The 57,046-nt window shown below is 67.3% G+C and carries 47 protein-coding genes and 1 tRNA gene (1 of these 48 cut by a window edge); 20 read left to right on the top strand and 28 right to left on the bottom strand.

Going from position 1 to position 57,046, the window contains the following annotated elements:
- Positions 1-548: the 3' portion of a diguanylate cyclase gene (locus OXS31_RS05410; RefSeq protein ID WP_027599840.1), read on the top strand. 481 nt of this gene lie to the left of the window's left edge; the window shows 548 of its 1,029 coding nt (coding positions 482-1,029); its start codon lies off the left edge, out of view; it ends in the stop codon at positions 546-548.
- An 18-nt stretch (positions 549-566) separates the two neighbouring features.
- Here the strand turns inward: OXS31_RS05410 and OXS31_RS05405 are convergent, their stop codons facing one another.
- Positions 567-1,481 (bottom strand): diguanylate cyclase, encoded by a 915-nt coding sequence (locus OXS31_RS05405; protein WP_027599841.1) that lies wholly within the window; start codon positions 1,479-1,481, stop codon positions 567-569.
- A gap of 6 nt (positions 1,482-1,487) precedes the next feature.
- Positions 1,488-8,093, bottom strand: coding sequence for a response regulator (locus OXS31_RS05400; RefSeq protein ID WP_267398255.1), 6,606 nt, complete (start codon positions 8,091-8,093; stop codon positions 1,488-1,490).
- Between the two features lie 170 nt (positions 8,094-8,263).
- On the opposite strand from OXS31_RS05400, the gene OXS31_RS05395 reads away from it, so the two are divergent.
- Positions 8,264-10,369, top strand: coding sequence for an NAD(P)-binding protein (locus OXS31_RS05395; RefSeq protein ID WP_267398254.1), 2,106 nt, complete (start codon positions 8,264-8,266; stop codon positions 10,367-10,369).
- Here OXS31_RS05395 and OXS31_RS05390 read toward each other — a convergent pair.
- Genes OXS31_RS05390 through ccmA form a run of 10 tightly spaced genes read right to left on the bottom strand, consistent with a single transcriptional unit; the run spans position 10,295 to position 18,003 of the window.
- The gene (locus OXS31_RS05390) at positions 10,295-11,191 is read right to left on the bottom strand and encodes a hypothetical protein (protein WP_267398253.1); all 897 of its coding nucleotides are present in this window, start codon (positions 11,189-11,191) and stop codon (positions 10,295-10,297) included. The two genes, OXS31_RS05395 and OXS31_RS05390, sit on opposite strands and share 75 nt — an antisense overlap.
- Before the next feature lie 35 nt (positions 11,192-11,226).
- The gene (gene ccmI / locus OXS31_RS05385; protein WP_267398252.1) at positions 11,227-12,414 is read right to left on the bottom strand and encodes a c-type cytochrome biogenesis protein CcmI; all 1,188 of its coding nucleotides are present in this window, start codon (positions 12,412-12,414) and stop codon (positions 11,227-11,229) included.
- Positions 12,411-12,860, bottom strand: a complete 450-nt coding sequence (locus OXS31_RS05380; RefSeq protein ID WP_027601893.1) for a cytochrome c-type biogenesis protein — start codon at positions 12,858-12,860, stop codon at positions 12,411-12,413. Before OXS31_RS05380 ends, ccmI begins: the two co-directional genes overlap by 4 nt.
- Positions 12,857-13,390 carry a DsbE family thiol:disulfide interchange protein gene (locus tag OXS31_RS05375; protein WP_144953166.1) on the bottom strand — a complete coding sequence of 178 codons (534 nt, stop codon included), beginning with the start codon at positions 13,388-13,390 and terminating at the stop codon, positions 12,857-12,859. Before OXS31_RS05375 ends, OXS31_RS05380 begins: the two co-directional genes overlap by 4 nt.
- The gene (locus OXS31_RS05370) at positions 13,390-15,351 is read right to left on the bottom strand and encodes a heme lyase CcmF/NrfE family subunit (RefSeq protein WP_169853565.1); all 1,962 of its coding nucleotides are present in this window, start codon (positions 15,349-15,351) and stop codon (positions 13,390-13,392) included. Before OXS31_RS05370 ends, OXS31_RS05375 begins: the two co-directional genes overlap by 1 nt.
- Entirely contained in the window at positions 15,348-15,803 is a 456-nt protein-coding gene (gene ccmE, locus OXS31_RS05365) for a cytochrome c maturation protein CcmE (RefSeq protein WP_027599848.1), read from the bottom strand. The genes OXS31_RS05370 and ccmE overlap by 4 nt, the downstream gene beginning before the upstream one ends.
- Positions 15,800-15,976 carry a heme exporter protein CcmD gene (ccmD, locus tag OXS31_RS05360; protein WP_082066211.1) on the bottom strand — a complete coding sequence of 59 codons (177 nt, stop codon included), beginning with the start codon at positions 15,974-15,976 and terminating at the stop codon, positions 15,800-15,802. The genes ccmE and ccmD overlap by 4 nt, the downstream gene beginning before the upstream one ends.
- Positions 15,973-16,719 (bottom strand): heme ABC transporter permease, encoded by a 747-nt coding sequence (locus OXS31_RS05355; protein ID WP_044340745.1) that lies wholly within the window; start codon positions 16,717-16,719, stop codon positions 15,973-15,975. The genes ccmD and OXS31_RS05355 overlap by 4 nt, the downstream gene beginning before the upstream one ends.
- A 10-nt stretch (positions 16,720-16,729) precedes the next feature.
- A complete protein-coding gene (gene ccmB, locus OXS31_RS05350; RefSeq protein WP_027599850.1) occupies positions 16,730-17,401 on the bottom strand; it encodes a heme exporter protein CcmB in 672 nt (223 codons plus the stop codon).
- Complete coding sequence (gene ccmA / locus OXS31_RS05345; RefSeq protein WP_267398247.1) at positions 17,398-18,003, bottom strand: cytochrome c biogenesis heme-transporting ATPase CcmA; 606 nt, start codon at positions 18,001-18,003, stop codon at positions 17,398-17,400. The genes ccmB and ccmA overlap by 4 nt, the downstream gene beginning before the upstream one ends.
- A 107-nt stretch (positions 18,004-18,110) precedes the next feature.
- Here ccmA and OXS31_RS05340 point away from each other — a divergent pair, with 107 nt between their 5' ends.
- Both OXS31_RS05340 and OXS31_RS05335 read left to right on the top strand, forming a co-directional pair.
- Positions 18,111-19,685 (top strand): flagellar hook-length control protein FliK, encoded by a 1,575-nt coding sequence (locus OXS31_RS05340; protein ID WP_267398246.1) that lies wholly within the window; start codon positions 18,111-18,113, stop codon positions 19,683-19,685.
- Positions 19,682-19,996, top strand: coding sequence for an EscU/YscU/HrcU family type III secretion system export apparatus switch protein (locus OXS31_RS05335; RefSeq protein ID WP_007158963.1), 315 nt, complete (start codon positions 19,682-19,684; stop codon positions 19,994-19,996). The genes OXS31_RS05340 and OXS31_RS05335 overlap by 4 nt, the downstream gene beginning before the upstream one ends.
- A 151-nt stretch (positions 19,997-20,147) precedes the next feature.
- Here OXS31_RS05335 and mazG read toward each other — a convergent pair whose 3' ends face one another.
- The 5 genes from mazG to OXS31_RS05310 form a co-directional block, all read right to left on the bottom strand.
- Positions 20,148-20,993 (bottom strand): nucleoside triphosphate pyrophosphohydrolase, encoded by an 846-nt coding sequence (mazG, locus tag OXS31_RS05330; RefSeq protein ID WP_267398245.1) that lies wholly within the window; start codon positions 20,991-20,993, stop codon positions 20,148-20,150.
- Between the two features lie 68 nt (positions 20,994-21,061).
- Complete coding sequence (relA, locus tag OXS31_RS05325) at positions 21,062-23,302, bottom strand: GTP diphosphokinase (RefSeq protein ID WP_007158965.1); 2,241 nt, start codon at positions 23,300-23,302, stop codon at positions 21,062-21,064.
- Between the two features lie 61 nt (positions 23,303-23,363).
- Entirely contained in the window at positions 23,364-24,728 is a 1,365-nt protein-coding gene (rlmD, locus tag OXS31_RS05320; RefSeq protein WP_027599853.1) for a 23S rRNA (uracil(1939)-C(5))-methyltransferase RlmD, read from the bottom strand.
- Complete coding sequence (gene cysM, locus OXS31_RS05315) at positions 24,715-25,614, bottom strand: cysteine synthase CysM (protein WP_007158967.1); 900 nt, start codon at positions 25,612-25,614, stop codon at positions 24,715-24,717. The genes rlmD and cysM overlap by 14 nt, the downstream gene beginning before the upstream one ends.
- A gap of 80 nt (positions 25,615-25,694) precedes the next feature.
- Complete coding sequence (locus OXS31_RS05310) at positions 25,695-26,585, bottom strand: alpha/beta hydrolase-fold protein (protein ID WP_169742403.1); 891 nt, start codon at positions 26,583-26,585, stop codon at positions 25,695-25,697.
- A 213-nt stretch (positions 26,586-26,798) separates the two neighbouring features.
- Between OXS31_RS05310 and OXS31_RS05305 the strand changes: the two genes are divergently transcribed.
- Positions 26,799-29,567 carry a response regulator gene (locus tag OXS31_RS05305; RefSeq protein WP_007158969.1) on the top strand — a complete coding sequence of 923 codons (2,769 nt, stop codon included), beginning with the start codon at positions 26,799-26,801 and terminating at the stop codon, positions 29,565-29,567.
- A 4-nt stretch (positions 29,568-29,571) separates the two neighbouring features.
- Here OXS31_RS05305 and dinB read toward each other — a convergent pair whose 3' ends face one another.
- The 3 genes from dinB to OXS31_RS05290 form a co-directional block, all read right to left on the bottom strand.
- Entirely contained in the window at positions 29,572-30,669 is a 1,098-nt protein-coding gene (gene dinB / locus OXS31_RS05300) for a DNA polymerase IV (protein WP_007158970.1), read from the bottom strand.
- Between the two features lie 93 nt (positions 30,670-30,762).
- Positions 30,763-30,996, bottom strand: a complete 234-nt coding sequence (locus tag OXS31_RS05295; protein WP_007158971.1) for a hypothetical protein — start codon at positions 30,994-30,996, stop codon at positions 30,763-30,765.
- A 23-nt stretch (positions 30,997-31,019) separates the two neighbouring features.
- Positions 31,020-31,346: a hypothetical protein gene (locus OXS31_RS05290; RefSeq protein WP_042133380.1), complete on the bottom strand. Its 327-nt coding sequence runs from the start codon at positions 31,344-31,346 to the stop codon at positions 31,020-31,022.
- Positions 31,347-31,518: 172 nt separating this feature from the next.
- On the opposite strand from OXS31_RS05290, the gene OXS31_RS05285 reads away from it, so the two are divergent.
- From OXS31_RS05285 to OXS31_RS05265, 5 genes are all read left to right on the top strand, one after another.
- Positions 31,519-31,665, top strand: coding sequence for a hypothetical protein (locus tag OXS31_RS05285; protein WP_165904647.1), 147 nt, complete (start codon positions 31,519-31,521; stop codon positions 31,663-31,665).
- Between the two features lie 89 nt (positions 31,666-31,754).
- Positions 31,755-31,831 (top strand) — tRNA-Met (locus OXS31_RS05280).
- A gap of 190 nt (positions 31,832-32,021) precedes the next feature.
- Complete coding sequence (gene mprF / locus OXS31_RS05275; RefSeq protein ID WP_027599857.1) at positions 32,022-34,679, top strand: bifunctional lysylphosphatidylglycerol flippase/synthetase MprF; 2,658 nt, start codon at positions 32,022-32,024, stop codon at positions 34,677-34,679.
- A 7-nt stretch (positions 34,680-34,686) separates the two neighbouring features.
- Positions 34,687-35,961 (top strand): AcvB/VirJ family lysyl-phosphatidylglycerol hydrolase, encoded by a 1,275-nt coding sequence (locus tag OXS31_RS05270; protein WP_007158974.1) that lies wholly within the window; start codon positions 34,687-34,689, stop codon positions 35,959-35,961.
- Between the two features lie 96 nt (positions 35,962-36,057).
- On the top strand, positions 36,058-36,363 hold the full coding sequence (locus tag OXS31_RS05265; RefSeq protein ID WP_027599859.1) for a hypothetical protein: 306 nt from the start codon (positions 36,058-36,060) through the stop codon (positions 36,361-36,363).
- Positions 36,364-36,409: 46 nt separating this feature from the next.
- Here the strand turns inward: OXS31_RS05265 and OXS31_RS05260 are convergent, their stop codons facing one another.
- The gene (locus OXS31_RS05260; protein ID WP_007158976.1) at positions 36,410-38,251 is read right to left on the bottom strand and encodes a potassium transporter Kup; all 1,842 of its coding nucleotides are present in this window, start codon (positions 38,249-38,251) and stop codon (positions 36,410-36,412) included.
- A 307-nt stretch (positions 38,252-38,558) separates the two neighbouring features.
- On the opposite strand from OXS31_RS05260, the gene rimO reads away from it, so the two are divergent.
- Positions 38,559-39,884, top strand: coding sequence for a 30S ribosomal protein S12 methylthiotransferase RimO (gene rimO, locus OXS31_RS05255; protein WP_027599861.1), 1,326 nt, complete (start codon positions 38,559-38,561; stop codon positions 39,882-39,884).
- A gap of 7 nt (positions 39,885-39,891) precedes the next feature.
- Here the strand turns inward: rimO and cadR are convergent, their stop codons facing one another.
- The 3 genes from cadR to OXS31_RS05240 form a co-directional block, all read right to left on the bottom strand.
- A complete protein-coding gene (gene cadR / locus OXS31_RS05250) occupies positions 39,892-40,362 on the bottom strand; it encodes a Cd(II)/Pb(II)-responsive transcriptional regulator (RefSeq protein ID WP_027599862.1) in 471 nt (156 codons plus the stop codon).
- A 194-nt stretch (positions 40,363-40,556) separates the two neighbouring features.
- Positions 40,557-40,736 carry a hypothetical protein gene (locus OXS31_RS05245; protein ID WP_007158979.1) on the bottom strand — a complete coding sequence of 60 codons (180 nt, stop codon included), beginning with the start codon at positions 40,734-40,736 and terminating at the stop codon, positions 40,557-40,559.
- Between the two features lie 169 nt (positions 40,737-40,905).
- The gene (locus OXS31_RS05240) at positions 40,906-42,309 is read right to left on the bottom strand and encodes a hypothetical protein (protein ID WP_267398242.1); all 1,404 of its coding nucleotides are present in this window, start codon (positions 42,307-42,309) and stop codon (positions 40,906-40,908) included.
- Positions 42,310-42,445: 136 nt separating this feature from the next.
- On the opposite strand from OXS31_RS05240, the gene OXS31_RS05235 reads away from it, so the two are divergent.
- Positions 42,446-42,697 carry a CsbD family protein gene (locus OXS31_RS05235; protein WP_007158981.1) on the top strand — a complete coding sequence of 84 codons (252 nt, stop codon included), beginning with the start codon at positions 42,446-42,448 and terminating at the stop codon, positions 42,695-42,697.
- 79 nt (positions 42,698-42,776) lie between these two features.
- Here the strand turns inward: OXS31_RS05235 and OXS31_RS05230 are convergent, their stop codons facing one another.
- The 3 genes from OXS31_RS05230 to tesB all read right to left on the bottom strand — a co-directional run bounded on the left by OXS31_RS05230 (position 42,777) and on the right by tesB (position 45,594).
- A complete protein-coding gene (locus OXS31_RS05230) occupies positions 42,777-43,145 on the bottom strand; it encodes a response regulator (RefSeq protein WP_007158982.1) in 369 nt (122 codons plus the stop codon).
- A gap of 25 nt (positions 43,146-43,170) precedes the next feature.
- Entirely contained in the window at positions 43,171-44,619 is a 1,449-nt protein-coding gene (locus tag OXS31_RS05225) for an ATPase domain-containing protein (RefSeq protein WP_267398241.1), read from the bottom strand.
- A gap of 114 nt (positions 44,620-44,733) precedes the next feature.
- Positions 44,734-45,594 (bottom strand): acyl-CoA thioesterase II, encoded by an 861-nt coding sequence (gene tesB / locus OXS31_RS05220; RefSeq protein WP_027599866.1) that lies wholly within the window; start codon positions 45,592-45,594, stop codon positions 44,734-44,736.
- 171 nt (positions 45,595-45,765) lie between these two features.
- Between tesB and OXS31_RS05215 the strand changes: the two genes are divergently transcribed.
- The 7 genes from OXS31_RS05215 (at position 45,766) to OXS31_RS05185 (ending at position 53,634) form a co-directional block, all read left to right on the top strand.
- Positions 45,766-47,382: a histidine kinase famiy protein gene (locus OXS31_RS05215; protein WP_267398239.1), complete on the top strand. Its 1,617-nt coding sequence runs from the start codon at positions 45,766-45,768 to the stop codon at positions 47,380-47,382.
- Entirely contained in the window at positions 47,379-48,011 is a 633-nt protein-coding gene (locus OXS31_RS05210) for an exopolysaccharide biosynthesis protein (RefSeq protein ID WP_007158986.1), read from the top strand. The genes OXS31_RS05215 and OXS31_RS05210 overlap by 4 nt, the downstream gene beginning before the upstream one ends.
- Positions 48,008-48,934, top strand: coding sequence for a histone deacetylase (locus tag OXS31_RS05205; protein ID WP_042133369.1), 927 nt, complete (start codon positions 48,008-48,010; stop codon positions 48,932-48,934). The genes OXS31_RS05210 and OXS31_RS05205 overlap by 4 nt, the downstream gene beginning before the upstream one ends.
- Positions 48,935-48,946: 12 nt before the next feature.
- Positions 48,947-49,723 (top strand): NYN domain-containing protein, encoded by a 777-nt coding sequence (locus OXS31_RS05200; protein WP_007158988.1) that lies wholly within the window; start codon positions 48,947-48,949, stop codon positions 49,721-49,723.
- A gap of 154 nt (positions 49,724-49,877) precedes the next feature.
- Complete coding sequence (locus OXS31_RS05195) at positions 49,878-51,119, top strand: zinc-dependent alcohol dehydrogenase (RefSeq protein ID WP_267398237.1); 1,242 nt, start codon at positions 49,878-49,880, stop codon at positions 51,117-51,119.
- A 46-nt stretch (positions 51,120-51,165) separates the two neighbouring features.
- Positions 51,166-52,410: a TIGR03862 family flavoprotein gene (locus OXS31_RS05190; RefSeq protein WP_267398236.1), complete on the top strand. Its 1,245-nt coding sequence runs from the start codon at positions 51,166-51,168 to the stop codon at positions 52,408-52,410.
- A 108-nt stretch (positions 52,411-52,518) separates the two neighbouring features.
- Positions 52,519-53,634, top strand: a complete 1,116-nt coding sequence (locus OXS31_RS05185) for an FUSC family protein (RefSeq protein WP_267398235.1) — start codon at positions 52,519-52,521, stop codon at positions 53,632-53,634.
- 18 nt (positions 53,635-53,652) lie between these two features.
- On the opposite strand, the gene OXS31_RS05180 is transcribed toward OXS31_RS05185, so the two are convergent.
- Positions 53,653-55,545, bottom strand: coding sequence for an alkaline phosphatase family protein (locus OXS31_RS05180; RefSeq protein ID WP_144953134.1), 1,893 nt, complete (start codon positions 55,543-55,545; stop codon positions 53,653-53,655).
- A 138-nt stretch (positions 55,546-55,683) separates the two neighbouring features.
- Here OXS31_RS05180 and OXS31_RS05175 point away from each other — a divergent pair, with 138 nt between their 5' ends.
- Positions 55,684-57,000, top strand: coding sequence for a DEAD/DEAH box helicase (locus OXS31_RS05175; RefSeq protein ID WP_145248070.1), 1,317 nt, complete (start codon positions 55,684-55,686; stop codon positions 56,998-57,000).
- Positions 57,001-57,046 lie beyond the last annotated feature (46 nt).

Below are 57,046 nucleotides of genomic sequence, written 5' to 3'. Positions count from 1 at the left end.
CCAATATCCAGCTGCAGAAGCTGGTGGCCATCGACAGCCTCACCGGCATCAACAACCGCCGCCATTTCGACCAGACCTACGAAGGCGAATGGCTGCGAGCCCGGCGCAATCGCCAGCCGCTGGCCCTGCTGCTGTGCGACGTCGACCACTTCAAGCGCTACAACGACACCTATGGCCACCTCAGCGGCGATCTCTGCCTGAAGAAGGTGGCGGCGGTGCTCACCGAGCAACTCAAGCGACCGGCCGACCTGGTGGCGCGCTACGGGGGCGAGGAATTCGCCATGGTGCTGCCGGAGACCGACGCCGAGGGCGCGCTCAAGGTCGCCGAGGCCTGCCGGGCCGGTGTCGAGCGGTTGCAGGTGGCCCACTCCGGCAGCGACCTGGGCTTCGTCACCATCTCCATCGGCGTCGGCAGCATCCAGCCGCAGAGCGGTGACGACCACGAAGCCTTCATCGAGCGCACCGACCAGGCGCTGTACCAGGCCAAGGCCGAAGGCCGCAACCGGGTGCACCTGGTCAAGGGCAGCGGCAAGGACCTCCCGGCCTAGGGACGCGGCGGCTGCAACCTAGAAGCTGCGACTGACCAGGCGATTACGCCCTTCGGCCTTGGCCTGGTAGAGCAGGTTGTCGGCGGCCTTGAGCAGGCCCTCCGGGGTCTGCTCGGGGGTCGGATTACAGCAGGCCAGGCCCATGCTCATGGTCAGCCAGAGCCGGTCCTCGGCCAGCGGATGAGCGATGCGCAATTCGGCGATGCCCTGCCGACAGCGTTCCAGCACCGCCTCGGCGGCCGTGCGCGAAGCGCCCGGTAGCAGCAGCACGAACTCCTCCCCCCCATAACGCGCCAGGCAATCCCGCTCGCGGATGCGCTGTTCCAGCACCTGAGCGACCCGCGCCAGCGCCTGATCCCCGGCGCCATGGCCGTGGGTATCGTTGTACTGCTTGAAGTAGTCGATATCGAGCATGGCGATGGCCAGCGAGCCCCGCCGGCTGACCGCCAGCTGCCACTCGATCGCCAGCTGCTCGTCGAAGCGGCGGCGATTGCCCACTGCGGTCAGCGGATCCATGTGCGCCAGCTCTTCGAGCAGCCGCCGCTGGCGGGCCAGTTGCAGGTGCAGCCGCACCCGCGCCAGCACGGCCAGAGGATTGAAGGGCTTCTGGATGAAGTCGCTGGCGCCCAGTTCGAAACACTCCACCTCGCGGTGCAGGTCATTGGCCGCGGTGATGAAGATCACCGGGATGGCACTGGTCTCGGCGCGGCGCTTGAACAGCTGGATCAGTTGCAGGCCGTCGATGCCGGGCATCACCACGTCCAGCAGGATGAGGTCGGGGTGCTCGCGGGCGGCCTTGGTCAGGGCCTGCACCCCGCTCTTGGCCAGCATGATGCGCGCCTCGTCGCGCAGCAGGTCGCCGAGGACGCGCAGATTGCTCTTCTGATCGTCGACGATGAGGATCAACGGCAGGTCCGGACGGCGCCCCTCCATGGGCAATTATCTCGACCGTGATCCGGCCTGCCGCACCCGTCGCAGCAGATCCGCGGTGGCATCGGCGGCATGCTCGAACTCCACCTCGTTCACCCATTCGCGGATGCGCACCACGTCGGCGCTGTGGGGCGTGCTCACGCAGGCGCGCAACAGGGTGTCGAGGACCTCCTCGGCAGCGAAATCCGACGTTTGCAGGAGCCCGACCAGGCGTTCGAGCAGGGCCTCCAGCTCCTCGACCGTGCCCTCCTCGCCACCGGCCACCTCGACCAGGATCTCGTCGAGAGACGCCAGGCAGCGCTCAGCCTCGGCGTGCAGGCGGCGCACGTCCTCGCCGATGGGCTGGGCCAGGCGGATCCTGTTGGTCAGGCGTTGCGCCGCTTCCTGCAGGTCGATGGCGCCGACATAGGCGGCGGTGGCCTGCAGGCCGTGGGCGCACTCAAACAGCGCGGTGACATCGTCCGCCGCACGCCAGGCGGAGATCCGCCCCGGCAATTCGGCCTGTTGCACGCGGAAATCGCGGATCAGCTGTTCATAGAGTTCGGCGCTGCCGCGCAGCAGGCGCAGCGCCGACTCGGGTTCGAGCACCGCACTGGCACGCGCCCGCGCCAGCACGCCGATCTCCTTGACCTCCACGACCTCTTCCACCGCCTTGCGCTCGGCCCGTTGCAGCTGCTCGAGATTGGCCCAGGCGGCGATGATGCGGAACAGTTCGGCGGGATCGAGCGGCTTGACCAGATGATCGTTCATGCCGGCATCCAGGCAGCGCTCGCGATCGCCCGGCAGGCCGTTGGCGGTCATGGCGATGACCGGCAACCCGGCCAGCGCCGGTCGGGTACGCAATTCGCGGGTGGCCGACAGGCCGTCCAGGCGTGGCATATGGACGTCCATCAGCACCAGGTCGTAGCGCTGCTGTTCCAGCTGGTCCAGCGCGGCCTGGCCGTCTTCGGCCACGTCGATCAGGATGCCGCTGCCCTGCAGGAAGCCGATGACCACCTGGCGGTTGATGGCGTTGTCGTCCACCAGCAGCAGGCGGATGCCCTGCAGATCCACCACACTCTGGCCCACCGTCGGCGCGGCGACCGGCGCCAGGCCCAGTCCGGACAGCAGTCGCTGCACGGCGGGACCGGTAACCGGTTTGTCGAGAAGCTCCAGACCCGGCAGATCCTCGCCCAGGCTGCGCACCTCTTCCGCCTCGTAGGGCGAGGCCAGCAGGGTCACTGCCAACTCCGGCTGCCGGGCGCGCAGCTGGCGCGCCAGGGCCAGGCCGTCTTCGCCGCCCAGGCGCCAGTCGACGATGGCCAGTTCGAAGACCGACGTGGCCATGGCCGACAGGGCCTGCTCGGTGGATTCGGCTTCCACCACCTGCATGCCCAGTTCGCGTAGCCGTTGCCCCAGGGTGCGCCGGGCCAGGCCGTGGTCGTTCACCAGCAGGACCTGGCGCGGGGTCTGGCTGGGCAGCCGCTCGGGCTCGCCCACCACGGGCAGGGTCAGCCGCAGGGTAAAGCAGGAGCCGCGCCCGGCTTCGCTGTGGACGTCGAGGGTGCCGCCCATGAGTTCGGTGAGCTGGCGGGAGATCGCCAGGCCCAGGCCAGTCCCGCCATAGCGGCGGCTGATGGAACCGTCCGCCTGGGTGAAGGGCTGGAAGAGTTGTGCCTGCTGGGCCTCGGTCAGGCCGATGCCGGTGTCTTCCACCGCCAGACTGAAATGGGCACGACCGGCTTCGCAGACCGCGCCGACCCGGATCAGCACATGGCCCCGCTCGGTGAACTTGACCGCATTGCTCAGCAGATTGACCAGCACCTGCTGCAGGCGCAGCGGATCGCCTTCCAGCGCCAGGGGAATGTCCGGACCGCAATCCAGCACCAGTTCGACACCCTTCTCATGGGCCTTGAGGGCGCAGAGATTGAGGGTTCGTTCGAGCACCTTGGCCAGGTTGAAGCCCAGCTGTTCGAGCTGGGTACCGCCGGCTTCGTTGCGCGAATAGTCGAGCACGTCGTTGATCACGCTCAGCAGGGTCTCGCCGGAATCGAGGATCTTGCCGACATGGCCGCGCTGTTCGCCGGACAGCCTGGTACCCAGGGTCAGGCGGCTGAGGCCGATCACCGCATTGAGCGGGGTGCGGATCTCGTGGCTCATGGTCGCCAGGAACAGCGACTTGGCCGCGGCCGCCTCTTCGGCGCGAATGCGCGCCTGGTCCAGTTCGAGGGTGCGCTCGCCGACGCGCTGCTCCAGGGTCTCGTAAATCTGCGCGTGTTCCAGGGAGATCGCCGCCTGGGTGGCCAGGATGCTCAGCACCTGCAACCGCCCCGGGGTGAAGGCCTGGGCCAGCAGGTTGTTTTCCAGATAGAGGATGCCGATCAGGCGATTCTGGCGCAGCACCGGCAGGCAGCAGACCGACCGCGGACGGCGCGCGCGCATGTAGGCGTCGCGGACGAACCGACCGGCACGGGCGGCGTCGTCGAGAATCACCGGCTCGCGATGGCGAATCACATGGGACACCAGGGTCAGGGGCACCAGACCCTCGCCGGCATCCTGCTCGTTCAGCGCCAGCGGCAGTCCCTGCAGCACCTTGGGCTCGGCGGCGCCACTGCAGACCGAGGCCTGCACCAGCCAGCGCCCGCCCTCGGGCAACAGCAGCAAGCCATGCTGAGCGCCGCCCTCCTCCAGGATGATGCGCATCATCCGCGCCAGCAGCTGATCCAGCGCCAGTTCGTTGGAGATGGTCTGCAGCGACTTGAGCACCGACAGCCAGTCCAGGCGCATGATGTCGCTGGTGGACTGGGCCTGGGTGCGCTGCACCGTCAGGGGAGTGGCCTCGGCCACGCGCAACCAGTGGGGAAATTCGTTTTCCAGCGCCTGGGCCTTGGCTGCGGCGCCCCAGTGCAGATAGCTGCGCTGGGCGTCCTGCAGGTAGGACCGGGCGATGCGCGGACGCTGCTGTTCCAGCCAGAAACGCCCATAGAGTTCCTCGGCCAGCGCCGCACCCTGGCGGAAGCCATGCAGCCGCGCGGATTCCAGGGCCTGCTCATAGAGGTCCATGGCGGCGTCGGCGCGGCCCTCGCGGCGCGCCCGTTCAGCGGCCACCAGGTCGCGCTTGTGGGCGAAGTTTTCCGGGCAGTGCGCCGCCCAACCACTCAACCGATCCTGGGCGGTCTCGATCTTGGCCAGGGTCTCGCCCGCCAGCTCGCCCTCGGCGAGCAGGATCAGCGCCTGATAGAAGGCGTGCTCGGCGATGCTGAACCAGCCGAAGCTGGCCGCCAGCGAGGCCTCCATGGCTTCGGCGTGCTGCCGGGCCTGGGGCAGTCGGCGGAACAGCAGCGCCGCCTGCATCTTGTTGAAGTCGTAGTAGTTCAGGCAGAGGACATGGCCGCTGTCCTGCATCTGCCGCACCAGTGCCGCTTCGTCCTGGCCCTCCTCGTCCCAAGTCTCCTGGCTCGGGGTGAGGCCCTGCAGCAGGCGCAGCGACTGGCGCAGGATGGTGAAGATCTCCAGGGTGTTGGGATCGCCGATCCCTAGCAGGATCCGCTCGATCTCCGCGGTTTCGCCGAGGATGTCGTCCAGCGGCGCGCCGGCGTGCTGCAGGTGCTTGAGGATGTGGAAGGCGCTGTAGGCGGTGAAGATGATCTCGCCGGTGCGCTGACCGGCCGCCAGGGCCTCGCGCAGCAGGGCGACGTTGTCCGCTATGGGGCTCGACCAGGGGCTGTTGGTCACCGCGAACATGGTGTAGACCTTGCACTTGAGCGGCAGATTGCCGGTGCGGTCGACCAGGTCGACGGCCAGCCGCCCGACCTGATAACCCAGCTCGTAGCGACCGTGGAAGGCCGACAGCAGCGAGCCGTAGTTGGCATAGCCGAAGGGCGAGAGATCGCCGTTGCCGTACTGGATCGACAGCTTGACGATGCGCATGACCGCCAGCAGGCTCATTGGCAGGTCGACGTTGATCGCCGGCCCCCAGAGCAGGCCCAGCAGGCGGATCAGCAACTGGGCGCGCGGGTCTTCCATGCGCGGCAGGTCGAGCAGCGCCGCCGGGTTGCGCGTGGCCAGCCAGGCCTCGACCTCGGCGCTGTCGGCGCCAATGGCCTGATTGATGGCGTCCGGTGCCTCCGGCCAGGGCTCGTCCAGTGCCTGGATACCGGCCTTGGCCACGGTCAGGGCTTCGGTAAAGCGCCCGAGGCCGCTGTAGAGATCGATCTGCAGGGCCCGCACCCCGGCTTCCTCGAAGGTGCTGCGCGCGCGCGGCAACAGCAGTTCGCAGATGCGCAGGGCTTCGGTGGCATCGCCACAGAGGTGCGCGACCTCGGCCCATTCCCGATGCAGCTGGAACAGCAGCGCGTGGCGGCTCTCCCAGGCGGCGGCGTCGATCAGCGCGACGGCCGTGCGCAGGAAATCCTGGGCGGCCGGATAGGCATTGGCCTGGCGCGCCTTGCGGGCGGCGTCCAGGTTTAGCTCCAGCAGCTGCAGCCGCTCGGCGGGCGTCTCGATCAGGGCGACGGCAAGGTTGAGGTGACTGACCGCGTCCAGTCGCGTGGCGCTGCCTTCGGCCAGATACAGCTGCCCGGCGCGCAGATGGACACGTTCGCGCTCGGCGGGCGCCAGCAGCGAATGGGCGGCATGGCGCACCTGATCGTGCAGGAAGCTGTAGTGGGTGGGCGTCTGCTCACCCGCCTGGCCACCCTCGGGCTCGGTGAGCAGGCCTTCCTGCACCAGCGACTGGCAGCGCCGGCGGATGTCCGCGGGCGATTCCGCCATCAGCGCGGCCAGGCGGTCGCTGGAGAAATGGGTGCCCAGGCAGGCTGCCCATTGCAGCAGCTGCGAGGTGGCGGCCGGCAGGTCCTTGAGCTTGCCCACCATGAAGTCGACGACGTTGTCGTAGACGTCCAGCGCCTGGAGCCGGGCCAGCTCCCAGTGCCACTGGCCGGTCTCGCCGTCGAATTCCAGCAGGCCTTCCTGCTGCAGGCTGCGCAGCAGCTGCTCGATGAAGAAGGGATTGCCAAGGGTCTTGTCCAGGCAGAGGCCGGCCAGGGCCGCCTGGTCTTCCGCCGGTGCCGGCAGCAGCTCGGCGATCAGTCGCTCGATCTCCACCCGCGACAGCGGTCCCAGCGACACATTGCGGATCAGCGCCGCACCCAGCAACCGTTCCAGGGCACTGCCCGCCAGCTGCTCTTCACGATGGGTCGCCACCAGCAGCAGCGGCCCCTGATCACCGCGGGCCAGCAGGCGCTCGATCAGCCGCAGCGACGGGCTGTCGGCCCACTGTAGATCGTCCAGCCACAGCAGCAGCGGCCGGGAGTCCGCGGCAAAGGCCAGCAGCAGCGCGATCACGGCTTCGTCGAAACGTTGCTCGGCCTGCAGCGGCGGCAATTCGGCCACCGGTGCCTGGGGCCCGAGCCAGCTGGCCAGCTCGGGCGAGACCTCGGTCAGCACCCCGGCATTGCCCCCCAGGCCCTCCACCAGGCGGTCGGCAAAGGCCTCGCCCAGGGTCTGGCCGATCTCCACCAGTTCGCGCACGGCCTGGCGCAGGGCGCCATAGGGCACCTCCTTGCCAAGGGTCTCGAACTTGCCGTGGGCGAGCAGCACCCGATCGCCCTGGCGGCGGACGAAGGCCTGCACCAGCGCCGATTTGCCCACCCCGGACTGGCCGCTGACAAAGACGGCTTCGCTCCGACCCAGGGTCGCCCGGGCCAGTGCCTCTTCCAGCAAGCGCAGCGGCGCGCCGCGCCCCTGCAGGGTACGCACCGGCACCAGTCGCGCGGGCGGATCCTGGTCGCCGAGGGCGAAGGACATCCGCTCACCGGCCTGATGGGCCGCCTGGCAGCGCTGCAGGTCCCGCAGGATGCCGAAGCAGCCCTGGTAGCGCTCTTCGGCGGCCTTGGCCATGAGCTTGTCCACCAGCGCCGCCAGCATCGGCGGTACCGTCGGCACCCGCTCGACCAGCGAGGGGGCGCGCATCGCCAGGTGCGCATGCACCAGCTCCAGCGGATCCTGGGCGCGGAACGGCGGCTCGCCCGCGAGCATCTCGTAGAAGGTCACGCCCAGCGCATAGAAGTCGCTGCGGTAGTCCTGGTGCCGCCCGGTCCGCCCGCTCTGTTCCGGGGCGAGATAGGTCAGCGAGCCCTCCAGGCGGCTGTCGCTGCCCTGGACGGCGCCAAAGGCCGTGGCGATGCCCAGATCGGTGAGTCTCAGGCTGCCGGTGGTGCAGTTGCAGACGATGTTGCGCGGATTGAGGTCGTTGTGGGCGATGCGCAGCCGGTGCAGCCGCGCCAGGGCGCGGACGATGGCCAGCGCCCAGTCGAAGAAGTCGTCCAGCGCCAGCGGCCCGGCGGCGAGCAACTCGGCCAGGTCGCTACCGCCGATGTCTTCGAGCACCAGCACCTGGCGACCCTGGTATTCCAGCAGTTCCAGGGCGGCGCTCACCGCCCCGCTGGCACTGGCGCGGCGGGTCAGCTCGAATTCATGGCGCAGCCCGGCCTGGGCCTGGGGCGTGGGATAGTCGGCGGCCAGCTGCTTGAGGATCACCGGCTGGCCATCGACCAGGCGCGTGCCGCGGTAGATCAGGGCATGGCGGCTTTCGCTCACCCGCGTCTTGCAGCTGTAGCCTGGAATCCTCAACACCGCGTTCGCCTCGATCCTCGGCCGACCGGTCTACGCCGCGCCAGCGCCTCAACTATTTCCGTTGCCTTGCTAAAGTCTCAAGGGAACTTTTCGATAAAGTGATATTACCCTAGCCATCATCTGGCATTCGTCCACTGGTGCAACAATTTGCACACTTCGGAGCAATAGGCATGGACGCTGTACCTTCTGTCCGCAAGATCGCCATCTTGGGCGGCGGCGTGTCCGCCGTCACCACCGCCTTTCGTCTTACTAATGAGCCCAACTGGCAAGAGCGTTACCAGATCACCCTGTACCAGCAGGGCTGGCGTCTCGGCGGCAAGGGGGCCAGCGGACGCAATGCCACCGACCACCAGCGCATCGAGGAACACGGCATCCATGTCTGGTTCGGCTTCTACTACAATGCCTTCCATAACCTGAGGCAGTGCTACGAGGAACTGGACCGGCCCGCCGGCGCGCCGCTGGCGACCCTCGACGAGGCCTTCTTCCCACATTCCCACACCGCCTTCGCCGACGACTTCCAGGCGCAGTGGACCACCTGGCCCATCGACACCCTGGCGTTGCCCGGCAAGCCCGGCGAGGGCTGGAATCCCAAGCCCTTCATGGCCGCCCTCGGCGATCTGCTGGAGTGGCTGCTGCGGCTGGGCGAGGTGGACGAGACCCCGACCGCCGCTGCGCCAGGTGGCCTGTTCGCCCGGCTGCGCGCACATTGCCGCGAGGAGCTGCAAGAGCGACTCCTGAACGAGGCGGAGCGCCAGCTGCAGCAGGCCCGCACGGCGCTGTCCGACGGCGTCGACCATCCCGTGCTGCTGGCGCTGCTGCGCAAGCTCCGCGGCCTGCTCGGCGACATCCTGCACGACCGCAGTCAGACCCACGTCAAGGCCCACCGGCTGTGGCTGCTGATGGACTTCGGCCTGACCGTGCTGATCGGCATGCTCGCCGACGAGGTCTATGCCAAAGGCTTCGCGGCGCTCAACGCAGAAACCTTCCAGGCCTGGCTGAGCCGTCATGGCGCCAGCGCCGCGACCCTGGACGGCGCGGTGCTCAAGTCCCTGCACGGCGGCATCTTCGCCTATCGCGACGGCGATCTCGCCCAGCCCGACGTCGAGGCCGGCACCGTGTTGCGCGCCGCCCTGCTGGCCCTGACCACGGCCAAGGGCTCCTTTATCTGGCGCATGCAGGCCGGCATGGGCGACGTGGTCTTCGCGCCCTACTACGAGGTGCTCGCGCGCCGCGGGGTGGACTTCCGCTTCTTCCACCAGGTGACCGCCATCGAAGCCGCCGACGACGGCCAGGGGCCGCGGGTGACGCGCCTCCAGATCCAGCGCCAGGTCAGGCTCAAGGGCGCCGCCTACCAGCCGCTGGTGGACGTCAAGGGCCTGCCCTGCTGGCCCTCGGCGCCGCTGTACGAGCAGCTCGACGACCAGATCGCCCGGGACCTGCAGGAGGGCCAGATCAACCTGGAATCCAACTGGAGCGGCTGGCAAGGCGTCGAGCGGCTGGAACTGCAGGTCGACCGCGACTTCGACGAGGTGGTGCTGGGGATCTCCGTGGCCGGCCTGGCCGATCTGGCCCCCAGCCTGTGCGCCCTGGACCCGGCGTTCGCGCGCATGACCCGGCAGGTGGCTACCGTCGCCACCCAGGCCGTGCAACTCTGGCAGAACCGCGACGCCTGGCAACTGGGCTGGAGCGGCTCGCCCGAGGGCGGCCAGGCCCCCGAGCTGCTGGGCTTCGCCGCCCAGGCGATGGACTCCTGGGCCGATGTCAGCTACCTGGTGGACCGAGAGGACTGGTCGAGCGGCACGCCGCCGGCGGACATCAGCTATTTCTGCGGGGTGCTCGCCGCCGCGGCCGCTCCGCCCATCGGCAAAAAGGATGACTACCCGCAGCAGGAAGCCGCCAAGGTGAAGCAGGCCTTCCTCGACCTCATGAACGGCAAGCTGGGTGCCTATTGGCCGGAAGCCGTGACCCCGGCGGGCTATCGCTGGGACTTCCTGCTGGCACCCGCCGAGGTCCAGGGCCAGGCGCGCTTCGACTATCAATATTGGCGCGCCAACGTCGATCCCAGCGAGCGCTATGTGCAGAGTGTGGCCGGCAGCAGCTGCCATCGGCTGACCACCGACGGCAGCGTCTGCCGCAACCTCTACCTGACCGGCGACTGGATCGACAACGGCTTCAACATGGGCTGCGTGGAGTCGGCGACCCTATCCGGCCTGCAGACCGCTCGCGCCCTGCTCGGCCACCGAGAGGTCCTGCCCGGCGAGGACGCCTTCCAGTAGCGCCACCGTCTGGGCCGCTGCGCGCTCGGCGCGGTGGTCCACGGCTGGGGGATAGCACGGCTCGACGCCGTCCAAATAAGCCAGCAACTCGGGCGCCTGGTTCCAGACGGCGGCCTCGCTGTAGAGCTTGTGTAATTCGAAGCGGATCCAGCCGTCCATGAGGCGCACGCCCAGTTCCTCGATACCCAGCCCGTGCCCCTCGATGACCTCGCGATCCGCCTCGGTGAGGGGATAATGCGGGGGATAGAACTCGGCGAGGCTGACCAGCAACTTGACCGAGAAGCCGCGCGGATCGGCCAGCAGCGCACCCAGCTCGGCGAACAGCGTCGCCTCCTCCACCAGCGCCTGGGCGAACATCAGCCGATAGAGGGTGATGTTGAGGAACAGCTGACCTACCGCGTTCTCCGCGCGAGCCTCTTCCTGATGCAGGGCGAAGCCGGCGAGGATGGAGGCGTTGTGCGCCCGGTACCAGTGACGCGGGGTGGGATCGGCGATGAAGGTCAGCCAGCAGCGCGTCGGATAGGGCGCCTGGTCACCGGCCAGTCCATGCTGCGCCAGGCAACCGGCCAGCTCGGACAGATAGATGCAGTGCAGATTGACGTTGCGCCACCAGGCGCTGCCGGTCACCGGATCCAGGACACCGGCCTGGATTTCCCAGTCGAGAAAGGCCAGCTCCGAATCGCCATAGCTCAGGCCATCGTTGTCGGCGTCGCCAAAGCTCCTGTAGAAGTCCTCGCGGACCGCCCGCCGCCGGACAGGCACGTTCTCGATCTGGCGACAGAGTTCGCGGGTCGCCGCGACGGCGTCTTCATAGGTGTACATGCCTTCCCTGCCCTGCGTGTTGGAGTCCTGGCCGATCATGGCGCAATGGCATCACCGGCCTCCACGCGCAATAGGCTGAACGCACTAGAAGGGAGCTCCAGTGGCTGTCCCTCATGCCGCCAGTCGCCCCTGAGCGGATCGCCGCCCCGGGCGATCACCACCACGGGTCTTACCCGCCGGTGGTCGGACAGCTTGCGCTGCGGCAGCATGGCGTCGCGATCGTCCAGGCGCACCCGGAGGGGCAGATCGGCAACCCGCAATCGCCGTACCGCCAGCGGTGGGCCGGGCTGATCCACCGCCAGGGCCAGCACGAAGACGCTGTCCTCGGGCCGTACCCGCTGCGCCACCGCGGGCGCCAGGCGGACCTCCACTTCGAGCCCCGGCTTGGCCAGCGCCTGACCGGCCGCCCGCGCCGCCGTCTCCGCCCGGGCGATCCCCTGGGCGAGGGTGGCGCGCAGGGGATCGCCCGCTGGCAGCACGGCGACCAGCCGCTGCCAGTAGCCTGCCGCCTCGGCGTAGCCCCCCCGTTCGTAGGCAGCCATGCCCAACAGCCCCAGGGTGGTGGGCTCCCCGGGATTGGCGGCCAGGGCTTCGTCGGCCAGCGCCCGGGCCTGGGCATCCAGCTGGCGCCCGGCGGCGAAGAAGCGGGCCTGGGCCAGTTGCCCAAGGACCTCCGCGCGCCGGCCATCACGAGGAATGACCTGTTCGAAGGCGGCCACGGCATCCCGGTAGCGACCCAGGCCGGCATAGGCGCGTGCCAGCAGGTACCAGTTGTCGGCCGCCTGGGGTTGCAGTCGCGTCGCTGCCTCCAGATCGGCCAGCAGCGCCTGGGGCGAGGCCGGCGGCGCGGCGAGACGCTGACTCAGTTGCCAGGCCGGCCAGCCGCCCAGCAGCAGGTAGAGCCCCAGGGCCAGGGCCGGGCCGCCCAAGGCGACCGCGACCCCCAGGCGACGGCCGCGGCGCTGGGGCGAAGCCTCCTCGGCAGGACTGTCGGCGAGCAGGCTGCGGCCGGCCTCGGCTTCGGCCAGCGCCAGGGCCTGGTCGTCCAGCTCGCCCCGGGCCGCCCGCGCCCGGGCTTCGGCCAGGCGCTCCTGATAGAGGGTGCGATTGAGCACCGCGCGCTGGTCCGCCATGGCGGGTCCGCCGCGCAGGAGCGGTACCAGCAGGATCAGCAGCGCCAGGATCAGCAGCAGCCCCGCCAATCCCCAGAAGGTCGGCATCATGGCTCCTCCTCCGCCTGCAGCGCGGCCAGGCGCTGGCGTTCGGCCTCGCTCAAGGCCTGCTCCGGCCGGCGCCGCCGCGTCAGGACCAGCAGCAGGCCGGCACCGCCCAGCAGGCCCAGGCCCGGCAGCAGCCACAGCAGCAGGGTGCGCCCCTCGAAAGGCGGTCGATAGCGGATGAATTCACCGTAGCGCTGCTCCAGGTGGGCGATGATCTCGGCATCGCTCTGCCCGGCCGCCATCAGGCGCTGGATCTCGCGGCGCAGATCGCCGGCGATGGGCGCATTGGAATCGGCCAGGTCCTGGTTCTGGCACTTGGGGCAGCGCAGTTCGCGGGTCAGCGCCTGGAAGCGCGCACGCTCAGCGTCGTCGCGAAAGCCATAGGGGTCGATGGCCGCCTGGCTCAGGATCGACCAGAGCAGCAACAGCAGCAGCCAGCCGGCCCTCATGGCGTCGCCACCAGGGCGCGATAGCGCGGCCCGAGGTCTGCGTCCCAGACGCGCTGATCGATCACCCCGACATGGCGATAGCGCACCACGCCCCGGGCATCGACGAGAAAGGTCTCCGGCGCGCCATAGACGCCCAGGTCCAGCCCCAGCCGGCCTTCGTCGTCGCGAATATCGAGCTGGTAGGGATCGTGGAACTCCGCCAGCCAGCGGCGGGCGCTGGCGTTGTCATCCTTGTAGTTGATGCCGTGGATCACCACGCCCTCGGCCTTGAGTCGAGTGAGCAGCGGGTGCTCTTCCCGGCAGGCCACGCACCAGGTGCCCCAGACATTGACCAGCGCCGGGCGGCCGAGCAGGTCCTGCCGGGTGAACAGGCGGTCGTCCTGCACGCCTGGCAGCGAAAACGCCGGGAACGGCTGGCCGACCAGCGCCGACGGCAGGGCCTGGGGATCGCGATAGAGCCCGCGAAAGAGAAAGCCGGCCAGCACGAGAAAGGCCAGCAGTGGCAGGCAGAGCAACAGGCGACGGCGCATCAGCGGGACTCCGCGGCAGAGGCAGGGGAAGACGACCGCCGGCGGCGATAGCGCGGATCGGCCAGGGCCAGCAGGCCGCCCAGGGCGGTGAGCAGGCCACCAAGCCAGATCAGCCGGACGAAGGGCTTGATCTGCAGGCGCACGGCCCAGGCGCCCTGCCCCAGCGGCTCGCCGAGGGCCACATAGAGATCGCGGGTCAGGCCGGCGTCGATGGCGGCTTCGGTCATCACCGCGCCACTGGCCAGATAGCGGCGTTTTTCCGGGGTCAGCAGGGCGACCACCCGGCCCTCGCGCTCGACCTGCAGCAGGGCGCGCTCGGCGGTGAAGTTGGGCCCTTCGTAGTGCTGGGTACCGGCGAAGCCGAAGCGATAGCCCTGGAGTTCGACGTGCTCGCCTGGCGCCAGGCGCAGATCGCGCTGCACATCCAGCTGGCTGGCCAGCACCACGCCCAGGGCCAGCACCGCCAGCCCCAGGTGGGCCAGGTGCATGCCCCAGTAGCTGCGGGGCTGACTGCGCAGGCCGCGGCGCCAGCCCAGCGCCGCCACCTTGCCCAGCGCGTCGCGCAGCGCGGTCAGCAGAATCCAGGCCGCCAACGCGAGCACCGCCAGGATCGCCGCCCTGGGCTGATCCAGCCACCAGCCAAGCAGACCGGCCAAGGCCGCGCAGCCCAGCAGGATGGGTGCCAGCAGGCGCGCCAGCCAGCGACCCGGGCTGCTTTTCCAGCGCACCAGCACCCCGACGCCCAGGGCCAGCATCAGCAGCGCCATCAGCGGCACGAACAGCAGGTCGAAATACGGCGGGCCCACCGACAGCTTGGCGCCGGTCAGGCTGTCGATCACCAGCGGATAGAGGGTGCCGAGCAGGACCGTGGCGGCGGCGGTCACCAGGATCAGGTTGTTGATCAGCAGCAGCGCCTCGCGCGACGCCAGGCCAAAGGACGCCGAGCCGCTGAGCGCCGGCGCGCGCCAGGCGAACAGCGCCAGGGAGCCGCCGACCACCAGCAGCAGGAAGGCCAGGATGAAGACGCCGCGGGTGGGATCGCTGGCGAAGGCATGCACCGAGGTCAGCACCCCCGAGCGCACCAGAAAGGTCCCCAGCAGGCTGAGGGAAAAGGCGGCGATGGCCAGCAACACCGTCCAGCCCTTGAACAGGCCGCGTTTCTCGGTCACCGCCAGGGAGTGCAGGAGCGCCGTGCCCACCAGCCAGGGCATGAAGGACGCGTTTTCCACCGGATCCCAGAACCACCAGCCACCCCAGCCCAGTTCGTAGTAGGCCCACCAGGAACCGAGCACGATGCCGCAGCCGAGAAAGGCCCAGGCGAGCAGGGTCCAGGGCCGGGCCCAGCGCGCCCAGGCCGCGTCCAGCCGGCCTTCCAGCAGCGCCGCCAGGGCGAAGGCGAAGGCCACCGAAAAGCCGACGTAGCCCATGTAGAGCATGGGTGGATGCAGGATCAGCCCGGGGTCCTGCAGCAGCGGATTGAGGTCGTTGCCCTCCCGCGGAAATTGCGGCAGCAGGCGGGCAAAAGGATTGGAGGTGGCGACCAGAAAGGTCAGGAATCCCGTGGCCACCAGCCCGAGGATGCCCAGCACCCGCGCCAGTAGCGCCTGGGGCAAGGCCCGCGAACAGCACGCCACCGCCAGACTCCAGCCCGCCAGGATCAGCGCCCAGAGCAGCAGGGAGCCCTCGTGGGCGCCCCAGGTGGCGCTGACCTTGTAGTACCAGGGCAGGCGACTGTTGGAGTTGGCCGCCACATAGGCCACCGAGAAGTCGTCCTGCAGAAAGGCCCAGGTCAGGGCGGCAAAGGCCAGCGCCAGGAACAGCCATTGACCGAAGGCGGCCGGGCGCGCCAGACGCATCCAGTCGGCCTGACCGCGCCAGGCGCCCAGCAGCGGCAGGGTGCCCTGCACCAGAGCCATGGCCAGCCCCAGCAGCAGGCAGAGTTGTCCGAGTTCCGGGATCATGGCGCCGGCCTCGCGCCGTCGAGCGGCCGTCCGGCCTGGCGCAGCGCCTGGCTCACTTCGGGGGGCATGTATTTCTCGTCGTGCTTGGCGAGGATCTGATCGGCCACCAGGCGCCCCTGGTCGTCGAGTCGACCCAGGGCCACCACCCCCTGCCCCTCACGGAACAGATCCGGCAGGATGCCGGCATAGCTCACCCGCACCTCCCGCTGGAAATCGGTGATGACGAAACTCACCGCCAGGGAGTCCGCGGCGCGCACCAGGCTGCCCTGCTCCACCATGCCGCCGGCGCGGATGCGGGTATCGCGCGGCGCCTCGCCTCGGGCGATCTGGCTCGGGGTATAGAAGAGGTTGATGTTCTGCTGCAGGGCGCTGAGGGCCAGCGCCGCTGCGCCGCCCACGCCCAGCAACAGCAGCAGGATCCACAGCAGTCGACGACGACGAACCGGATTCATGGCCGCCGCTCCCGTCGCCAGCGCTGGCGCAACTCCCGCTGCAGCTGGCGACGCGCCTGCCAGCCGTGCAGCAGCAGGCCGCCGAGGACGATCAGGGTCAGGCCGAAGGCCGGCCAGACATAGAGGCCATGACGCCCCATGCCAAGGGCTTGCGCCCAGTCCACGCCGCTCACGCGCCCTCCTCGCCCAGTTCCAGGCGTACCCAGCGACTGCGCCATTCGCGCCTGAGCACTTCCAGACGCATGCGCTGCAGCAGCACGCCGGCAAAGAACAGGTAGAACGCCAGCACCATCACCAGCAGCGGCAGCCACATGGCCGCCGGCATCGGGGGACGCTCCACCAAGCTGAAGGTGGCCGGCTGGTGCAGGGTGCTCCACCACTCCACCGAATACTTGATGATCGGCAGATTGACCGAGCCCACCAGCGCCAGGATGGCGCAGGCCCGGGCGGCGCTCTCGCGATGGTCGATGGCCTGCCCCAGGGCGATCACGCCCAGATAGAGAAACAGCAGCACCAGCATCGAGGTGAGCCGGGCGTCCCAGATCCACCAGGTGCCCCAGGTGGGAATGCCCCACAGCGACCCCGTGGCCAGGGCGATCACCGTCATCCAGGCGCCGATCGGCGCGGCCGCGCGCAGGGCCACATCGGCCAGCTTGAGGCGCCAGACCAGGCCGATGGCTCCGGCGACCGCCAGCAGCAGATAGCAGGATTGCGCCAGAAAGGCCGCCGGCACATGCACATAGATGATGCGAAAGCTGTCGCCCTGCTGATAGTCCGGCGGCGCCAGGAAGAGGCCCCACACCAGACCCACGGCCAGCAGCAGTCCGGCCAGCGCCAGGCAGGGCCCCTGCAGCCGGCCGGCCAGGCGATAGAAGATGGCGGGAGAGCCCAGGCGATGCAGCCAGGTCCAGTTCATGTCGTCCTCGTCATTGGGCCGCGCCGATGCGCAGGCCGGCGGCGATCGCCAGGGGGGCCAGGGTCAGGGCCAGCAGGGTTAGGCAGCCCAGCCAGAGCAGCAGCCCCGCTACCGGCAGGCCCAGCCGCGCCGCGTCCAGGGTGCTGGCGCCAAGGATCAGCACCGGGATCTGCAGCGGCAGATTGAGCAGGGCCAGCAGCAGCCCGCCACGGGCCAGGCCCACGGTGAGGGCCGCGCCGATGGCGCCGATCAGGGTCAGGGCCAGACTGCCCAGGGTCAGGGCCGCCAGGGTCGCCGGCAGGGCCGCGGCGGGCAGCCCCAGCATCAGCGCCAGTACCGGCGTCAGGGCCACCAGGCCGAGGCCGGCGAAGCACCAGTGCACCAGCAGCTTGAGCAGGACCAGCAGCGGCAAGGGCTGGGGCGCCAGCAGCCAGAGTTCCAGGGAGCCGTCCTGCCACTCGCTGCGAAACAGGGCTTCCTGACCGAGCAGCAGGGCCAGCAACAGCGCGATCCACAAGAGTCCCGGCGCCAGAGCGGCCAGCTGCTGGCTATCGGGCCCCAGGGCCAGGGGAAAGAGGGTCACCACCAAGGCATGGAAGGCCAGGGGCGTGAGCCACAGCGCCGGTCGGCGCCAGGCCAGGCGCCCTTCGCGCCCGAGGATGGCCAGCCAGGCGCCGCTCATCGACCAGCGTCCAGCCAGAGCAGCCGATGGGCGGCCGGGGCGGCTTCCAGCTCGCGGTGACTGGTCAGCACCAGGGCACCACCCGCGGCGCAATGCGCCTGCAGGCGCGCTTCCAGCCGCGCGCAGGTGCTGGAGTCGAGGGCGGTGAAGGGTTCGTCCAGCAACCAGAGCCGCGGCGGTTCGGGCAGCTGGAGACGGGCCAGGGCGACGCGGCGACGCTGGCCGGCCGAGAGCTGCCGGCAGGGCTCGTCCGTCCAGTCGGCCAGCCCCTCCGCCGCCAGGGCGGCCCGGCAGGCCTCCCGGGTCGTCGGGCGCCACAGATTGGCCAGGCTATGGAGATTTTCCGCCGCGGTCAGCCCCTCGGCGATGCCGGGCGCATGACCCAGCCAGAGCAGTTCGCCGGCGGCGGGCCGGCGTACCGTACCGGCATCCGCCGGCAGCAGTCCCGCCAGGATGCGCAGCAGGCTGGTCTTGCCACTGCCGTTGACGCCCCCGATCTGCAGCGATTCGCCCGCCGCCACGCTCAGACTCAGGTCGTCGAACAGCAGGCGACCGCCCCGTTCGCAACGGAGCGCGACGGCGTCGAGCAGGGGCTGATTCAAGACAGGGGTTCTCACGGCACTAAAGTCGGTCGGGCGCTGGCCGTTAACCCGGCACACGCCCTTGAAGGCGCGCCATTATACACAGGCGATTCCACCGGACCTGCCCGATGACTTCCATCTCCGCGATCCAACCCAGCGCTGGCGTCACGCCCGCCCTGCCCGTCCGGGCCGCGGCGGCGCAGGCGTCGGACGCAGGGGCGCAGATCCTGCAGGCCCTGCAATCCCTCGACGACCTGATTCCGCCCGGCAGCACGGCCACCGCCGAGGTGCTGGCCACCCGTCCGGCCGGCCAGAGCTTCCAGTTCCTGCTGCAACTGCAGCTGGCCGAGGGCGGCAGCGTCCTGCTCACCACCCAGAGTCCGACCAACAACCTGCCGGTGGGCAGCCAGCTGCTGGTGAGCACCCTCGGCTCCACCCAACTGGCCGTACTGCTGCAGAGCCTGGAGGGCGACGCGCCACCACCGCCGCTGCAGCAACTGGATCTGCGCCAGTTGCCGGTAGGCACCACCCTGCAATTGCGGGTGCTGAGCAGCCTGCTGCAGCAGCCACCCGGTGCGGCGCCTACCTACGAGGTGATCGCCAAGGCCCTGAGCTCCAGTCTCGAAGGTCGCCAGCTCAAGCTGGAATCGCCCCGCCCGGTGCCGGTGGGCAGCCTGCTGACCGTGGTAATCAAGGACAGCCAGGAGGTCACGGTGCTGCCCATGGCGCAGCGCCTCGACCAGCTCGACATCGACCGCCAGCTGCAGGGCCAGGGACAGCGCCAGCTGTCGATGAATGCCCTGCTGCAATGGCTGGAGGACGTCTCCGAGGCGGACCTGCCACCGTCGGTGGGTGCGGCGCTCAAGTCCCTGCTGGCCAATCTGGAACACACCGAGGCCCTGACCACCCCGCAGGGCTGGGCGCGCGCCCTGGCGCGCAGCGGTCTGCAACTGGAGCAGCAACTGCTGGATCGCGGCGGTCCCGAGCTTCAGGAAGACTTCAAGGCCAACCTGCTGCGCCTGGTGGATCGGCTACTGGCGAGCCTGCCGGGCGACGCCCTGCGCAATCCCCAGGTCGCGATCCAGACCGCCCAGCAGAATCTGCCCGATGCCTTGCGCCGGGCGCTGGGCGACGCCGCCACCGCCAGTCGCCAGCCCACCGCCCTGGACTTTCCCCTGGGTGAGCGCGATGGTCGCGTCCTCAGTGCCGCCAACGCCGAACTCGACGAATTGCTGCAACTGGCCACCGGCGTCATCGCCCGGCTGCAGACCCACCAGCTCGCCAGCCTGGCGCAGACCCAGGTCTTGCCGGACGGCTATTACCTCTCCACCTGGCAGACCGAGATCCCCTGGCGCGATGGCGAGCGCCTCGGCGCGGTGCAGGTGCGCTTCCAGGAGGAGCGACCGCCGCCAGACAGCCGCGGTGAAGCCCGCGACAGCCTGTGGAAGGTGGAACTGGCCTTCGATCTGGCGCCGCTCGGCCCGCTGCAGGTACGCGCCCAACTGGCCAGCGGCCGGCTGTCGAGCGAGTTCTGGGCGGAAAAAGGCGCCACCGCCACCCTGATCGATACCGAATTGCCCCATCTGCGCGAGCGCCTGCTGGCCGCCGGCTTCGTGGTCGGCGACCTCAGCAGCCGCCAGGGCCGTCCCGCACGCCATCCGCGCACCTCCCTCGAACAACGCTGGATCGACGACACCGCATGAGCACGACCGCCGCCCGCCAGGCCATCGCGCTGTCCTATGACGGCAGCAGCGCCCCCATCCTCTCCGCCAAGGGCGACGCCGAACTGGCGGAACTCATCCTGGCCACCGCCCGGGAGCATGAGGTGCCCATCTACGAGAACGCCGATCTGGTGCGCATCCTGGCGCGCCTGGAGCTGGGCGCGGAAATCCCCGAGGCGCTCTATCGCACCCTGGCCGAGATCATCGCCTTCGCCTGGCACCTCAAGGGCAAGTGCCCGGCGCATTTGGCCGACCAACCGGATCTGTCGTACGGTTGGGAGCGGATGCCGTAGATATCCAGCTCAATTCTCTTATTGGGGCCATGGGCCGCTCCTACAGGGAGTGATGCTTTTTGTAGGAGCGGCCCAGGGCCGCGATAGTCCACGTCAGAGCGGTTGCTACGGCGCACCGGCATGACCGCGACAAAACCCGCAAAAACCTGCCTTACCCCCGCCGCAACGAGTGCCCGACGGCGCCCTTCTCTTCCACCTTGGCCGCGTCCCACAGGGCATCCATCTCCTCCAGACTGGCCTCCTGGGGCGAGCGGTCCTGGGCTTTCAGCGCCTCTTCGATGAACCGGAAGCGCCGCTCGAACTTGGCGTTGGCCTGGCGCAGGGCGTCTTCGGCGTCGACCTGCAGGTGCCGCGCCAGGTTGACCATCACGAACAGCAGATCGCCGACCTCTTCCGCCACCTGGGCCGCCTGGCCGTTGGCCATGGCCTCGCGCACCTCGTCCAGTTCCTCCTGGATCTTGGCCACCACCGGCGTGGCATCGGCCCAGTCGAAGCCGACATTGGCCGCACGCTTCTGCAGCTTGGCCGCGCGACTCAGGGCCGGCAGCGCCGCCGGCACGTCATCCAGCAGCGACAGCTGCTCGGGCGCCGCGGCCTTTTCCGCCCGCTCCTCGGCCTTGATCTCTTCCCAGCGGCGCTTGATGGTCGGCTCGTCCAGCCGCGGCAGGTCCAGCGGGCCATGCAGGTCGCCATCGGGAAAGACATGGGGGTGGCGTCGCACCAGCTTGCGGGTGATGCCATCCACCACCTGGGCAAAGTCGAAATGGCCATCCTCGCGCCCCAGCTGGCTGTAGTAGACGACTTGGAACAACAGATCGCCCAGCTCGTCGCGCAGCTGCGGAAAATCCCGCCGGGCGATGGCGTCGGCGACCTCGTAGGCCTCTTCCAGGGTGTGGGGCACGATGCTGGCGTAATCCTGGCGCAGGTCCCAGGGGCAGCCGTGTTGGGGGTCGCGCAACCGGGCCATGAGGTGCAGCAGGTCGTCGAGCTTGTACATTGGGTGAATCCTGTCACTGGAAAAGAACGAGGCGCCAGGAGGCGCCTCGTGGGGGCATCGTCACCGGCTCAGGCGGCGCGATTGCGCCGGGCTTCGATGATGTTGGGCAGCTGGGAGATCCGTCCGAGCAGACGACCGAGGGCGTCCAGGCCGGGGATCTCGATGGTCAGCAGCATGTTGGCGGTGTTTTCCTCGCGATTGGAGCGGGTGTTCACCGCCAGCACGTTGATCCGCTCGTTGAGCAGGATCTGCGAGACATCGCGCAACAGACCGGAGCGGTCGAAGGCCTTGATGACGATATCGACCGGATAGGTCTGCACCGGCACCGGGCCCCAGCTCACCTGGATGGTCCGTTCCGGCTCGCGACTGGCCAGCTGCAGGGCGTTGGCGCAGTCCTGCCGGTGGATGGTCACGCCGCGCCCCAGGGTGATGTAGCCGACGATGGCGTCGCCCGGCACCGGCTGGCAGCACCCGGCGATCTGGGTGAGCAGGTTGCCCACCCCCTGGATCTGCACATCGCCGCGCTTGCCTGGCTTGTTGGTCGGCTTGCGCGGCAGGAGATCGAGGGTATCGACGCCCTTGTCCGGCTCCACCAGCTGCTGGGCGGCGTGCATCACATGGGCCAGGCGCAGGTCACCGGCGCCCAGGGCCGCCAGCATGTCCTCGGCACCCTTGTAGTTGACCTTCTCGGCCAGCGTATTGAAGTCCACCGGCGGCAGCGCCAGGCGCGACAACTCGCGCTCGACCATGGCCTTGCCGGCGGCAACGTTCTGGTCACGCGCCTGGAACTTGAACCAGTGGACGATCTTGGCCCGGGCCCGCGAGGTGTTGACGTAGCCGAGGTTGGGGTTGAGCCAGTCGCGGCTGGGCGAGCCCTGCTTGCCGGTGATGATCTCCACCTGCTCGCCGGTCTGCAGCTGGTAGTTCAGCGGCACGATGCGGCCGTTGATCTTGGCGCCACGGCAGTTGTGGCCGATCTCGGTGTGCACCCGGTAGGCGAAGTCCAGCGGCGTCGCGCCCTTGGGCAGGTCGATGGCGTGGCCGTCGGGGGTGAAGACATAGACCCGGTCCGGCTCGATGTCGACGCGCAACTGGTCGGCCAGGCCGCCGATGTCGCCCAGCTCCTCGTGCCATTCCAGCACCTGGCGCAACCAGGAGATCTTCTCTTCGTAGTGGTTGGAGGCCGACTTGACATCGGTGCCCTTGTAGCGCCAGTGGGCGCAGACCCCCAGTTCGGCCTCTTCGTGCATGGCGTGGGTACGGATCTGCACCTCCAGCACCTTGCCCTCCGGACCGATCACCGCAGTGTGCAGGGAACGGTAGCCGTTCTCCTTCGGATTGGCGATATAGTCGTCGAACTCGCGGGGAATGTGCCGCCACAGGGTATGCACGATACCCAGCGCGGTGTAGCAGTCACGCACCTCGGGCACCAGCACCCGCACCGCGCGGACGTCGTAGATCTGGCTGAATTCCAGGCCCTTGCGCTGCATCTTCCGCCAGATGGAATAGATGTGCTTGGCCCGGCCACTGATGTCGGACTTGATACCGGTGGCGGTGAGTTCGTCGCGCAGCTGCTGCATGACATCGGCGATGTACTGCTCGCGATCCAGCCGCCGCTCGTGCAGCAGGGTCGCGATCTGCTTGTACTGCTGGGGCTCCAGGTAACGGAAGGACAGGTCCTCCAGCTCCCACTTGATATGACCGATGCCCAGGCGGTGGGCCAGGGGCGCATAGATGTCGGCCACTTCGCGAGCCACCCGGTTGCGGCGCTCTTCGGTGGCGTTCTTGACCGCACGGATGGCGCAGGTGCGCTCGGCCAGCTTGATCAGGGCCACGCGCACGTCGTCGACCATGGCCACCAGCATGCGCCGCAGGTTGTCGACCTGGGTCTGGCTGCCCAGCACCATGGACTTGCGCGGATTGAGACTCTCGCTGATCGCCGCCATGCGCAGCACGCCTTCGATCAGCTTGGCCACCACCGGCCCGAAATGCTCCGCGGCCGACTCCAGGGTCGCCTTGCCCTCGCGCACCGCCCGGTAGACGATGGCCGCGATCAGGCTGTCCTGATCCAGCTTGAGATCGGCCAGGATCTCGGCCATCTCCAGCCCGGTATGGAAACTGGAGGTGCCCTCCGCCCAGGTGTGCTCGACCTGGCCGGAATTCTCCTCCGCCGTGCGGGCGAAGCCGCAGGCATCCAGCAAGGTCTCGCGATCGAGATTCGGATCCACGCTCTGGATGTGATCCAGCCAGGCGTGAAGGTTGATGCTGCCATCGACGTTGACTGGCTGATGCGCTCTGACCTGTACCATCTACCCCTTCCTCACGGCGGTGCCTTCGCCGGATTGGCTCGCATCGGTTGGCGAGCCGTCGTTACCCGGGCATCCCGCCCGCTTCGAACAACACCATGGCTTCCACATGGGCGGTCTGCGGGAACATGTCGAGAATGCCCGCTCTTGTCATGCGATAGCCCTGTCGGACCAGCTCTCCCGCGTCCCGCGCCAGGGTGGCCGGATTGCAGGAGACATAGACCAGTCGCCCGATACCCAGGCCGCTGAGTTGCCGGACCACTTCCAGCGCACCGTCGCGCGGCGGATCCAGCAGCGCCAGCGAATGGCTGCCCAGATCGGCGGGTAGCGGGTTCGACAGGTCCACCTGTAGAAAGTGCGCGTTGCCGATGCCGTTGTCACGCGCATTTTGTATTGCCCGGGATGTCATCGCCGCGACCCCTTCGATCCCGGTGACGGCCGCCGCCTGCCGCGCCAGCGGCAAGGCGAAGTTGCCGAGGCCGGAGAAGAGATCGAGGACCCGGTCGTCGGCCTTGGGCGCCAGCCAGTCCAGCGCCTGGGCGACCATGGCTTCGTTGATGGCGGCATTGACCTGGACGAAGTCGCCCGGCTGATAGGCCAGCGTCAGGTCCCAGGGCGCCAGCCGATAGCCCAGCCTGGCGGCGGCCTGGTCCGGTTGCGGCTCGCCCTTGCCCTGCCACCAGAGCTGGACGCCGGCCGCCGCGCAGAAGTCGCGCAGGCGCGCCTGGTCACCCGGCAGCAGCGCCTGGGTATGGCGCACCAGCAAGGCGGTTGCCGTCCCCTGGAAGAGTTCGACATGTCCGATCGCCTGGGGCCGTTCCAGCCCGCTCAGCAGCTCCGGCAGCGCCCGCAGCAGGGGCTGCAGTTCCGGCACCAGCACCAGGCAGTCGTCGGGGGTGACGATGTCCTGGCTGGCTTCGGCGCGAAAGCCCACCTCCAGGCGGCCCTGGCGTTCGTCCCAGCGCACCGCGATGCGGGCGCGACGGCGATAGCCGAATTCGGGTCCGACCATGGGCGCGGCCCAGGCCAGCGGCTGCACCCCGGCCAGCCGGCGGAACTGCTCGGCCAGGGCCTCCTGCTTGAGGGTCAGCTGATCGGCATGGGGCAGGTGCTGCAGGGTGCAACCGCCGCAGCGGTCGGCCACGCTGCAGGGCGGCGTACGCCGCAGCGGACTGGCCTCCAGCACTCTAAGGGTACGGGCTTCGACCACCTGGCTGCGGGCACCGAGCACCCGCGCCTCGACCCGTTCGCCCGGCAGGGCGCCGGCGACGAACCAGGTCCGCCCGCCTTCGTGAGCGATGCCGCGCCCGTCATGGGACAGCCGCTCGATGCCCAGCAGCTGCCGTTTGCCGGTCGGTACCCCGGTCGCCCGGGCGCCACCGGCCGGCTGGAAGCGCAGTCCGCCACCGCCCCGCTTAGCGCGCGTCATAGACGCCGGTCGACAGGTAGCGATCGCCTCGGTCACAGATGATCGCGACGATCACCGCATTGTCCACTTCCCGGGCGATGCGCAGGGCGCCCGCCACCGAACCGCCGGACGACACGCCGCAGAAGATGCCTTCTTCCCGCGCCAGGCGGCGCATGGTGTCCTCGGCTTCCTGCTGGCCCATGTCGATGATGCGATCCACGCGGCTGGCCTCGTAGATCTTTGGCAGATAGGCCTCCGGCCAGCGACGGATGCCGGGGATGGCCGCGCCCTCCTCCGGCTGCAGACCGACGATCTGCACCTTGGGATTCTGCTCCTTGAGGTAGCGCGAGGTGCCCATGATGGTCCCGGTGGTGCCCATGGAGCTGACGAAATGGGTGATGCTGCCATGGGTCTGGCGCCAGATTTCCGGACCGGTCCCCAGGTAGTGGGCCACCGGATTGTCGCCATTGCCGAACTGGTCGAGCACCTTGCCGCGACCTTCGGCCTGCATCCGGGTGGCCAGATCCCGCGCCCCTTCCATGCCGTCTTCCCTGCTCACCAGGATCAACTCGGCGCCATAGGCGGTCATGGCCGCCTTGCGCTCGGCACTGGAGTTGTCGGGCATGATCAGGATCATGCGGTAACCCATGATGGCCGCCGCCATGGCCAGGGCGATCCCGGTATTGCCGGAGGTGGCCTCGATCAGGGTATCCCCGGGCTGGATGTCGCCGCGGGCCTCGGCCTGGCGGATCATCGACAGCGCCGGGCGGTCCTTGACCGAGCCCGCCGGATTGTTGCCTTCCAGCTTGAGCAGCACGGTACTGCGGGTGTCGCCGGCCAGGCGCTGCAGGCGCACCAGCGGTGTGTTACCGATGCAATCGGCGATGGTGGGATAGTGCAGACTCATGAATCAGCTCGTTCCGCCAAGGGTGAAAGCCTTCCATGATACTCCCAAAGCCCCGCCGACCCTACCCGTCCGGCGCCTGGCTAGGGTCGGCGCGTGGCGGCACCGTCGCTGGCCACTTCCAGGGCCGCGGGCAGGCTCACTGACAGCACCCCCTCCGGACCCAGGTTGGGACGTATCTCGGGCGTCACCTGCATCCCCGGCAGTCCGGCCAGACGCTCGGCCAGTCGCTTGGCGGCATCGGGCGCCACCTTGCGGGTCAGGTCCTCGGTACCGGAATACAGCCAGAGCTGCACCGGCCGGGCCCCGCCCACGCCCTGGAATTCCTGCGCCCGCTTGAGAATGAAGCCCTGCTGCCAGCCGAAGGCGACATCGCTCGCCACATAGCGCTGGAACGCCTGCGGCTGTCTATAAAGGGTGTCGAGCACGAAGAGGCCGCCGTAGCCATGGCCCCACAGCGTCTGGCGATTGGGATCCACCGGCACGCTCTGGGTCAGCAGCGGCTTGATGCGCTGCTCGATCAGGTCGAGAAAGGCCCGCGAGCCTCCTGCCGGCCAGTCCTTGCGCACGTCATCGCGGGCGCGGCCATTGCCCACCGCCGGGGTGTAGTCGTAGGTGCGCTCCTGCATGGCGTCCGCGGCATCGGCGTAGCCGATCGCCACCAGCACCGGGGCACTCTTCAGCTTATGGGGCGACAGCCAGACATCCTGGAGTTGCGCCAGGGCGGCATCGCCATCGAGCAGGAACAGCGCGGGATAGCCCATCATCGGCGCCGGCTGCTTGGGAATACCGATATAGACCCGATAGCGGCGCTTGCCATCCGCCGAGTCGAGCAGGTGCGTCTCGAAGCTGTAGTACATCGACCCCCGCTCCACCAGGGTGGTCTTCTTCGGCTCCTGGGCCTGGGTCGGCGCCAGCCAGCCGGTCCCCAGCAACAGGGCCCCCGCCAGCATCAGACTGCAACTCTTCTTCAAAGGATCTCCTCGAACGCAACCGCACCGGAACGACCGGCAGTCCCTACCAGACCGCCGATGGGGTCAATGGTTGTGCACCGCGGCCAGGGACCGTGGCAGCCTTCGCGGATTTTCTCGAATCAGAGCGCCAGGGGGTGCGACCCCTTTCGCAAAGACTCTCTTTACATTTGGTAAAGGGGTTAGACTGGCCAAATTTCCTTTGGGGGACGTGCAGTGCTGGACGAATTGGGACTCAAGGGGCGCATCCTGCTGTTGAGCGTCCTCCCGACCTGCTGCATGGCGGCCCTGCTGGGGGTCTACTTCAGCTGGGTGCAGCTGTCCGACATGCGCAGCCAGCTCATCGAGCACGGCCAGCTGGTGGCCCAGCAGATGGCGCCGCTCATCGCCCCGGCCATGCGCACCGGCGACAACGACCAGCTCAACCGCATCGCCCAGCGTGCCCTCGACCAGGCCGATGTCCGCGCCATCACCTTCCTGGATGCCGACGGCAACGTCCTCGCCCACGCCGGTCCCTCGATGACGGTGGAGCTCACCGGGCGCGACTACCAGACCATCAGCATGAGATCCGGTCTGGACATCACCCACTTCAACCTGCCGGTGCAGACCCACGACCTGCGCCTGACCCGCAGCGACGGCAGCCCGGCCACCCCCCAGACGCTGGGCTGGATCCAGCTCGAACTCTCCCATCACGCCACCCTGCTGCGCGGCTATCGCAACCTGGTGGCCGGCCTCCTGCTGATCCTGCTCGGCCTGGCCTTCACTGCCTTCATCGCGGTGCGCATGGGTCGGCGCATCAACCGACCGCTGCAGGTGATCGCCCAGGGCGTCAGCCAGCTGCAGGAAGGTCGCCTGGAGACCCGCCTGCCGACCCAGCTCGGCAGTCCCGAATTCGACGAACTGGCCACCGGCATCAATCGCATGGCCGAAGCCATGGAAAACGCCCAGTTCGAGATGCAGAACAACATCGACCAGGCCACCGAGGACGTGCGCCAGAATCTGGAGACCATCGAGATCCAGAACATCGAGCTGGATCTGGCGCGCAAGGCGGCGCTGGAGGCCAGCCGCATCAAGTCGGAATTCCTGGCCAACATGAGCCACGAGATCCGCACCCCGCTCAACGGCATCATCGGCTTCACCAACCTGATGCAGAAGAGCGAACTGACCCCGCGCCAGCAGGATTACCTGAGCACCATCCAGAATTCCGCCGAGAGCCTGCTGGGCATCATCAACGAGATCCTCGACTTCTCGAAGATCGAAGCCGGCAAGCTGGTGCTGGAGAATCTGCCGTTCAACCTGCGTGACATGATCCAGGACACCCTGACCATCCTGGCGCCCTCGGCCCATGAAAAGCACCTGGAACTGGTCTGCCTGGTCTATCGCGACACCCCGACCCACCTGGTCGGCGATCCGCAGCGCCTGCGCCAGGTGCTCACCAACCTGGTGAGCAATGCCATCAAGTTCACCCACTCCGGCACCATCGCCGTGCGTGCCATGGTTGAGGAAGAGACCGACGACCACGCCCAGCTGCGCATCAGCGTCCAGGACACCGGCGTCGGCCTCACCGACGAAGACCGGCAGATGCTGTTCCAGGCCTTCTCCCAGGCCGACAATTCCCTGACCCGCCAGGCCGGCGGCACCGGCCTTGGCCTGGTCATCTCCAAGCGCCTGATCGAGCAGATGGGCGGCGAGATCGGCCTGGAAAGCATCCCCGGCGAGGGCTCGGAATTCTGGATCACCCTCAACCTGCCCAAAGCCCATGGCAGCGTCGAGAGCCACAAGCGCATCGCCCTGGCCGGTCGCCGCGTCGGCCTGGTGGAGCCCCACCCCCTCACCCGCCAGGCGCTGCAGCACCAGCTGGAAGAATGCGGCCTGAGCGTGGAGCCGTTCGAGACCCTCGAGCAGCTCAGCGAAGCCGTCGCCCATCCGGCCTCCGGCAAGTTGCCGGTCAGCCTGGCGGTACTCGGTGTCAGCGCCCGCAGCATTCCGCCGGATCTGCTCACCGAGCGCATCTGGGAACTGGGCCGCCAGGACTGCAACACCCTGGTCTATTGCCCGACCACCGACCAGGCGGTCTTCCATGCCTCGCTGCCCGATGTCCATTGCCAGCTGCATTCCAAGCCGGCCTGCAGTCGCAAGCTGGAGCAGGCGGTGGCCGAATTGCTAAACCAGCGGCCGCAGCGCAACGAAAGCGGTGGCCTGGGCATCACCGACCGCCCGCCGCGACTGCTCTGCGTGGACGACAATCCGGCCAACCTGCTGCTGGTGGAGACCCTGCTGACCGACCTGGGCGCCCAGGTCACGGCGGTGGAAAGCGGCTATGCCGCGGTGGAAGCGGTGCAGCAGGAGCGCTTCGACCTGGTGTTCATGGACGTGCAGATGCCCGGCATGGACGGACGCCAGGCCACCGAGGCGATCCGCGACTGGGAAGCCAGCGAGGGCGGCACCCCGGTGCCCATCGTCGCCCTCACCGCCCACGCCATGGCCAACGAGAAACGCGCCCTGCTGCAGAGCGGCATGGACGACTACCTCACCAAGCCCATCAGCGATCGGCAACTGGCCCAGGTCATCCTCAAGTGGACCGGCCTGCGCCTGCTGCACAGCTCGGCGCCCGAGGTCACCAGCCTCAACAGCGGTGGCCAGGACATCTCCACCCTGCCGGTAATGGATGCCGACGAAGGCCTGCGGCTGGCCGCCAACAAGCCGGATCTGGCCAAGGATCTCCTGAGCATGCTGCTCGCCTCCCTGGCCGCGGATCGCCAGGCCATCCGCCAGGCCCGTGAAGACGGCGATCGGATCGCCCTCATCGAGCGTGTTCACCGCCTGCATGGCGCCACCCGCTATTGTGGCGTACCCCAGCTGCGCGCGGCCTGCCAGCACAGCGAAACCCTGCTCAAGCAGGGCGCTCCCACCTCCAGCCCGGCGCTGGAAGAACTGGACGCGGCCATCGTCAACCTGTCGACCCAGGCCAAGAGCCCGCTCTAGCGGGCTAGTCCTCGAACAGCCTCAGCTGCAGCGCCGCCTCGCGCAGATCGGTCAGGCGCACGCCCACGCCCAGCAGCCGTACCGGCCGATTGCCCCGGCGGTAGGCCTGCTCCAGCAGGCGCCGATAACTGTCGAGATCGCGACCGGCACCCTGCTGCTCCAGGGTGGTCTGGGTGAAGTCGTGGAATTTGACCTTGATGAAGGGCCGCTCCGGGCGATAGCGGTCCGCCAGGCGCGTCAGGCGCTCTTCGAGCTTGGCCAGCAAGTCGGGCAATTCCTGTGCACAGGCGGCAGCGTCGGGCAGGTCGCGGTCATAGGTGCGTTCCACGCTGGCCGACTGCCGCTGGCTGTCCACCTTGACCTGGCGCTCGTCAATGCCATGGGCCAGCGACCAGAGGCGCTCGCCGAAGCTGCCGAATTCGCGCAGCAGATCGAAGCGCGACCAGGTCTGCAGATCGCTGCAGAGGACGATGCCGCGACGCTTGAGCTTGTCGGCGGTGACCTTGCCGACGCCGTGCAGCTTGGCCACCGGCAGCGCGGCGACGAAGTCAGCCACCTCGTGGGGAGCGATGACGAACAGCCCGTTGGGCTTTTTCCAGTCGCTGGCGATCTTGGCGAGAAACTTGTTAGGCGCGACGCCGGCGGACACCGTGATGTTGAGCTCCTGCCACACCCGACGGCGGATATCGCGGGCGATCAGGGTAGCGCTGCCATTGAACAGCTCGCACTGGGTGACATCCAGGTAGGCTTCGTCGAGGGACAGCGGCTCGATCAGCTCGGTGTAGTCCTGGAAGATCCCGTGGATCTGCCGCGACACCTCCTTGTAGACCTCGAAGCGCGGCTTGACGAACACCAGGTCGGGACAGAGTTTCTGCGCCTGATGGGAGGACATGGCCGAACGCACCCCGAAGGCCCGGGCTTCGTAGTTGCAGGTGGCGACCACCCCGCGGCGATCGGGGGTCCCGCCTACCGCCAGCGGCTTGCCGCCCAGGCGCGGATCGTCACGCATCTCGATGGACGCATAGAAGCAGTCACAGTCGACATGAATGATCTTGCGCTGGCGCTTGGGTGGGAGCTGGGCGAGAGAATTGTCCGGAGCCATGGGAGCAGATGCCGGGCCGGGCATGACGGCTGATTATCCGTACAGTAAGCCAAGACCGCCCGGATTTGTCCATGGCGAACGACGAATCACCCGTCAACCGACGTCTTGCAGCAGGCGTTGCCGGTGCACGACCTCTTCGCGCAGCTCATCGACCACCGCCTTGAGATCGTGGGCATGGTGCAGCTGATCGTAATAAAGGTGGCGTTCGGCGATCACGCCGTCGGGTGTGGTGATCATCAATCGTGCGAAATGCTCGCTGCGCTCGAAGAACTCGATGCGACCCAGGCCCTGGAGATGGTGGAGCAAGGTTTCCAGCAGGAGATTCATGGCGGCCCCTTGGACTTTCCTGGTCAAACGGTCCGGTCGCGCTGCCCATCGTCGAAAGGTGCACTCTCGTCGCCGGCGATGGCGGTCCGATCTTCTATATGGCCGGAGCGAACATGGCGGGACGTGGTGTCCAGCAATTCCTGCGCAGCGGCGCGGAGCGTCTGCATGTCGTCGACGAGCAATTCGACTTTCTCCACGACCTGAAGTGCCATCTCCGCCGCGCCTTTGGCACTGCTGCCGGTCAGCGCCAGGGAAAGATTGCACAACTGGGCGACCAGTGTCGCTATATCGTGATCCATCACGCGCATGATGCGCTGATCCAGACAACTCGAATCCTGGGAAGGCTGCATGAGGTTCTCCATAACACTCATCGAGGATAGCACATGGCCACCACCCGCCTTAACCGCTTAGCGGCGTTTTGCTATCACCTTCTCACTTGATCGAAGAGGCACTCTCATCGGGTTTCCGGACTCTTTGCCGCCAGGACAGGTCGACTGAGGACGTACCTCTAGGAGAACCCTCATGAAACGCCCTCTACTCCTGTCCTCCGCCCTGCTCCTCAGCCTCATGCTGGGTGGCTGCTTCGATCGCGACCAGTCGGATCAACAGAATCGCTCGAGCGGTGAAAAGGCATCCGTGCAGATGCAGAAAAGCGATGGCGACAAGTAGGCCCACCCCTGCTTGGTAAATAAGCCTTTGATCGCTATTAAATTTTTCTTGACGAATTTTTCCTTGGCCCTATACTGAGCCCCATCGGACGCGGGATGGAGCAGTCTGGTAGCTCGTCGGGCTCATAACCCGAAGGTCGTTGGTTCAAATCCAGCTCCCGCAACCAAATTCGAAAAAACCACTCTCTTGAGTGGTTTTTTTTTGCGCTGAATTTGACCCAGGTCAGATCCAAGCGGTGCGAACTTGGCAGCTGCAAGAGCTACAAAGGTTGGTATAGAGCTTTTTTATCTGTACAAGGCTTGGCAAACCGCGCGCGACCAGTAATCTGACGCGCGTTCCTGTCTAGAGGAGTTTGCATGACTGCACCTGATCCAGCCAAAGAGGTCTCCTCGAAGCCGGCATCCCCTGCGGACCACCCCGTAGCGCCCCCTCAAGCGCTACCCTGGCGCCTTTTGGAGCGGTTGACGGCCTATCGACAACCCATCGAACTGGGCGTCACCCTGGTACTGTTCGCCGCCGCCTTGGTGGTCTGCTGGCACCTGCTCAGCAGCATCGATGGCGAAGCCCTTCACGATGCCCTCCACGATATCCCCCATTCCTCGCTGATCGGCGCCCTCATCGCCGCGGCCGCCGGTTTCACCATCCTGCTCGGTTACGAGTGGTCGGCCATGCGCTTCGCCGACGTCAAGTTACCGGCCCGAACCTGGACCATGGGTGGTCTTACCGCCTTCGCCATCGGCAACGCGATCGGCCTGTCCATGCTGTCCGGCGGCTCGGTGCGCTATCGCCTCTATGCCCGTCAGGGGCTCAGTGCCCTGGAAGTGGCGCAGATGACGGTATTCTCCAGTCTGGCGCTGGGCACCGCCCTGCCGCCGCTGGCCGCCATCGCCGCCCTGACCAACCTGCCGGCCTCCACCCAGGCCTTGCGCGTGCCGGAAGCTGTCATCGTCACGGTGGCTGCCCTGATCCTGATCGGCTATGCCGTGGGCATCCTGGCGCTGCGTCGCTGGCGCGCGCCCGAGCAGCCGTGCGCCCATGCCCTGCACTTCCGCATCGGCAAGCGCGCCCTGCGCCTGCCGACCCTGCGGCTGTCCGTGCTGCAGCTGGTGATCACCATCCTCGACGTGACCGCCGCCTCGATGGTGCTCTATCTATTGCTGCCCACGGCGCCGCCCTTCGGTGCCTTCCTGCTGGTCTACCTGCTGGCCCTGGCCGCCGGGGTGCTCAGCCATGTTCCGGGCGGTGTCGGCGTGTTCGAAGCGGTACTGCTGGCCGCTTTCGCCAATGAGCTGGGCGCCGCGCAGCTGGCCGCGGCGCTGGTGGTCTACCGCCTCTTCTATGTACTGCTGCCGTTCGTGATCGCCTGCCTGGTGCTGCTGTTCAGCGAAGGCCGGCGCCTGCTGTCGAACAGCCCGGCCGTACGGGTCGCCTCCGGCCTAGCCGCACCCATCCTCGCCATCCTGGTTTTTTTTTCTGGGGTGGTGCTGCTTTTTTCTGGGGTCACCCCTGAAATAGACACCCGCCTGGAGGGCATGGACTTCCTGCTCCCCCAGCGGCTGATCGATGCCTCCCACCTGGGCGCGAGCCTGATCGGCGTCGTCTGTCTATTGCTGGCGCAGGGATTGCGCCGGCGCCTCTCCGCGGCTTGGGCGGTGACCTTGGTTTTGCTGCTGCTGGGCTGCCTGCTGTCCCTGTTGAAAGGTTTCGACTGGGAGGAAGCCTCCATTCTGGCGATGACGGCCGCGCTGCTCGCCATCTTTCGTAAATCCTTCTATCGCCGCAGCCGGCTGATGGAGCAGCCCTTCTCGCCGCTGTACGTGACCGCCAGCATCTGCGTGGTCGCCGCCTCGGTGTGGCTGCTGCTGTTCGCCTACCAGGATGTCCCCTACGAAACGCGTCTGTGGTGGCAATTCGCGCTGGACGCCGATGCCCCGCGCGGCCTGCGGGCCGCCCTGGGCAGCTCCGTCCTGCTGCTGATCATCGCCCTGGGCTGGCTGCTGCGCGCCGCGCCGCCGCCCATCGAAGCGCCCACCGGCGCCGAGCTCGAGCGCGCCTTCGGCATCGTGCGCAAGTCCAGCCAGCCGGATGGCGGCCTGGTGATGACCGGGGACAAGGCCCTGCTCTTCCACGAAAGCGACGATGCCTTCCTGATGTACGGACGGCGGGGCCGCAGCCTGATCGCCCTGTTCGATCCCATCGGCCGCTCCCAGCCCCGCGCCGAGCTGATCTGGAAATTCCGCGACCTCTGCGACCTGCACCATGCACGCCCGGTGTTCTACCAGGTACGGGCGGAGAACCTGCCCTTCTACATGGACATCGGTCTCACCGCGCTCAAGCTCGGCGAAGAGGCGCGGGTCGACTTGCATGCCTTCGATCTCGACAGCAAGGGCAAGAAGGACCTCAGATACACCTGGAATCGTGGTCAGCGCGATGGCCTGGCCATCGAATTCCACGCCCCGGGCGAGGCGCCCCTGGACGAGCTCAAGGCCATCTCCGACGTCTGGCTGGAAAGCAAGCAGGTGCGCGAGAAGGGCTTTTCCCTGGGTCGCTTCGATCCGACCTATCTCAGGCACTTCCGCATCGCCGTGGTGCGCTTCCAGGGCAAGGCGGTGGCCTTCGCCAACCTCCTGGAGACCGAACGCCCGGATCTGGCCAGCATCGACCTGATGCGGGTCACCGCGGATGCGCCCAAGCAGACCATGGAATTCCTCATGCTCGGGCTGATCCTGCACTTCAAGGCCGCCGGCTTCGCGCGCTTCTCGCTGGGCATGGTCCCGCTGGCCGGCCTGCATCCCCGCCGCGGCGCCCCCATCACCCAGCGTCTGGGCGCCATGGTGTTCAGACGTGGCGAACAGTTCTATAACTTCCAGGGGTTGCGCCGCTTCAAGGACAAGTTCGATCCGGAATGGGAACCGCGCTACATGGCGGTCCCCGCCGGCCTGGATCCCTTGGTCGCCTTCGCCGATACCGCCGCCCTAATCGCCGGGGGTTATACCGGCCTGGTCAAACGTTGAGACTCCTATGCTGAAACGTGCACTCGCAGTACTGCTCGTCATCCTGCTGATCGCGGGGGGCCTCGGCTGGTGGTGGCTCCATCGCTGGCCCTCGGCGCCCCAGGTCAAGGTCATGGCGCAGCCGGACGGTCGCCTGCTGACCATGGCCGCGCCCAAGGGCGAGCCACACGCTCGCGTGGTTCTGGCCACACCTGCGGATCTGCAGCTGGCGGACGCCGATCTGCTGGGGCTGGCGACCAACACCGGCGCCGAGATCGTCCAGTACGAGGTCCAGGTCTCCAACAACTGCCAGGCGCAGAACGACGACTTCGCCAACGCCGCCAAGCAGCTGAGCGGCGCGCCGACCTTTGTCGGCGGCATCGGCCCGGGCGCTGCCCGCGCCTGGCGCTGGCTGGCCACCCAGGACAACCCGAAGGCCGCCGCCCTGAGCGTTGGCTTCAACCTGGAAACCCTGGATTGCCCGGACGCCCTGCCCGCCAAGGCGGCAGCCGGCCAGTGGCACATCGCCTGGAACGATCATCCGACCGATGATTCGGCGATCTTCGTGCGTCAGCAGAGCAATGCCGACCTGACCATCGCCGACTACGGCACCGCCCTGCCGGTGGTGCTGCGTACCCAGCTCAAGAACCGCCTGCTGGGTCAGCACAACGACATCCCGACCATCGAGATGCCGGCCGATCCCGACGTCAAGCCCGGCCATCCCGACGTGGTGACCATCTTCTACTCCGGTGACGGCGGCTGGCGCGACATCGACCGGCTCTCCGCCCAGGCCATGAACGAAGCGGGCTATCCGGTGGTTGGTGTGGATGCGCTGCGCTACTTCTGGCAGCACAAGAGCCCGGAACAGGTGGCCGCCGACCTGGCCAACCTGATGCAGGAATACCGCGAGAAGTGGAACGCCAAGCACTTCGTGCTGGCTGGTTACTCCTTTGGCGCCGATATCCTGCCGGCGGTCTACAACCGCCTGCCCAAGGCGGATCAGGACCAGGTGACCTCGCTACTGCTGCTGGCCTTCAGCCGCAAGAGCAACTTCGAGATCGCCGTGGAAGGCTGGCTGGGCAAGCCGGGTGACGAAGCCGACACCCTGCCGGAAACCAGCAAGATCCCCGCCGCCAAGCTGTTCTGCGTCTATGGCGAGGAAGAGAAGGACGACAGCGGTTGCACCCAGCCGGGCCAGCCGGGTGAGAAGCTGGGGCGTCCGGGCGGTCACCACTTCGACGAGAACTACGACAAGCTGGCCGACTTCATGGTCAAGGCCATCGAGGCCCGTACGCCGCAATAGCGTATCCCGTCCGGGCCTGCGGGCCCGGACGAACGGCCGGAACAAGGAGCCGGTCTCCCGCGGTCTATGGCTGCAACAGCCACGGAGACCCCCGACATGAGCACACCGCTTTCCGCCGATGCCGCCAGCAAGATCCTGGTGGATGCCTTCCAACCCCTTGGCTGCGTGGTGTCGTCCGGTGCGGATGGCCATGACCTGGCACTGGGCGTGGTGGATGCCCAGGGCAAGACGCTCTATACCGAAGAACAGCTCGGCGAAGCGGACTACGCCGATCCCCTGCGCCTGGCCGGCTACATCGGCACGGTACGCAGCGAGCTGGAGAGCCGGGGCCAGACCCTCGACAGCTGGCAGATGCCCTTCATCACCGATCCCGACGCCCTCCCCCCGCCAGTGTTCAACTAGGCAAAGAAAAGGCCCCTGCTGGGGCCTTTGTGCTTTTCGCGCTCGGCTAGATCTCCACCTGGGTACCCAGTTCGATCACCCGATTCACCGGCAGCTTGAAGAATCTCAGGTTGCCGTTGGCGTTCTTCATCAGGAAGACGAAGAGATTCTCGCGCCAGGGCGCCATGCCCAGGCGCTTGGAGGCGATGACCGTCTCCCGGCTGAGGAAGTAGGTGGTACGCATCGGCGTGAAATCCAGTCCCGGATAGGGGCAATGGCTGAGCGCCAGGGGAATGTCTGGTTCGTCCATGAAGCCGTAGTGCAGCACCACCCGATAGAAGCCATCACCGAAGTCCTCGACCTCCATGCGCTCGCCGCGCGACACCCGCGGACGATCCTCGTAGCGCACCGTGAGCAGCACCACCTGCTCGTGCAGCACCTGGTTGTGCAGCAGGTTGTGCAGCATGGCGTGGGGGACTACGTCGGTACGGGCGGTCAGGAACACCGCGGTGCCCTTGGCGCGGAACGGCGGTTGGGCGCGGATGCTGCTGATGAAGATCGGTAGCGGCAGCGCGCCGTCGTCCAGGCGCTCCACCACCAGTTGCCGGCCCCGCTTCCAGGTGGTCAACAGGATGAAGATGACGATACCGGCGATCACCGGGAAGGAGCCGCCGGAAAAGATCTTCGGCGCATTGGCGGAGAAGTACAGCACGTCCACCAGCAGGAAGCCGATCAGCAGCGGCACCATGATCCAGCGCGGCCATTTCCACAGCAGCAGGATCACCGCCGACACCAGGCAGCTGGTGATCAGCATGGTGCCGGTCACCGCCACGCCGTAGGCTTCGGCCAGGTTGGCCGAGGACTGGAAGGTCAGGATCAGGAAGATCACCCCCAGCATCAGCGCCCAGTTCATCAGCGGAATGTAGATCTGCCCCTGCTCCTGGCTGGAGGTGTGCTGGATCTGCATGCGCGGGATGTAGCCCAGCTGGATGGCCTGGCGGGTCATGGAGAAGGCGCCGGTGATCACCGCCTGGGAGGCGATGACGGTGGCCAGGGTCGCCAGGCCGATCATCGGCAGCAGCAGCCATTCCGGGGCCAGCAGATAGAAGGGATTGCGCACCGCCGCGGGATCGGCGAGCAGCAGCGCGCCCTGACCGAAGTAGTTGAGCACCAGCCCCGGCAGCACCAGCAGCAGCCAGGCTCGGGCGATGGGCTTGCGGCCGAAGTGCCCCATGTCGGCGTAGAGCGCCTCGGCGCCGGTCAGCGCCAGCACCGCCGCGCCCAGCACGATGAAGCCCTTCACCGGGTTATCGGCGAAGAATTGCACCGCCCAGTAGGGATTGAAGGCCTTGAGCACCTCGGGCTGCTGGACGATGCCATAGACACCCAGGGCGCCCAGGGTGGTGAACCAGAGCACCATCACCGGCCCGAAGAACTTGCCGATGGTGGCGGTACCGCGCTTCTGGATGGCGAAGATGCCGACCAGGATCACCAGCGCGATGGGCACCACCCAGGCTTCCAGACCATCGAAGGCCAGTTCCAGGCCCTCCACCGCCGACAGCACCGAGACCGCCGGGGTGATCATGCTGTCGCCATAGAAGAGTGCGGCGCCGAACAGCCCCAGCAGCACCAGGGTGGTGGCCAGGCGCGGCGAGCCCTGGGCGGCACGCCGGGCCAGGGCGGTGAGCGCCATGATGCCGCCCTCGCCCTGGTTGTCGGCACGCATGACGAAGGTGATGTATTTGAGGGTGACGACCCAGATGAGCGACCAGAAGATCAGCGACAGGATGCCGAGCACACTGTCGTGATTCAGCGGCAAGCCGTAGTGCGGCGAAAAGACTTCCTTGAGGGTATAGAGAGGACTGGTGCCGATGTCGCCGTATACCACACCGGTGGCGAGCACGATCATTCCCAAGGCCGAAGGGGCTTTACCACCGTGCTCGTGTTCCGGACGGCTCATGCAGGGCTCCTAGAGTCTAAAATCGGCGCATCCTGCGCCGAAGCGGCGTCAGGATCAAGTTGAAAAGGCCGGTAGCGTGGCGCGCGCAACCTCTCAGCGCAGCGCTTCCAGCACCATAGACTCCTTGGTCGGCAAAAAGCTCTGCGCGGTCGCCAGGACCTGCCTGCCCCTTCCAAGCAGCGGCAGAGATGGCTAGAATCGCGCGTTTTTTGATCAAGGCGCCTCCTGAGCGCCCCGCCGAGGTTAGCCCATGTCCATCCAAACGTCCGCCCCCAAGGTCGGTTTCGTCAGCCTCGGCTGTCCCAAGGCCACCGTCGACTCCGAACGCATCCTCACCCAGCTGCGCATGGAAGGCTACGAGATCGTGCCGACCTATGAAGACGCCGACGTGGTGGTGGTCAACACCTGCGGCTTCATCGACAGCGCCAAGGCGGAGTCGCTGGACGCCATCGGCGAGGCCATCGCCGAGAACGGCAAGGTGATCGTCACCGGGTGCATGGGTGTGGACGAGGGCAACATCCGCGGCGTGCATCCCAGCGTGCTGGCGGTGACCGGTCCGCAGCAGTACGAGCAGGTGGTCAGCGCCGTGCACGAGGTGGTGCCGCCGCAGCTGGAGCACAATCCGCTGATCGACCTGGTGCCGCCCCAGGGCATCAAGCTGACCCCGCGCCACTACGCCTACCTGAAGATTTCCGAAGGCTGCAACCACAGCTGCAGCTTCTGCATCATCCCCTCCATGCGCGGCAAGCTGGTCAGCCGCCCGGTGGGCGACGTGCTGTCCGAGGCCGAGCGCCTGGTCAAGGCCGGTGTCAAGGAGCTGCTGGTGATCTCCCAGGACACCAGCGCCTACGGCGTCGACCTTAAGTACAAGCTGGACTTCTGGAACGGCCAGCCGGTCAAGACGCGCATGCTGGAGCTCTGCGAGGCGCTGTCGGGCATGGGCGTCTGGGTGCGCCTGCACTATGTCTACCCCTACCCCAATGTCGACGACGTCATTCCGCTGATGGCCGCCGGCAAGCTGCTGCCCTACCTGGACATCCCCTTCCAGCACGCCAGCCCCAAGGTACTCAAGTCCATGAAGCGCCCGGCGTTCGAGGACAAGACGCTGGCGCGCATCAAGCGCTGGCGCGAGATCTGCCCGGAGCTGACCATCCGCTCCACCTTCATCGTCGGCTTTCCCGGCGAGACCGAGGAAGACTTCCAGTACCTGCTGGACTGGCTCACCGAGGCCCAACTCGATCGCGTCGGCTGCTTCCAGTACTCGCCGGTCGAGGGCGCACCCGCCAACGAGCTGGGCCTGGAGCCGGTGGCGGACGAGGTCAAGCAGGAGCGCTGGGAGCGCTTCATGGCTCACCAGCAGGCCATCTCCGCCGCGCGCCTGCAGCTCAAGATCGGTCGCGAGATCGAGGTGCTGATCGACGAGGTGGACGACCAGGGCGCCATCGGCCGTTCCTATGCCGATGCCCCGGAAATCGACGGCAACGTCTATGTCGACAGCGCCAACCCGCTGAAGCCGGGTGACAAGGTCTGGGTGCGGGTCACCGACGCCGACGAGTACGACCTCTGGGCAGAGGCGCTCTGATTCCTAGCTAGTCATGCAGGCGGTGGGTGCCGGGCACATGGGCGTGCCCGGCCGCACTGCAGCTGGCGGTGGTCGCCGACGGCGCCGCCGGCTGACCGAGTTCGCGCAGGATGCCGCAACGGTCCCCTTCGCCCTCTCCCTGGCAGTGGCGCCTCAGGGTCACCAGCTGTTCACGCAGCTGATTCAACTCGCGGATACGCACCTCGACGTGGTGCAGATGGGCGCCGATCAGGGCGTCCACCTGGGCGCAGCCGGGTTCGCGGGTATCGCGCAGGGCCAGCAGGGCGCGAATCTCTTCCAGCGTCATGTCCAGCGACCGGCAATGGCGAACGAAGACCAGGCGCTCGACCTGGCTTTCGTCATAGCTGCGGTAGTTGCTGCTGCTGCGCGCCGCCGGACTCAGCAGCCCTTCGCGCTCGTAGTACCTGATGGTCTCGACGGCGCAATCGGTGCGCCTGGCCAATTCGCCGATCTTCATCATCCTGTCTCGTTGAGCTGAGGTGCACAGCCTGCCGTGCCGGAGCCGCTGCAGCAAGGACGGAAGACGGTCAGGGGGTTGAGGGAGCGACGTTACCGGAGGGGGAAGACATGGATAGTCCGGCTGACGAGGGGCCAGACAGGACGACGCCCCGGCGATGAGTGGGTCGCCGGGGCGTCGAGACAGCCGCCAGATTAGTTGGCGTTGTTCTGGTAGAGCGCGGAGACCCGGTTGGGATGCTCCGACTGGAATTGGGCTTGAGCATTGGCGCGAATCGACTTGCTCGACATATCGCGGCTGGCGGCGGACGCCGTGCCCGACAGCAGACCCATGAACAGGACGGCGACGATGGCTTGGACACCCAGGACTTTCATAGCGAATACCTCTTGGTTGTGCTGTTTCGATAGACACAGCGTACTCCCAGTACTAATTCGCCAAAAAGAGTCCTTTTAGAGAGTGATATTTACCTCTGAGGAAAATATCACCTGGGAACTTCCAGACCTCATGCAGCAGCCCCCGGCCTGACCAGGGGCTCTGGGCCGGCTATCGCAGGTCGCTAAGGTGCTTTTCCAGGCCCATGGCGCGTCCGGCTCCGACACTGGTCAGGTGGAAGAAGCCGTAGTCCTCCAGGTAGGTCCAGCGACTCAGGGGGCCATGGCCCGCCTCGCCATGCCGGCACTCCAGGGTCTTGGCCCGGCCGCTGAGGCTGGCCAATACCCGGCGCGCCTCGCCGTCGCCAACCACCTTGCAGGACAGCCTGATCTCGCGCTGCTCGGCGCCCTTGAGATTGCCGGTCAGGGTCTGCCGCGCCTGGTAACCGACCTGGCTGCCAACGGCGAGAGCGCGCCAGTCGCCGCTGAAGGTCAGCTGATCCAGGCTGGCGACTTCTTCCACCGGCAGGTTGCCGTTGTCGATACGGGTACGGCGTACCAGGTCGATCAGCCCGCGCCAGGTGAGCGAATCGACCCGGGCCGCCTTGCCCTGGGCACTGAAGCGCAGCAGTCCGGGCTGGGCGCCAGGGCTGACCTGCACCTCTTCGCGATAGGCATGGGTCTGGCCTTCGTAGCGGCTCTCGCCCTCCTCCACGAAGCGCTGCACAACCACCCGCGGCGCGGGCAGCGCCAACGCCTTAAGTGCCTGCAGGGGCTGCGCCTGGGCCGCGGGTAGTTCGCCGGGAGGCGGCGGAGCAGCCGGCGGTGTGGCGGCGGCCCTGACCTCTTCCATGCGCGGCGTAGCCAACAAGGCGTCTCGCCGATCACAGGCGGCTTCCAGCAGGGTACGCCGTTCGGCCGGCGCCGCCGTGAAGGCTTCCTGGCCCTGGGCGCTAGGCTGGCTGTCGGTCACCCGCCCCGCATCGTCCAGGCCGTAGCGCGCCAGCAGCAGGTAACGGCGCGCCGTGCAGTCGGCCGCCAGGGATTCGCGCCACTGGCGCACCGGAGCACCGTAGCGTGGCGTCTGCAGGGCGACGGGCAGTTGCTGACCCGCCCAGAAACGGCGCACGCCGTTATCGTCCACCAGGCTGTTGCGATCGATCACCAGGGTGTCGCCGCCGGGGCCCCTGGCGAGGGCGCGCCAGTCGGCGTTGGCGGGCCGGGAGCAGAGCGCCGCCACATCGGGACGCTGCTTGAGCGCCGCGACCTTGGCCGCGCTCAGCGGCAAGGGCGCGGCATAGGCATTCACCCGCCCCGGATAGACCCGCTGAGCGCCATCCAGGTAGAGCAATTCGGCCTGGTCAGCCGCGCAATCCAGGGAGACCAGAGCGGAGCCGCCATCGGCCAGGGCGAGCGCCAGCTGCAGACGCGAACCCTCGCGCAGAACGCTCTCGGCGATGATAGGACGGGCGAAGAGGTCGTCGGCCCCGGTCGGGGCTTCGGCCGGCGGCTGCTGAGTGCTGCAGCCCGCCAGGAGCGACAGCAGGCAAAGGGCGGAAAAACGGCTGGAGATCATGGATCCTCTCGGCAGGGAACCGCGATACACGTCGCGAACAGCAAATTGACCTGAACGAAATGCGTCTGGCGCGGATCAATAAAGGAAGCATGCCGCTTGGCATGACCTCCCCCGTTTCCCCACACGAGGTGCATTTATGAATACCGATCAGATCATAGGCAATGCCAAGGACGCTACCGGCAAGGTCCAGGATAGCTTTGGCGCGGCGACCGGCAATGCCGACTGGCAAGCCCAGGGCAAGGCCCGTCAGCTGGAAGGCAAGCTGCAGGAGCAGTATGGCCAGGCCATCGACTGCGCGCGCAACGTGACCGCCGACAAGCCCTTCACTGCCCTGGCCATCGCCGGCGGCGTCGGCTTCGTGCTGGGCGTACTGCTTTCGCGCTCCTGATCGGAGACGCGGGGCTGGCCGCTGCGCCAGCCCCATAGCAAAAAGGCCTGTCTAGACAGGCCTTTTTGCTATGGGTTCGTCATTGCTCCAGGGTCACCAGGTGCTTGTGCACCGCATCGACGATGTCGCTGATGTTGAACGGCTTCTGAAACACGGAATCGAACAGCTCCGAACTCTCCTGAGCCAGATGCGCCTGGGCGCCGCTCATGAGGATAATGGGCAGATGCTGCAAGCCCTGACGTTCACGCAGGGCCTCTGCCAGCTCGCGGCCGTTCATCACCGGCATCATGAAATCGGTGATGACCAAGGACGGTAGTTCGCGATCGAAGACGTCAAGCGCTCGGCGACCATTGCTCGCCTTGACCACCATGTAGCCTTCGTCTTCGAGGGCGAAGGCCAGGATGTCCGCTATCAGGAATTCGTCATCGACTACCAGTATCGTCGTCATCTGGAGATTCTCCCACCCGACGCGATCATGGTTGTGTGGAGGGCATGGCTGAACCTGAAAGTACCTTCACCATGTCTTTGAATGCCTTTTTCAGTTCGATTCCCGAGTCGTCGATGATCAGTTCGCACAGCGCTGGATCGTAGATGCTGTCCCTGACCTTGAGGATCGACAGCACCCGCTTGATCTCGGCCTCGGCCTCGACGAATCGCAGCAAAATCAGATTGTCCGCCATGCTGGAAAGTTCGGGCGCCGGCGCGGCGATGTCCGCGCCAAAGACGTCGCGCAATTCCCAGGTGGCTAGAACTGTGACGCCCTGGGTACGCAGCTCGTTCAGTAGCGCGCTGAAGTATTCGATGAGCCGTCCTTGCGGCAGGGCGAAGCGGGCGATGGCGCCCAGGCTGTCGATCACCAGCCGCTTGATGCCGTGCCGTCTGACCATGGCCAGCAGTTCGAGACCGACCTCGTCGAGGCGCATCTCGGTGGTCGGTTGCCAGTGCAGATGCAAGGCGCCCTCGTCGACCCGGCTGGCCAGATCGAGGCCCAGGGCACTCGCCTTGAGCAGCAGTCGCTCCGGGGGCTCGTAGAAGCCGAACATCAGCGCGGGCGCTTCCGGCGTCGAGGCCGCCAGGAAGTTGAGACTGATGGAGGTCTTGCCGGCACCCGATGGCCCCATGAGCAGGGTGGTCGAACTCTCCGGCAGGCCGTTTTCGATCATCGCATCCAGCGACGCCATGCCACTGGGCACGCGCTGGTGACTGACGCGATAGGTCGCGCCGGCAGAAGGATCGCGATACAGCGCCTCGAGGCGCGGAAACACGGTGATGCCGGCATCGGAGATGGTGAATTCGTGAAAGCCCGGCAGCGCGCCGCTGCCACGGGTCTTGCGCAACGCCAGGCGGCGGATGGTGCGACTGCCGATTTCTTCCTCGTGCAGATCCAGCACACCATCGACCATGGTGTGTTCCGGGCTGCCGTCCTCGAGACGCGCGCTGGTGAGAAAGATGACCGTGCAACCGGCAAAGGCCGCATGCCCCTGCAACTCGGCGATGAATTTCTTGGTGTCGATCGGCGTTTCCGCGCGCGACCGGGCATTGAGCAGGCCATCGACCACCAGCAGACTGGCCTTCTGCCGGCTGATCTCGCGACGCAGCAGGCGGACCACCTCGTCCAGCCCCTCACCTTCCATGGTGTCGAAGGCACTCAGGTACTGGACCTGGTCGCCGATGCAGGAGCGGTCGAAGAAATCCAGCGTGGAAAAGAACTGGAACATCCGCTCGTGGGTTTCCGACAGCATGGTGGCGAACAGAACCCGCCCACCGCCGCGCACATGGTTGAAGGCGATCTGGTTGGCCATGATCGATTTGCCGGAACCCGGACGCCCCTGGATGACATAGGACGCACCTGCAACCAGGCCTCCCTTCAAGATCTCATCCAGCCCCTGGATACCGGTTACGACGCGCGCGAGTCGATTCAAGAACGATGCCTCAAACTAATGTTGTGCCTGGGACGCCTAGCCGCGGGCATCCAGTCCTTCGCAGGCAAGAGCCTATAAGGGTGATAACCAAATAGCCAGCCGGACGGCTGGATCTCAGCCGCGTTTGCGAATCAGTCCTTCCTGGGCCACCGAGGCCACCAGCTGACCCGCGCGGTTGTAGATGCTGCCGCGGCACAGACCGCGGGCACCACCGGCCCAGGGGCTGTCGATGGCGTACAGCAGCCAGTCGTCCAGGCGGAAATCGCGGTGGAACCAGACCGCATGGTCGAGACTGGCGATCTGCAGCGAGCGATCCCAGAAGCTGGTGCCATGGGGCAGCAGCGAACTGGGCAGCAGATTGAAATCCGAGGCGTAGGCCAGCAGATAGCGATGCAGGGCCGGCTGGTCCGGCAGGTCGCCGGTGGCGCGGAACCAGACGTGGCGGACCGGTTCGGTGGGCTGCGGCTGGAAGGGGTCGGTAAAGACCACCGGGCGCATCTCGATCGGGCGCGGGCCGAGCAGCTTGTCGCGCAGCGGCGCAGGAATCAGCTCGGCATAGCGCTGGGCGTGGGCGATTTCCGATTGCAGGGTCTCGGGTGCCGGTACCTCCGGCATGGTCGTCTGATGCTCGAAACCCGGCTCCTCGATATGGAAGGAGGCGCTGCAGAAGAAGATCGGCTGCTCGCCCTGGAAGGCGGTGACCCGGCGCGTGGAAAAGCTTCCGCCGTCGCGAATGCGATCCACCTGGTAGGTCACCGCCTCAACCGCCGACCCGGCGCGCAGGAAGTAACCGTGCAGCGAGTGCACCCGGCGCTCCACCGGCACGGTCTGGCTGGCCGCCGACAGCGCCTGCCCCAGGACCTGACCACCAAAGAGCTGGGGAAAGCCCAGATCCTGGCTGCCGCCCCGATACAGATCGGGGGCCAGAGATTCGAGGGTCAGTAGATCGACCAGGTTGTCCAGCACCTTGCTCATGGGTAGGGTTCCTTGACAGAGAGCGATCATCATACGCAAAACCGGTCAAATCCTGTGCGTTCGCCGTGCTTCCAGACACATTGCTCATCGTATGACGATAACTGGTGGAGCTTGTGGCCGTATAAAGGGTCACAATAAAGGTATCGCTGTCCGCTCGCAGGCTTCCTCTCCATGACCGAAACCGCAAACGCTTCGTCTTTCCACCCCGCCGCGGCCCAGATCGCGGAGCTGGGCAAGGGTCTCGGCCACGACGACATCTTCTTTGCCGCCGTGAAGAAGACCCGGATGCCGATGATCGTGACGGATCCGCACCAGCCGGATAACCCGATCATCTTTGCCAACGAGTCCTTCCTGCGTACCACAGGTTATGCCCTGGACGAGGTGCTGGGTCGCAATTGCCGCTTTCTGCAGGGACCCGACACCCGCCAGGAGCACATCGCCGAGATCCGCAACGCCATCCGCGAGCAGCGCGACTGCGACATCGAGTTGCTGAACTACCGCAAGGACGGCTCGACCTTCTGGAATGCGCTGTTCATCTCGCCGGTGCTCGATCCCGCGGGTCAGCTGCGCTATTTCTTCGCCTCGCAGCTCGACGTCTCCCGCCGCCGCGACGCCGAAGACGCCCTGCGCCAGGCGCAGAAGATGGAAGCCCTGGGTCAGCTCACCGGCGGCATCGCCCACGATTTCAACAACCTGCTGCAGGTGATGGTCGGCTACCTGGATATCCTGAGGATCAACCTGGACCGCCCGGAACTGGACAGGGACAAAGCCAAGCGCCATGTCGACAACACCCGCGACGCGGTGAACCGGGCGGCGACCCTCACCCAGCAGCTGCTGGCCTTCGCCCGCAAGCAGCGCCTGACCGGGCGCGCGGTGGACCTGAACAAGCTCATCAATGCCCGCCAGAGTCGCCTGGCCCAGGCCCTGGGCGGCCCCTTCCGCTTCATCTTCCGCCCGGCACCGGCGCTGTGGAATTGCCGGCTCGATCCGATCCAGCTGGAGACGGCGCTGCTCAACATCGTCGACAACGCCCGCCTGGCCATGCAGGAGCGCGGCACCGGCACCCTGACCCTGGAAACCCTCAACGTCGAGGTCAATGGCCAGGACCTGGCCCATGGCGGCCTGGCCCAGGGGCATTATGTCTGCATAGCCTTGACCGACACCGGCTGCGGCATGTCGACCGACGTGCTCGGGCGCGCCCTGGACCCCTTCTTCACCACCCGCGACGAAGGCCAGGGCAGCGGCCTGGGCCTGTCCATGGTCTATGGTTTCCTCAAGCAGTCGGGCGGCCTGGTCAGGCTCTATTCCGAGGTCGGCATAGGCACCTCGGTGCGTCTCTACTTCCCCGTTTCCGAAGAGGAGGCGCGCGAACACCCGGCGCCCCTGCCGACCCCGCACGAGGACAGCGGCGGTTCCGAGACCATCCTGGTGGTGGACGATCGCCCGGACGTGGCGGCCCTGGCCCAGGCCATCCTGGAAGAGACCGGCTATCAGGTGCTGGTCGCCCACAATGGCCAGCAGGCGCTGGACATTCTCGCGCGCGAACCCACCATCGACCTGCTGTTCAGCGATCTGATCATGCCTGGCGGCATGAATGGCGTGATGCTGGCCAAGGAGGCCCAGCGGCGGCAGCCCGAGTTGCGCATCCTGCTCACCACCGGCTACGCCAACAACGCCCTGGAATTGGAGGAAGGCAACGGCGAGCGTTTCCCCATCCTCAACAAGCCCTATGGCCGCCAGGACCTGACCCGCTGGATCCGCCGCATGCTGGACAGCGCCCAGCCATGAAAGAGGAGGCCCTGGAGCGCGAGCCCGCCAGCTGCGACACCGGGCAGGATGGCCCAGTGGACCTCCAGAGCTTTCTGGCCTGCCTGGAGCGGGTGGGCAACAGCCCCAGCCAGGTCTCGGTGCAGCACCTGATCGACGCCATCGGCAGTCGCTCCTTCGGCCCCATGATCCTCCTGCCGGGCGTGCTGGCGATCTCGCCGCTCACCGGCATTCCCGGTATCGCCACCGCCATCGCCGTCTTCGTGATGCTGGTGAGCGGTCAGCTGCTACTGGGGCGCGATCACTTCTGGCTGCCGCGCTGGGTGCTGCAGCGCTCCGTCTCCCGCGGCAAGCTGCGCAAGTCGCTGCGGCTGCTGCAGAAGCCGGCGCGCTGGGTCGACAAGGTGGTCAAGTCGCGGCTGCGGGTACTCACCTCGCGCCCGGCGCACTTCGTCACCGCCCTGCTCTGCATCCTCATCGCCGCGACCATGCCGGTGCTGGATCTGGTGCCCTTCGCCAACACCACGGCGGGGCTGGCGCTGACCTCCTTCGCCCTGTCGCTGATCGCCCGCGACGGCCTGCTGTTTCTCCTGGCGCTGGGTTTCTGTACCGGTATCCTCTGGTTCATCCTGGAGCTCCTGGTGTTTTGAGCACACGCCTGCCCCTGGTCTACCACGAGGACTACAGTCCGCCCTTCCCCGCTGGCCATCGTTTTCCGATGGAGAAATTCCGGCTGCTGCACGAACACCTGAGTGCCAGCGGCATCCTGGGCGCGGACAACTGGCAACGGCCCGAACTCTGCCCGGACGAGCTACTGGCGCTGGCGCATGCCCCCGATTACATCCAGGCGTTCAAGGCCGGCGAACTGCCGCCGCCGCTGCAACGCCAGCTGGGCCTGCCTTGGAGCGAAGCCCTGGTGCGCCGCACCATCCGCGCCGTGGGCGGTTCCCTGCTCACCCTGGAGCTGGCGCTGCGTCATGGCCTGGCCTGTCACCTCGCCGGGGGTACCCATCATGCCCATCACGACTATCCGGCCGGCTTCTGCATCTTCAACGACCTGGCGATCCTGGCGCTGTCGCTGCTGGAAAGCGGACGCGCCGGACGGGTGCTGATCCTGGACTGCGACGTCCACCAGGGCGACGGCACGGCGCGCATCCTCGCCGAGGTGCCCGACGCCGTCACCGTCTCCCTGCACTGCGCCACCAACTATCCGGCGCGCAAGGCGCAAAGCGACTGGGACATCCCCCTGCCCCGCGGCCTGGACGACGCCGGCTACCTGCGGGTGCTCGACGACGCCCTGGGTTACCTGCTGCCGCTCCACCAGCCCGACGTGGTGCTCTACGACGCCGGGGTGGACGTCCATCGCGACGACGCCCTGGGCTATCTCGAATTGACCGATGCCGGTCTCGCGGCGCGCGACGGTTTCGTCTTGCGGCGCTGCCTGGCGGCAGATATACCCGTGGTGGGAGTGATCGGCGGCGGCTATTCGGCCGATCGCCTGGCCCTGGCCCGTCGTCACGGCATCCTCCATCACACGGCGACCCAGGTCTGGCACGAGCTCGGCCTGCATTGAACAGGAGTTTCCATGAGCAAGACCGCCAAGACACCCGAATCCAGCCAGGCACGCCTGGCCGTGCTGATCGACGCCGACAACGCCCCCGCGGCCATCGTCGATGGTCTCATGGCCGAGATCGCCCGCTTCGGCGTGGCCAGCGTCAAGCGCATCTACGGTGACTGGACCCAACCCCAGCTCAACAGCTGGAAGAAGGTGCTGCTCGACCACTCCATTCAGCCGGTGCAGCAATTCGGCTACACCAAGGGCAAGAACGCCACCGACAGCGCCCTGATCATCGACGCCATGGACCTGCTCTACACCCGCCGCTTCGACGGTTTCTGCCTGGTCTCCAGCGACAGCGACTTCACCCGCCTGGCGGCGCGACTGCGCGAGGAAGGACTGACGGTCTACGGCTTCGGCGAGGAGAAGACGCCGGATCCCTTCGTTTCGGCCTGCGACAGATTCATCTACACCGAGATCCTCAGGTCCAAGCCGCGGGAAGAGCCGCGCGAGGCCGCCGGCGCCAGCGACAAGCCCGCCACCACCAATCGCGGCAAGCCCAAGCTGAGCACCATCCTCAAGCTCATCGAGCAGGCGGTGGAAGACGCCTCCGACGAAGGCGGCTGGGCCAATCTGGGCATGGTCGGGGCCAACCTCGGCAAGGTGCGTCCGGATTTCGACGCCCGCCTCTATGGGCACCGCAAATTCAGCGGCCTGGTCAAGGCCCATGGCGATCGTTTCGAAGTCCAGGAACGCGATCCCGCCGACGGCAGCGCCGGCAAGGCCGTCTATATCCGCAACCGCTGACGCCGCTGCGCCTGCCCGGCTCTGGCCCGGGCAATAGCGGCGAAAAGTCGCGAACTGTCGCTATCAGATCGCCATACCACCGGTCCGACCTCGCGGAACCGCTCGGCTTACGGCGGCCTCCACCCTAGGTGCTTACCGCCCTACGGAGACCGCCATGCGAGCCTTGACCTACCACGGTGCCCACGATGTCCGCGTCGATACCGTCCCCGATCCGACCATCCAGGACGCCGACGACATCGTCCTGCGGGTGACGGCCACGGCCATCTGCGGTTCGGACCTGCACCTCTACCGCGGCAAGATTCCCACCGTCGAACACGGCGATATCTTCGGCCACGAATTCATGGGCATCGTCGAGGAAACCGGCCCGGCCGTCACTGCCGTGCAGAAAGGCGACCGGGTGGTGATTCCCTTCGTCATCGCCTGTGGCAGCTGCTTCTTCTGCAACCAGGATCTCTACGCCGCCTGCGAGACCACCAATACCGGTCGCGGCGCCATCCTCAACAAGAAACAGATCCCGCCGGGTGCGGCGCTGTTCGGCTTCAGCCACCTCTATGGCGGCGTACCGGGCGGCCAGGCCGAATACGTGCGGGTGCCCAAGGCCAACACCGGTCCCTTCAAGGTGCCCGGCACCCTGGCCGACGAAAAGGTGCTGTTCCTGTCCGACATCCTGCCCACCGCCTGGCAGGCCGTGCTCAACACCGGCATCGGCCAGGGATCGAGCATCGCCATCTATGGCGCCGGCCCGGTCGGCCTGCTGTCCGCGGCCTGTGCGCGGATGCTGGGCGCCGAGCGCATCTTCATGGTCGATCACCACCCCTATCGGCTGGCCTATGCCCAGCAGACCTATGGCGTCATCCCGATCAACTTCGACGAAGACGACGACCCGGCCGCCACCATCATCGAGCAGACGCCCGGCAAGCGCGGCGTCGACGGCGTGGTGGATGCGGTGGGCTTCGAGGCCAAGGGCAGCACCACCGAAACCATCCTCGCCAACCTCAAGCTAGAAGGCAGCAGCGGCAAGGCCCTGCGCCAGTGCATCGCCGCGGTACGCCGTGGCGGTACCGTGAGCGTACCGGGCGTCTATGCCGGCTTCATCCACGGCTTCCTGTTCGGTGACGCCTTCGACAAGGGCCTGACCTTCAAGATGGGCCAGACCCACGTGCAGCGCTATCTGCCGGAGCTGCTCGAACACATCGAGCGCGGTGACCTGGCGCCGGAGGCCATCATCACCCACCGGATGTCCCTGGAGCAGGCGGTCGAGGGCTACAAAATCTTCGACAAGAAGCAGGAGGACTGCCGCAAGGTGATTCTCACGCCCGGGCGCAACGAGCCGCTGATTCCCGAACGACTGGAAGAATCCCTGGCGGCGCCCCTGGGCCAGGCCGGCGTGGTCTAGTCGCGTCGCGTACAATGGCGGTTTTCCTCAGCTCCTGGATGCCGCCATGTCTCTCCTCTCCGCCACGCCCGCCGTCGCTGTCATCGGGGGCGGCCCTGCCGGGCTGATGGCGGCCGAGACCCTGGCCGCCGCAGGCGTCCCTGTGGACCTCTTCGATGCCATGCCTTCGGTAGGCCGCAAGTTTTTGCTGGCCGGCGTGGGTGGCATGAACATCACCCATGCCGAGGAGCAGTCTGCCTTTCGTCAGCGTTATCGCGAGCGTGAGAGCGGCGTCAGCCCCTGGCTCGATAGCTTCGATAGCAACGCCCTGCGCGCCTGGATCCATGAGCTGGGTATCGAGACCTTTGTCGGCACCTCGGGCCGGGTGTTTCCCGCCGACATGAAGGCCGCACCCCTGCTGCGTGCCTGGCTGCATCGCCTGCGCGACCAGGGCGTACGCATCCATACCCGCAGCCGCTGGCTGGGCTGGGACGCCGAGGGCCGGCTGCGCCTGGCCATCCCGGAGGGCGAGCGGCTCCTGCAGCCCCAGGCTACGGTACTGGCGTTGGGCGGTGGCAGCTGGCCGCGGCTGGGCTCGGATGGGGCCTGGCAGGCCCTGCTCGCCGCGCGAGGAGTCGAACTGCGCCCGCTGGAACCGGCCAATTGCGGTTTCGAGGTGGCCGGCTGGAGCGACTTCCTCAAGACCCGCTATGCCGGCGCGCCGATCAAGCCGTCTGCCCTGGCCCTGCCGGGTCAGCCGCCACGCCAGGGCGAATTCGTGCTCACCGACACCGGGATCGAGGGCAGCCTGGTCTATGCGCTGTCCGCCGAAATCCGCAAGGCCATCGAACGGGACGGCCAGGCGACCCTGAGCCTTGACCTGGCGCCGCAGCGTGACCTGGCGGAACTCGGCCGGGCCCTGGCCAGACCCCGCGGCAGCCAGTCCCTGGCCAACCACCTGCGGCGCCACGCCGGGATCGACGGCGCCCGGGCCGCCCTGCTCCGCGAGCTGGCCCCGCCAGAAACCTTCCAGGACATGGGCCGATTGGCCCAGGCCTGCAAGGCCGTGCCCCTCACCGTGGTCAGAGCGCGGCCCCTGGCGGAAGCCATCAGCAGCGCCGGCGGTGTACCCCTGGAAGCGCTGGACGACGGCCTGATGCTCCGGCAGCTGCCGGGCGTCTTCTGCGCCGGCGAGATGCTCGACTGGGAGGCGCCCACCGGCGGCTATCTGCTCACGGCCTGCTTCGCCAGTGGCCGCGCGGCGGGCCAGGGGGTGCTGCGCTGGCTGGCCGCTGGCGGCAGCTCGGCCTGAGCGGTCTTGTCGCGATGCGCCTCTACCGTTCGCGGCCGGCTCCTGTGCTGCCAGACGGCGATCAGCGGCGGTAACATAGGCAGCGATCACGGTACTCATCAGGGATCCATGTCCCCCTCTCAGGCGTTGTCGGAATTCAGGCAGTTGTTGCGCGATCTGGCAGGCGATCTCCGCCAGTTCGGCCGCGACCGGCGCCGCCTGGTCGACGAACTGGAAACCCTGACCTCGGTCCTGCTGGCGATCCTGCTCGGCCACCTGGCCGGGGTTCAGCATGTCGGTTGGGCCGCGTTCAGCGGCTATATCGTGATGAGGTCAGATGTCCGCGACAGTTTCTCGCGCGGCTGCCTGCGGGTGCTGGGCACCTGCATCGGCGCCGCAGGCGCCCTGTTGGTCCTGCGCCACCTGCAGCTGAACCCCTACGAGCAGGCCGTCCTGCTGGGCACAGTGGGCAGCATCACCCTCTATCTGACACTGGTGGGCCGCTATGGCTATGCCTGGTTGCTGGGCGGCCTCACCTACGCCATGGTGGTCCTGGCGAGCCTCCAGGCGCCCGAGCAGCTCGAGCAATACGCCTTGTCACGCCTGTTGGAGGTGGCGCTCGGCACCTCGGCGTGCGTGCTGGTGAGCGCCCTTTCCACCTACGGCGTCCGTGTGCGCCTGTGGCCCAAGGTGCCGACCACGGTGGCCTCGACGCCGCGGACCCTGGGGGTCTGGCAGCCCCTGGCGTTGCGCCATGCGCTGCAGGGAGGTCTGGCCCTGGCCCTGCTGTCCCTGGGCGCGACGGCAGAGATCGGGGTGGATGTCAGCCAGGCGGCCATCACCATCCTGGCGGTCATGGTGGTTCCCTTCGACGGCCTGAGCAGCGCCGGCAAGGCGGTTTCCAGAAGGCTGTTGCATCGAATGCTCGGCTGCCTGCTCGGGGGTGGCCTGGCGGCCCTTCTGCTGTTGGTCAGCCAGGAAAGCCTCTGGCTGACGCTGGCGGGCGTTGCGCTCGGTGTGCTGATCGGCAGACACCTCGAGAATGGTCCGCTCGGTATCGGCTATCTCGGCATGCAGTTCGCGCTGGCGTTTCTGGTGGTGATGGTGCCTGACCACTATGACCATATCGACCCGGTGGCAGGCCTGGCCCGGCTGGGCGGCATCCTGCTGGGTTTTCTGGTGCTGGAGCCGGTGTACTGGCTCTCGACCTGGCTGATCAGGCGCCTGTCACCCGGAAGACCCTAGGGCGCCGCGGCGCCGACCTCAGGCCGGGCGCTCGACGAACTCGGTGGCCGGCGAGCCATCGGCATTGTGCTGGCGGATCACCGCCGGCCGCCCTTCCCCGTCCAGCAGCACCTGGCCGATGCCGGCACCGTTCCACAGTCGCTCGCCGGCCTCGCGGCGATCCGGCAGGCGCGGCTGCAGTTCCCAGCGGCGGCGCTTGGTGAAGCCGTTGAGCGGCGACCAGGGCGCATAGAGCCAGCGATTGAGTCGGTCCAGGGTGGCCAGCAGGCGCGGCGGGAATTCGTTCTTGATGCCGCTGCTGGTGATCTGCCAGAGCCGCGGCTCACCGCGCCGGTCTCGGATGCGGATGTCGTAGACGAAGGAATAGTGCACGTCGCCGGAGAGCACCACGTAGTTGCCCGGGGTGCGGCGGTGGCGAAAGATGTTGAGCATGGTCTTGGCCGCCCCGGGATGGGCCATCCAGTTCTCGGCATCCACCATCAGCGGCTGGCCGAACCAGGTAAAGATGCGCTGCACCGCCTCGATCAGCTTGACCCCGAACATGGGCGCGGCCGAGACGATCACCGCCGAGGGATGGTCCAGCAGGTCCTGCTGCAATTCGCAGAGGGCTTCCCAGTCCATCAGCCCCGAGGGGTGCTCCAGGCGCCGCTCGCTGCGCCAGCGACGGGTCCGGGTGTCCAGCACGATCAGCGGCGGGCTGGTCTTGAGCACGTAGTGCCAGCCCTGGAAGCGCAGCAGGTCGTCGATGCAGGCGTTCTGCGTCGGGCACTCCAGCTTGCCGTCGTCACCCGCCGTGTCCAGCAGCCGGGCCGTGGCCGCCAGGGGTTCGGCCACGGCTTCCGGGGCGTTGCCCCAGGCCTGGCAGAGCAGATAGGCCAGCAACGCATTGCCGAGGATGCGCCGGGAAAAGGGATGGCCGTAGGCGGTCTCTTCCCAGCGGGCGGAGAGGTTCCAGTCGTCGGTGACGTCGTGGTCGTCGAAGATCATCAGCGTCGGCACGCCGGCCAGGGCCCGCGCCGCCTGCGGCAGGGTCGCGACGAAGCCCTCGATGCAGCGCGACTCGGCGGCGTAGCGCTCATCGTCCTTGGCGTCGAGCGCCGGTGGCACCACCTCGATCAGCGTCCAGGGTGTCGGCGACCAGCAGAGCAGATAGAGCGCCAGCACCTCGCTCAGGGTCACCAGGTGGTTGTGGGCATTGGTGGAGGTGAAGATGGGTTTCTCCACCCCACCGAAGAATTTCTCGCGCAGCGCCCGGTTGGACTTGAAGGCCGGCAGCAGGTCCTCGCGGTGGTAGAGGTTGGCGGCATGGGCCATCAGCGCCTCGCTGTCCGCCACTACCGCCCCTTCGAGGTCCTCGCCATAGAGCCCGAGGCGGCGGATCAGCGCCTGCACCGCCAGCAGCATCGGCCCGGCGACGTCATCGGCATAGACCTGGTCGCCCGTGAGCAGCAGCGCCGCCGGCGACTCCTCGGGTGTCGTGCAGCCCTGCAGCAGGCGATCCACGGCAATCAGGCCATCGGCCGAGGCATGGTGGGGCTTGCGGCAGGAGCCATGCAGCAGATGATCGAAACGCGCGCGCAGGACGAAGCGCGGCAATTCGCCCTCGGCGGAGAGCAGATGCGGCGCCCAGTCGCGGATTCCGCCGGCGCTCAGCTGCAGGTCGTAGCGGAGGAAGGTGTCCGTGGGCAACTCGGTGTCCGGCCGGACCTCGATCAGCTGCAGGTAGGCCTGCTCGCCCAGGCGCAGGCACTGGGTCTCCCCCTGCACGCCGAGCTCGGTCGCCCCTTGCCACAGTCGCGGCACGGGCGTCTCGGCCGAGCGGGTCACCAGCCACAGCAGCAACCGGGACGCTTCGGTGCGCCGCAGCAGCGGGCCGGCCAACACCGGGGGCAAGGTAGGGGTAGCGCTCATGGGGTCTCCTGTAGCCACGCAACTGACCACTATGCCGTGCCGGGATTCCGGCTGCAGCCGCCGCCTGGCTACAAAGTTTGAGCGCGCTTCACAGTCGGCCTAGAATTCGCTCCCTTTTCGACGCCATCCGGGCCTGTCATGACCTTTGCCGACCTCGGCCTCATAGATCCGCTGCTGCAGGCGCTCACCGCCCTGGAGCACAGCTCCCCCACGCCCATCCAGCGCCAGGCCATCCCGGCGGTGCTGGCCGGTCGCGACCTGCTGGCCGCCGCCCAGACCGGCACCGGCAAGACCGGCGCCTTTGGACTGCCGCTCCTGCAGCGACTGGTGCAGGAAGGCCCGGCGGTGGCGCCCAACCATATTCGCGCCCTGATCCTCACCCCCACCCGCGAGCTGGCCGAGCAGGTCCATGCCAGTCTGCGCGACTATGCCCAGCACCTGCCCCTGCGCACGGCCGTGGCCTACGGTGGCGTGAGCATCAATCCGCAGATGATGAAGCTGCGCAAGGGCGTGGACGTGCTGGTGGCGACCCCCGGGCGCCTGCTCGACCTGTTCAACCAGAACGCCGTGCGCTTCGACCAGGTACAGCTGCTGGTGCTGGACGAAGCCGATCGCATGCTCGACCTGGGCTTTTCCCGGCAACTGGGCGAGCTGTTCGTCATGTTGCCGCGCAAGCGCCAGACCCTGCTGTTCTCGGCGACCTTCTCCGACGCCGTGCGTCAGCTGGCCGCCCCGGTACTGCGCGATCCCCAGACTATCGACGTCAGTCCGCGCAACACCGCCGCGGTCACCGTCAAGCAGTGGGTGGTGCCGGTCGACAAGAAGCGCAAGACCGAACTCTTCCTGCACCTCTATCGCAGCGGTCGCCATGGCCAGGTGCTGGTGTTCGCCAAGACCCGCAAGGGTGTGGAGCAACTGGTGGAGGCGCTGCAGGCCGAGGGGCTGGCGGCGGAATCCATCCATGGCGACAAGCCCCAGCCCGCGCGACTGCGTTCCCTCGCCCGCTTCAAGGCCGGCGAGGCCGACATCCTGGTCGCGACCGACGTGGCCGCCCGTGGCCTGGACATCCAGGACCTGCCGCTGGTGGTCAACCTGGACCTGCCCATCGTGGCGGAAGACTATGTCCACCGCATCGGCCGGACCGGCCGCGCCGGCAACCAAGGCCAGGCGGTGTCCCTGGTATGCGCCGATGAGGTCGAGCAGCTGGCGGCCATCGAGACCCTGATCGGCCAGATCCTCATGCGCCGCGACGAGCCGGACTTCATCCCCGACCATCGCGTGCCCCAGACCGGCCCGGGCGGCCTGGTCATGAAGAAACCCAAGAAGCCGAAGAAACCCAAGGTGGGTGGTCCGGTATCCGACAAGCCCCTGGGCCGCTGGGTGGAAGACGGCAAGCCCAAGGTCAAGTCGGTGCGCAAGGCGCCGGGTTTCGGCAAGGCGCGCAAGAAGCCCTGAGCCTAGGACGGGTGGACAAGGCTGCGCCGTTGTCCATCCTACGACG

The sequence above is a fragment of the Pseudomonas sp. GM_Psu_1 genome (assembly GCF_026544185.1).
In the GTDB taxonomy this organism is placed as follows: Bacteria; Pseudomonadota; Gammaproteobacteria; order Pseudomonadales; family Pseudomonadaceae; genus Chryseomonas; species Chryseomonas oryzihabitans.
This window is presented reverse-complemented; position numbering and strand designations above follow the sequence as displayed.

What these genes read in the sequence shown, in the direction of transcription:
- OXS31_RS05405 (WP_027599841.1), bottom strand. Translation starts at nt 1,481, where the DNA reads ATGGAGGGGCGCCGTCCGGACCTGCCGTTGATCCTCATCGTCGACGAT.
- OXS31_RS05395 (WP_267398254.1), top strand. Translation starts at nt 8,264, where the DNA reads ATGGACGCTGTACCTTCTGTCCGCAAGATCGCCATCTTGGGCGGCGGC.
- OXS31_RS05390 (WP_267398253.1), bottom strand. Translation starts at nt 11,191, where the DNA reads ATGTACACCTATGAAGACGCCGTCGCGGCGACCCGCGAACTCTGTCGC.
- ccmI (WP_267398252.1), bottom strand. Translation starts at nt 12,414, where the DNA reads ATGATGCCGACCTTCTGGGGATTGGCGGGGCTGCTGCTGATCCTGGCG.
- OXS31_RS05380 (WP_027601893.1), bottom strand. Translation starts at nt 12,860, where the DNA reads ATGAGGGCCGGCTGGCTGCTGCTGTTGCTGCTCTGGTCGATCCTGAGC.
- OXS31_RS05375 (WP_144953166.1), bottom strand. Translation starts at nt 13,390, where the DNA reads ATGCGCCGTCGCCTGTTGCTCTGCCTGCCACTGCTGGCCTTTCTCGTG.
- OXS31_RS05370 (WP_169853565.1), bottom strand. Translation starts at nt 15,351, where the DNA reads ATGATCCCGGAACTCGGACAACTCTGCCTGCTGCTGGGGCTGGCCATG.
- ccmE (WP_027599848.1), bottom strand. Translation starts at nt 15,803, where the DNA reads ATGAATCCGGTTCGTCGTCGTCGACTGCTGTGGATCCTGCTGCTGTTG.
- OXS31_RS05355 (WP_044340745.1), bottom strand. Translation starts at nt 16,719, where the DNA reads ATGAACTGGACCTGGCTGCATCGCCTGGGCTCTCCCGCCATCTTCTAT.
- ccmB (WP_027599850.1), bottom strand. Translation starts at nt 17,401, where the DNA reads ATGAGCGGCGCCTGGCTGGCCATCCTCGGGCGCGAAGGGCGCCTGGCC.
- OXS31_RS05340 (WP_267398246.1), top strand. Translation starts at nt 18,111, where the DNA reads ATGACTTCCATCTCCGCGATCCAACCCAGCGCTGGCGTCACGCCCGCC.
- OXS31_RS05335 (WP_007158963.1), top strand. Translation starts at nt 19,682, where the DNA reads ATGAGCACGACCGCCGCCCGCCAGGCCATCGCGCTGTCCTATGACGGC.
- mazG (WP_267398245.1), bottom strand. Translation starts at nt 20,993, where the DNA reads ATGTACAAGCTCGACGACCTGCTGCACCTCATGGCCCGGTTGCGCGAC.
- relA (WP_007158965.1), bottom strand. Translation starts at nt 23,302, where the DNA reads ATGGTACAGGTCAGAGCGCATCAGCCAGTCAACGTCGATGGCAGCATC.
- rlmD (WP_027599853.1), bottom strand. Translation starts at nt 24,728, where the DNA reads ATGACGCGCGCTAAGCGGGGCGGTGGCGGACTGCGCTTCCAGCCGGCC.
- cysM (WP_007158967.1), bottom strand. Translation starts at nt 25,614, where the DNA reads ATGAGTCTGCACTATCCCACCATCGCCGATTGCATCGGTAACACACCG.
- dinB (WP_007158970.1), bottom strand. Translation starts at nt 30,669, where the DNA reads ATGGCTCCGGACAATTCTCTCGCCCAGCTCCCACCCAAGCGCCAGCGC.
- OXS31_RS05295 (WP_007158971.1), bottom strand. Translation starts at nt 30,996, where the DNA reads ATGAATCTCCTGCTGGAAACCTTGCTCCACCATCTCCAGGGCCTGGGT.
- OXS31_RS05290 (WP_042133380.1), bottom strand. Translation starts at nt 31,346, where the DNA reads ATGCAGCCTTCCCAGGATTCGAGTTGTCTGGATCAGCGCATCATGCGC.
- OXS31_RS05285 (WP_165904647.1), top strand. Translation starts at nt 31,519, where the DNA reads ATGAAACGCCCTCTACTCCTGTCCTCCGCCCTGCTCCTCAGCCTCATG.
- mprF (WP_027599857.1), top strand. Translation starts at nt 32,022, where the DNA reads ATGACTGCACCTGATCCAGCCAAAGAGGTCTCCTCGAAGCCGGCATCC.
- OXS31_RS05270 (WP_007158974.1), top strand. Translation starts at nt 34,687, where the DNA reads ATGCTGAAACGTGCACTCGCAGTACTGCTCGTCATCCTGCTGATCGCG.
- OXS31_RS05265 (WP_027599859.1), top strand. Translation starts at nt 36,058, where the DNA reads ATGAGCACACCGCTTTCCGCCGATGCCGCCAGCAAGATCCTGGTGGAT.
- OXS31_RS05260 (WP_007158976.1), bottom strand. Translation starts at nt 38,251, where the DNA reads ATGATCGTGCTCGCCACCGGTGTGGTATACGGCGACATCGGCACCAGT.
- cadR (WP_027599862.1), bottom strand. Translation starts at nt 40,362, where the DNA reads ATGAAGATCGGCGAATTGGCCAGGCGCACCGATTGCGCCGTCGAGACC.
- OXS31_RS05245 (WP_007158979.1), bottom strand. Translation starts at nt 40,736, where the DNA reads ATGAAAGTCCTGGGTGTCCAAGCCATCGTCGCCGTCCTGTTCATGGGT.
- OXS31_RS05240 (WP_267398242.1), bottom strand. Translation starts at nt 42,309, where the DNA reads ATGATCTCCAGCCGTTTTTCCGCCCTTTGCCTGCTGTCGCTCCTGGCG.
- OXS31_RS05235 (WP_007158981.1), top strand. Translation starts at nt 42,446, where the DNA reads ATGAATACCGATCAGATCATAGGCAATGCCAAGGACGCTACCGGCAAG.
- OXS31_RS05230 (WP_007158982.1), bottom strand. Translation starts at nt 43,145, where the DNA reads ATGACGACGATACTGGTAGTCGATGACGAATTCCTGATAGCGGACATC.
- tesB (WP_027599866.1), bottom strand. Translation starts at nt 45,594, where the DNA reads ATGAGCAAGGTGCTGGACAACCTGGTCGATCTACTGACCCTCGAATCT.
- OXS31_RS05215 (WP_267398239.1), top strand. Translation starts at nt 45,766, where the DNA reads ATGACCGAAACCGCAAACGCTTCGTCTTTCCACCCCGCCGCGGCCCAG.
- OXS31_RS05210 (WP_007158986.1), top strand. Translation starts at nt 47,379, where the DNA reads ATGAAAGAGGAGGCCCTGGAGCGCGAGCCCGCCAGCTGCGACACCGGG.
- OXS31_RS05200 (WP_007158988.1), top strand. Translation starts at nt 48,947, where the DNA reads ATGAGCAAGACCGCCAAGACACCCGAATCCAGCCAGGCACGCCTGGCC.
- OXS31_RS05195 (WP_267398237.1), top strand. Translation starts at nt 49,878, where the DNA reads ATGCGAGCCTTGACCTACCACGGTGCCCACGATGTCCGCGTCGATACC.
- OXS31_RS05190 (WP_267398236.1), top strand. Translation starts at nt 51,166, where the DNA reads ATGTCTCTCCTCTCCGCCACGCCCGCCGTCGCTGTCATCGGGGGCGGC.
- OXS31_RS05185 (WP_267398235.1), top strand. Translation starts at nt 52,519, where the DNA reads ATGTCCCCCTCTCAGGCGTTGTCGGAATTCAGGCAGTTGTTGCGCGAT.
- OXS31_RS05180 (WP_144953134.1), bottom strand. Translation starts at nt 55,545, where the DNA reads ATGAGCGCTACCCCTACCTTGCCCCCGGTGTTGGCCGGCCCGCTGCTG.
- OXS31_RS05175 (WP_145248070.1), top strand. Translation starts at nt 55,684, where the DNA reads ATGACCTTTGCCGACCTCGGCCTCATAGATCCGCTGCTGCAGGCGCTC.